This is a genomic window from Nostoc sp. UHCC 0252, from assembly GCF_034931145.1.
Classification (GTDB): domain Bacteria; phylum Cyanobacteriota; class Cyanobacteriia; order Cyanobacteriales; family Nostocaceae; genus Nostoc.
The window spans coordinates 103,035-160,705 of record NZ_JAYGHE010000001.1; the positions used below are offsets into that span (position 1 = coordinate 103,035).

At 41.0% G+C, this 57,671-nt stretch carries 40 protein-coding genes and 1 pseudogene; 23 read left to right on the top strand and 18 right to left on the bottom strand.

The window, feature by feature from the left end; translation table 11 throughout:
* Positions 1–1,193: 1,193 nt before the first annotated feature.
* Entirely contained in the window at positions 1,194–2,648 is a 1,455-nt protein-coding gene (locus VB732_RS00400; protein ID WP_323228838.1) for an MFS transporter, read from the bottom strand.
* 99 nt (positions 2,649–2,747) lie between these two features.
* Between VB732_RS00400 and VB732_RS00405 the strand changes: the two genes are divergently transcribed.
* The 5 genes from VB732_RS00405 to VB732_RS00425 all read left to right on the top strand — a co-directional run bounded on the left by VB732_RS00405 (position 2,748) and on the right by VB732_RS00425 (position 9,129).
* Entirely contained in the window at positions 2,748–3,257 is a 510-nt protein-coding gene (locus tag VB732_RS00405) for a phosphoribosyltransferase (RefSeq protein ID WP_323228839.1), read from the top strand.
* Positions 3,258–4,069: 812 nt separating this feature from the next.
* Positions 4,070–5,827, top strand: coding sequence for an ATP-binding protein (locus tag VB732_RS00410; RefSeq protein WP_323228840.1), 1,758 nt, complete (start codon positions 4,070–4,072; stop codon positions 5,825–5,827).
* Positions 5,828–5,860: 33 nt separating this feature from the next.
* Complete coding sequence (locus tag VB732_RS00415; RefSeq protein WP_323228841.1) at positions 5,861–7,939, top strand: ATP-binding protein; 2,079 nt, start codon at positions 5,861–5,863, stop codon at positions 7,937–7,939.
* A 383-nt stretch (positions 7,940–8,322) separates the two neighbouring features.
* Positions 8,323–8,715 carry a response regulator gene (locus VB732_RS00420; RefSeq protein WP_323228842.1) on the top strand — a complete coding sequence of 131 codons (393 nt, stop codon included), beginning with the start codon at positions 8,323–8,325 and terminating at the stop codon, positions 8,713–8,715.
* Between the two features lie 6 nt (positions 8,716–8,721).
* The gene (locus VB732_RS00425) at positions 8,722–9,129 is read left to right on the top strand and encodes a response regulator (protein WP_323228843.1); all 408 of its coding nucleotides are present in this window, start codon (positions 8,722–8,724) and stop codon (positions 9,127–9,129) included.
* Between the two features lie 85 nt (positions 9,130–9,214).
* Here the strand turns inward: VB732_RS00425 and VB732_RS00430 are convergent, their stop codons facing one another.
* Positions 9,215–9,574 (bottom strand): hypothetical protein, encoded by a 360-nt coding sequence (locus tag VB732_RS00430; protein ID WP_323228844.1) that lies wholly within the window; start codon positions 9,572–9,574, stop codon positions 9,215–9,217.
* A gap of 248 nt (positions 9,575–9,822) precedes the next feature.
* Positions 9,823–10,657, bottom strand: a pseudogene (locus tag VB732_RS00435) (transposase).
* A gap of 326 nt (positions 10,658–10,983) precedes the next feature.
* On the opposite strand from VB732_RS00435, the gene VB732_RS00440 reads away from it, so the two are divergent.
* On the top strand, positions 10,984–13,947 hold the full coding sequence (locus tag VB732_RS00440) for a tetratricopeptide repeat protein (protein ID WP_323228845.1): 2,964 nt from the start codon (positions 10,984–10,986) through the stop codon (positions 13,945–13,947).
* Positions 13,948–13,952: 5 nt separating this feature from the next.
* Positions 13,953–15,038 carry an RNA-binding domain-containing protein gene (locus tag VB732_RS00445; protein ID WP_323228846.1) on the top strand — a complete coding sequence of 362 codons (1,086 nt, stop codon included), beginning with the start codon at positions 13,953–13,955 and terminating at the stop codon, positions 15,036–15,038.
* Positions 15,039–15,092: 54 nt separating this feature from the next.
* Here the strand turns inward: VB732_RS00445 and topA are convergent, their stop codons facing one another.
* Entirely contained in the window at positions 15,093–17,258 is a 2,166-nt protein-coding gene (topA, locus tag VB732_RS00450; protein ID WP_323228847.1) for a type I DNA topoisomerase, read from the bottom strand.
* A gap of 362 nt (positions 17,259–17,620) precedes the next feature.
* Here topA and VB732_RS00455 point away from each other — a divergent pair, with 362 nt between their 5' ends.
* The 4 genes from VB732_RS00455 (at position 17,621) to VB732_RS00470 (ending at position 22,565) form a co-directional block, all read left to right on the top strand.
* On the top strand, positions 17,621–18,907 hold the full coding sequence (locus tag VB732_RS00455) for an ATP-binding protein (RefSeq protein WP_323228848.1): 1,287 nt from the start codon (positions 17,621–17,623) through the stop codon (positions 18,905–18,907).
* Positions 18,900–19,505: an RloB family protein gene (locus tag VB732_RS00460; RefSeq protein ID WP_323228849.1), complete on the top strand. Its 606-nt coding sequence runs from the start codon at positions 18,900–18,902 to the stop codon at positions 19,503–19,505. The genes VB732_RS00455 and VB732_RS00460 overlap by 8 nt, the downstream gene beginning before the upstream one ends.
* A 705-nt stretch (positions 19,506–20,210) precedes the next feature.
* Entirely contained in the window at positions 20,211–20,822 is a 612-nt protein-coding gene (locus tag VB732_RS00465) for a hypothetical protein (protein ID WP_323228850.1), read from the top strand.
* A 405-nt stretch (positions 20,823–21,227) separates the two neighbouring features.
* Positions 21,228–22,565 carry a hypothetical protein gene (locus VB732_RS00470; RefSeq protein ID WP_323228851.1) on the top strand — a complete coding sequence of 446 codons (1,338 nt, stop codon included), beginning with the start codon at positions 21,228–21,230 and terminating at the stop codon, positions 22,563–22,565.
* Between the two features lie 421 nt (positions 22,566–22,986).
* Here the strand turns inward: VB732_RS00470 and VB732_RS00475 are convergent, their stop codons facing one another.
* The gene (locus VB732_RS00475) at positions 22,987–23,904 is read right to left on the bottom strand and encodes a DUF928 domain-containing protein (RefSeq protein ID WP_323228852.1); all 918 of its coding nucleotides are present in this window, start codon (positions 23,902–23,904) and stop codon (positions 22,987–22,989) included.
* Between the two features lie 382 nt (positions 23,905–24,286).
* On the bottom strand, positions 24,287–26,215 hold the full coding sequence (ftsH, locus tag VB732_RS00480) for an ATP-dependent zinc metalloprotease FtsH (RefSeq protein WP_323228853.1): 1,929 nt from the start codon (positions 26,213–26,215) through the stop codon (positions 24,287–24,289).
* 330 nt (positions 26,216–26,545) lie between these two features.
* Here ftsH and VB732_RS00485 point away from each other — a divergent pair, with 330 nt between their 5' ends.
* On the top strand, positions 26,546–27,091 hold the full coding sequence (locus VB732_RS00485) for an NADPH-dependent FMN reductase (protein WP_323228854.1): 546 nt from the start codon (positions 26,546–26,548) through the stop codon (positions 27,089–27,091).
* 44 nt (positions 27,092–27,135) lie between these two features.
* Here the strand turns inward: VB732_RS00485 and VB732_RS00490 are convergent, their stop codons facing one another.
* Positions 27,136–28,257 carry a ferrochelatase gene (locus tag VB732_RS00490; protein WP_323228855.1) on the bottom strand — a complete coding sequence of 374 codons (1,122 nt, stop codon included), beginning with the start codon at positions 28,255–28,257 and terminating at the stop codon, positions 27,136–27,138.
* Positions 28,258–28,917: 660 nt separating this feature from the next.
* Between VB732_RS00490 and VB732_RS00495 the strand changes: the two genes are divergently transcribed.
* From VB732_RS00495 to ilvB, 3 genes are all read left to right on the top strand, one after another.
* The gene (locus VB732_RS00495) at positions 28,918–29,511 is read left to right on the top strand and encodes a hypothetical protein (RefSeq protein WP_323228856.1); all 594 of its coding nucleotides are present in this window, start codon (positions 28,918–28,920) and stop codon (positions 29,509–29,511) included.
* Between the two features lie 182 nt (positions 29,512–29,693).
* Positions 29,694–30,956: an MFS transporter gene (locus tag VB732_RS00500; protein WP_323228857.1), complete on the top strand. Its 1,263-nt coding sequence runs from the start codon at positions 29,694–29,696 to the stop codon at positions 30,954–30,956.
* A gap of 141 nt (positions 30,957–31,097) precedes the next feature.
* Positions 31,098–33,011 carry a biosynthetic-type acetolactate synthase large subunit gene (ilvB, locus tag VB732_RS00505; protein ID WP_323228858.1) on the top strand — a complete coding sequence of 638 codons (1,914 nt, stop codon included), beginning with the start codon at positions 31,098–31,100 and terminating at the stop codon, positions 33,009–33,011.
* A gap of 10 nt (positions 33,012–33,021) precedes the next feature.
* On the opposite strand, the gene VB732_RS00510 is transcribed toward ilvB, so the two are convergent.
* From VB732_RS00510 to VB732_RS00530, 5 genes are all read right to left on the bottom strand, one after another.
* Positions 33,022–33,849 (bottom strand): DUF928 domain-containing protein, encoded by an 828-nt coding sequence (locus tag VB732_RS00510; RefSeq protein ID WP_323228859.1) that lies wholly within the window; start codon positions 33,847–33,849, stop codon positions 33,022–33,024.
* Positions 33,850–34,130: 281 nt separating this feature from the next.
* Complete coding sequence (locus VB732_RS00515; RefSeq protein ID WP_323228860.1) at positions 34,131–36,206, bottom strand: CHASE2 domain-containing protein; 2,076 nt, start codon at positions 36,204–36,206, stop codon at positions 34,131–34,133.
* On the bottom strand, positions 36,155–38,920 hold the full coding sequence (locus VB732_RS00520; RefSeq protein WP_416235717.1) for a CHAT domain-containing protein: 2,766 nt from the start codon (positions 38,918–38,920) through the stop codon (positions 36,155–36,157). The genes VB732_RS00515 and VB732_RS00520 overlap by 52 nt, the downstream gene beginning before the upstream one ends.
* Positions 38,921–39,124: 204 nt before the next feature.
* Positions 39,125–41,143, bottom strand: coding sequence for an ATP-binding protein (locus VB732_RS00525; RefSeq protein WP_323228862.1), 2,019 nt, complete (start codon positions 41,141–41,143; stop codon positions 39,125–39,127).
* A 644-nt stretch (positions 41,144–41,787) separates the two neighbouring features.
* Positions 41,788–42,855 (bottom strand): ATP-binding protein, encoded by a 1,068-nt coding sequence (locus VB732_RS00530; RefSeq protein ID WP_323228863.1) that lies wholly within the window; start codon positions 42,853–42,855, stop codon positions 41,788–41,790.
* Positions 42,856–43,046: 191 nt separating this feature from the next.
* On the opposite strand from VB732_RS00530, the gene VB732_RS00535 reads away from it, so the two are divergent.
* Positions 43,047–43,589 carry a hypothetical protein gene (locus VB732_RS00535; protein WP_323228864.1) on the top strand — a complete coding sequence of 181 codons (543 nt, stop codon included), beginning with the start codon at positions 43,047–43,049 and terminating at the stop codon, positions 43,587–43,589.
* A gap of 41 nt (positions 43,590–43,630) precedes the next feature.
* Positions 43,631–44,236: a hypothetical protein gene (locus VB732_RS00540; RefSeq protein WP_323228865.1), complete on the top strand. Its 606-nt coding sequence runs from the start codon at positions 43,631–43,633 to the stop codon at positions 44,234–44,236.
* Positions 44,237–44,252: 16 nt separating this feature from the next.
* On the opposite strand, the gene VB732_RS00545 is transcribed toward VB732_RS00540, so the two are convergent.
* The 3 genes from VB732_RS00545 to VB732_RS00555 form a co-directional block, all read right to left on the bottom strand.
* Positions 44,253–45,278, bottom strand: coding sequence for an ABC transporter permease (locus tag VB732_RS00545; protein ID WP_323228866.1), 1,026 nt, complete (start codon positions 45,276–45,278; stop codon positions 44,253–44,255).
* Between the two features lie 71 nt (positions 45,279–45,349).
* Complete coding sequence (locus VB732_RS00550; protein ID WP_323228867.1) at positions 45,350–47,002, bottom strand: ABC transporter substrate-binding protein; 1,653 nt, start codon at positions 47,000–47,002, stop codon at positions 45,350–45,352.
* 170 nt (positions 47,003–47,172) lie between these two features.
* Positions 47,173–47,415 carry a hypothetical protein gene (locus VB732_RS00555; RefSeq protein WP_323228868.1) on the bottom strand — a complete coding sequence of 81 codons (243 nt, stop codon included), beginning with the start codon at positions 47,413–47,415 and terminating at the stop codon, positions 47,173–47,175.
* Positions 47,416–47,760: 345 nt separating this feature from the next.
* On the opposite strand from VB732_RS00555, the gene VB732_RS00560 reads away from it, so the two are divergent.
* The 5 genes from VB732_RS00560 (at position 47,761) to VB732_RS00580 (ending at position 52,634) form a co-directional block, all read left to right on the top strand.
* The gene (locus VB732_RS00560) at positions 47,761–48,087 is read left to right on the top strand and encodes a hypothetical protein (protein WP_323228869.1); all 327 of its coding nucleotides are present in this window, start codon (positions 47,761–47,763) and stop codon (positions 48,085–48,087) included.
* 432 nt (positions 48,088–48,519) lie between these two features.
* Positions 48,520–50,049, top strand: coding sequence for a photosystem II chlorophyll-binding protein CP47 (gene psbB / locus VB732_RS00565; RefSeq protein ID WP_323228870.1), 1,530 nt, complete (start codon positions 48,520–48,522; stop codon positions 50,047–50,049).
* 117 nt (positions 50,050–50,166) lie between these two features.
* Positions 50,167–50,274, top strand: a complete 108-nt coding sequence (locus VB732_RS00570) for a photosystem II reaction center protein T (protein ID WP_012409025.1) — start codon at positions 50,167–50,169, stop codon at positions 50,272–50,274.
* Between the two features lie 308 nt (positions 50,275–50,582).
* On the top strand, positions 50,583–51,740 hold the full coding sequence (locus tag VB732_RS00575) for a 30S ribosomal protein S1 (RefSeq protein ID WP_323228871.1): 1,158 nt from the start codon (positions 50,583–50,585) through the stop codon (positions 51,738–51,740).
* A 159-nt stretch (positions 51,741–51,899) separates the two neighbouring features.
* Positions 51,900–52,634 (top strand): HAD family hydrolase, encoded by a 735-nt coding sequence (locus tag VB732_RS00580; protein WP_323228872.1) that lies wholly within the window; start codon positions 51,900–51,902, stop codon positions 52,632–52,634.
* A 193-nt stretch (positions 52,635–52,827) separates the two neighbouring features.
* On the opposite strand, the gene VB732_RS00585 is transcribed toward VB732_RS00580, so the two are convergent.
* Together VB732_RS00585 and VB732_RS00590 are read right to left on the bottom strand one after the other, a co-directional pair.
* On the bottom strand, positions 52,828–53,544 hold the full coding sequence (locus VB732_RS00585) for a chromosome partitioning protein ParB (RefSeq protein ID WP_323228873.1): 717 nt from the start codon (positions 53,542–53,544) through the stop codon (positions 52,828–52,830).
* Entirely contained in the window at positions 53,541–54,923 is a 1,383-nt protein-coding gene (locus tag VB732_RS00590) for an AAA family ATPase (RefSeq protein ID WP_323228874.1), read from the bottom strand. The genes VB732_RS00585 and VB732_RS00590 overlap by 4 nt, the downstream gene beginning before the upstream one ends.
* A gap of 249 nt (positions 54,924–55,172) precedes the next feature.
* Here VB732_RS00590 and VB732_RS00595 point away from each other — a divergent pair, with 249 nt between their 5' ends.
* On the top strand, positions 55,173–55,544 hold the full coding sequence (locus VB732_RS00595; RefSeq protein ID WP_323228875.1) for a zinc ribbon domain-containing protein: 372 nt from the start codon (positions 55,173–55,175) through the stop codon (positions 55,542–55,544).
* 79 nt (positions 55,545–55,623) lie between these two features.
* Here the strand turns inward: VB732_RS00595 and nblS are convergent, their stop codons facing one another.
* Positions 55,624–57,570: a two-component system sensor histidine kinase NblS gene (nblS, locus tag VB732_RS00600; RefSeq protein ID WP_323228876.1), complete on the bottom strand. Its 1,947-nt coding sequence runs from the start codon at positions 57,568–57,570 to the stop codon at positions 55,624–55,626.
* Positions 57,571–57,671 lie beyond the last annotated feature (101 nt).

Sequence of the window (57,671 nt, forward strand, 5' to 3'; positions counted from 1 at the left end):
ATTGCTGTGCCCCTACCTGTGTACTTCATTTACTCGAAAAATGCTATGTGTGGGCTGATACTAAGCAAAATATCCAATCCATCACGGCAGATAAAAAACCCTACATCCGCGCGTGAGAGCGATTGTAGGGCTAGTGTGTAATGAGGTGTTGCATTCTGAAATCTTTTAAATTGTATAAAAGGATTTGAAACGGATTAAACAACTGCGGGGGGATATCAAGGTAATACTGGGGTTATAGTTTGTTGAATTTGCTGAGTGTTAGCTATTTTACTAAAACAATCCCTAATCGAATAAGCTGTTAAGCATCTAATTTGCACATTGAGATCGCAGGGGGGCAGGGAGCAGGGGGCAGGGGAGAGGATTTGCAGCTTTTACTACCATAAAAATGATGCAATTTAAATGACGATTAGCTTACTGATAGCTTTTTATAGCGTTCCCGCAGGGTACGAAGTGAAGCAATCCCAAAAGCCTTGCGATTGCAACTCTAAAAGACGCTGGGCGAACGTTCCACTTCGTTTCACTCACAATGACATATCACAAGTAATTTGCCGGACATAATATCATTTGTTATTTCGGCGTACTCATTTGCTATTTCGGCGTACTCATTTGCTATTTTGGAGTACTCATTTGTTATTTCGGAGTACTCATTTGTTATTTCGGAGTACCCATTTGCTATTTCGGAGTACTCATTTGCTATTTCGGAGTACCCATTTGCTATTTCGGAGTACCCATTTGCTATTTCGGAGTACTCATTTGTTATTTCGGAGTACTCATTTGCTATTTCGGAGTACCCATTTGTTATTTCGGAGTACCCATTTGTTATTTCGGCGTGTTAACGCACCCTACGAAACTACTAGAATCGTAGGTTGGGTTGAGCGGTAGCGAAACCCAACAAAGGCTTAATAATGTTGGGTTTCGTTCCTCAACCCAACCTACACCAGTTTTACTTTTTAGCCGACGAATGGAATAGAGCCTCCGGCACGCTGACGCGTTAAGCGAAGCTATGCCGTTGGCGAAGCCTCTTGTAGAGAAGGCTTCACGCGGCTACACAAACAAAGTCCGCCTGCGCGGACTAAGAGAAAATTAATATCTTTAACCCGCGCAGGCGAGTTTCGTCTGTGTAGACGCGGTTTCTAACCGCCCTTTTAACGTTAAGTTGACTAACAATTCAATTACGAATTACGAATTACGAATTATGAATTTGTCCTCTTCTGTTGCCGTTCTTTGAGTTTCAACATAATCTCTGCGTGCATCTCGCGGGTAATTGGGTAAAAATACGTTAAAACTAAGCCACAAAGTAAACAAACGGTAGGTATGGGGCCAACGGCAATGCGAATTGCCAACAATGCTGATTCCGGTTGGATGGGTAGTGGGCTTCCGGCTACAGATTCTTTGAAACCAGCTACTTGTAAAGAATTTCCTACTAAAAACAGCCCGAAAGCTAAACCAAATTTTTGTAGTAAAACCATGAAGCCATAAAATATCCCTTCTCTGCGTTGGCCGGTTTGGAGTTCGTCTAATTCAATCACATCGGGAATCATCGACCAGGGAATTAGATAAGCTGTGGAGACACCAATACCAGCCATCACAGCCATGACATACATCAAAACTATTTGACCAGGTTGTAAGAAAAATAATCCGGCGGCGGCTATTATCCATAAACTCATTCCGAGAAAATAAACAGGTTTTTTCCCGATTTTCTTACTCAAATCACCCCAGACAAATAGCATTACTAATGCTGTTCCTTGAACTGCAATCATCACTGTGGGCACATCTGATTCTTTAAGACCCATACAATTGACTACAAAATAAGGAATAATACTAGCTGTCACCTGCACACCTAGCCAAGAAAAAAGATATATACCAATAACAAATAAAAAAGGTCGGTTGCTAAAAACAATTTTTAGTTGTTCAAAGAAGGGGAGAGATGCGGGTTCTTCGGTTTGGATGCGTTTGGCCTCAAAAGCCAAGATGCGATCGCGGACTCCAAAAACGCACCAATATAATCCTAAAATTGAAATTACCGTACAAACCCCTGCTAAAACGAGATATTGTTGTTGGCGATCGCTAATTTGCGAAAAAATAATTTGCGTTAAAATTAACGACAGAATACTGCCACCGATAGAAAATGTAAAACGGTAGCTGTTAAGGCTGGTGCGTTCGTCATAATCTTGAGTTAATTCTGGAGTCATTGCCGTATAAGGCAAATTCACAACGGTGTAGAACGCCTGGGATAATACCCCAATTGCGACGTAATACCAGAACAACGGCCAAATGTTATCACTCCTATTTGCACTAAATTGCGGTACAATCCACTGCAAGAAAAATAAAATTCCAAAGGGGATTGCTCCATAAAACATCCAAGGAAGACGACGGCCCCAACGCCGAGATTTCGTTTTATCAGTCAGGAACCCCACAAGCGGATCGTTTATACCATCCCAGATTTTGCCAATCATCAAAATACTGCCAGCTAAACCCGCAGGGATACCGGCAACATTGGTAAAGAAAACTAGCAGAAAAAAGACGGAGATATTTGCAGTAATTGCCGGGCCCAAATCTCCTGCACCGTAAGCCAGCTTTGTTTTTAAATCGAGTTTTTTACTGAGAATATCTGGTTGGGCATCGTCATTAGCCGTAGAATCATTCATAAAACTTTGTACTCATACTAGAATAAAAAATCTGCGTCGGCGTAGCCTGTCGTAGACATCGCCTCCAATCACTAGCTATCTACCACTCCCATTAGACTTATGCCAGACCTTTACGTTTCTTGGTCAGATTATCACCAAAAAATTGAACAACTGGCTATTCAGATTTATCAATCCGGTTGGCAATTTAACCAGATTATCTGTCTTGCCAGAGGAGGACTAAGAATTGGAGATATTCTTTCTCGTATATATCAGCAACCGTTAGCAATTTTAGCAACCTCATCTTACAGTGGCACTGAAAGAAATAATTTAATTTTCTCCCGTCACTTAACAATGACTGCCGAAAAGTTAGGTTCGCGCATTCTCCTAGTAGATGATTTGGTAGACTCTGGCATCACACTCAAAGAGACTATACCTTGGCTTAAGCAACATATTGAGTTTCCCATTGAGGAAATTCGTAGCGCTGTACTTTGGTATAAAGCCTGTTCAGTTATAGCACCTGATTATTATGTTGATTATCTTCCTGATAATCCCTGGATTCATCAACCTTTTGAACACTACGAACAGATGAACCCCGCAGAACTTGCAGCTAGGGTAAATCAACTATGTTAATTAATATATTTCACTTCCCTTATACCCGGATTTCTCACCATACCTCAAATGGAGGAGTAATGAGTAGTGAGTAAGGAGTAATGAGTAAAATTCTTAACTTATTACTTATTACTCATTACTTATTACTTCTACGCAAAGCAGCTTGTGAGAAATGCGGGTTATAAAAGAGATAAATAAGGAAGCAGCTTCCCCCTTTTTTATAACCTTTTCTCTCAGCAAAGAGTCTCAATTTCTCTTCTGCGTGGAGCAAAACGGAACATGGGTATGAAGCCCCGTCCTTCTAAGACCCTTGGACTGAGGCAGAGTATAAACTCCGTCTCTCCCCCTGCTCCCTGCTCCCTGCCCCCTGCCTCTTTTGACTAGCCCATTGCTAACATTTTAGATTTTAGCGATCGCTATTAGTGCTTTCAATCACAAGTCAATTTAACATTGGCTTCAAACTAAAAAGTGGTACTAGTATTAGAAAAAACTTTCAAATTCTTTCTTCAGGAAGTATCGTAGGTACATTATTTACCGTAATCTTTATTCTATGGAAATAAACCTACAAAACTGGCCTAAACCATAATGCCTTATCCAAAGGGCATGGTCAAAATTTAGGATTGATAATAAATAAAAGGGTTTTATACTACCATCTGATTTTAAATTGGCCTGATTAGGCGGGTGTATTAAACCCTTTTATTCAAAAATCAGAATTCATTCTGAATTCTGATTTTTAATTTTTTCCTTGATAAAAATTGAAGAAATGTTACGAAAATTGTGTCAGCCTGGACAGGAGTTACTGAGGCAATATTTCTTAGGAGCAAAGTAGTGTAATGACGAATGAGGGAGCGGAGCCAATATGTTTAGACGATATTCTCATCACTCAAGAGTTGTCCCATAGAATACCCAGAGCCACCGACCTCAAGGAAGAAAACGATGCACTTCACGCCATAATTGGGCAATTAGTTGAGCGGCCTCAAATTCTGCTCAAAAGCCTTGTAAAAATAATTACTCAACTGTGTCGGGCAGAATCAGCAGGTGTCAGCTTACTTGAAGTAACTCCGAACGGAGAGAATATTTGCCGATGGTTTGCATTAGCCGGGATGTTAGAAGCTTATGAACAAACTCCCACTCCTTACAGCTTTAGTTGCTGCGGCCTTTGCTTAGAACGTCAAGCTCCCTTGCTCTATTCCCATCCAGAACGGTATTTTACCTTCTTACAAAACTTTGAGCCAACAATCGCCGAGATCCTGGTGGTTCCTTTATTGATTGCCAATCAACCACTTGGCACGATTTGGATTGTATCTCACAATCAGCATCGGCAGTTTGATCGAGAAGACTTGCGGCTAATGACCAGCTTCGCAAATTTTACAGCTACCGCTCTTTACACTTACAACGCTCGTCAAGCAGCCGAAGAATCTGCACGGCGTGAGCAAGTCGCCCGTGCTGCTAGCGAAGCGGCACAAAATGCAGCCGAACAAGCCAACCGTCTTAAAGATGAGTTCCTCGCTGTTTTGTCTCACGAACTGCGTTCTCCCCTGAACCCGATTTTGGGCTGGTCAAAACTTCTGTTAACCCGCAAATTTGATGAAGCAAAGACGATTTATGCCCTAGAAACCATTGAGCGCAATGCCAAATTGCAGTCTCAGTTAATGGAAGATTTGCTAGATGTTTCCCGCATTCTTCAAAGAAAACTCAGCCTGAATATTAGTACTGTTAACCTGTCTACCGTTATTGAAGTAGCCCTTGATACTGTGCGCCTAGCGGCTCAAGCCAAGTCAATTGAACTCAAAACGAAATTGGAACCGAATCTAGGGCAAGTTTTGGGCGATCCTAGCCGATTGCAGCAAGTCGTTTGGAATTTGCTCTCTAACGCCGTCAAGTTCACAGAGCCTGGAGGCCAGGTGGAAATACGACTTGAGCGTGTCGGTACACAAGCGCAAATCCAAGTAAGTGACACGGGTAAGGGCATCAACCCAGAATTTCTGCCTCACGTGTTTGATTACTTCCGGCAAGCTGACAATACCACAACCAGAACCTTTGGTGGCTTGGGACTTGGTTTAGCGATCGCTCGGCAAATCGTTGAACTGCACGGTGGAACAATCCAAGCTGAAAGTGAGGGAGATGATAAAGGTGCTACCTTTACTGTGTTGTTACCGATCAAGAGTGTGGAGTCTCAAAGCAGTGAAGACGAGGGTTTAACTGACATCCCTAATCTTCAGGGGGTAAATGTGCTAGTCGTTGACGATGAAGTTGACAGCCGCGATCTAATAGTTTTCATCCTTCAACAGTATGGTGCTACTGTGCGTGCCTTCGCCTCAGCACCCCTTGCACTTGATGCTTTTACACTTGAGAAACCACACATTCTTGTAAGTGATATTGGGATGCCAGAAATGGATGGCTATATGCTGATTCGGCAAATTCGCTCCCTACCGCCTGAGCAAGGGGGAGAAGTACGAGCGATCGCCCTTACAGCTTATGCTGGAGAGATCAACCAGTCAAAAATTCTTCAAGCAGGATTTCAAAAACATTTAACTAAGCCAATAGAACCGACAAAATTAGCTACGGTAATTGCTAGCCTAGTTAAATAATAAATATTTATCCTGAGAGGTTGGGAGTAAGAGTTGGCTACAAATTCCGGTTTTAGAAACCTAAAAGATGAGTTCCTGAGTGAACGCAAAGAGGCTCTACTGGCTCGGATGGCCAACCGCATCCGGCAATCGCTGAACCTCCAAGAGATTTTGGATGCAACTGTGGTCGAGTTGCGGGCATTTTTGCAAACCGACCGAACTAAGGTCTACCGCTTCGATCGCGACGGGCATGGACACGTTGTTGCCGAAGCTAGTGCCCCTAACCGTCTGCCTTCTTTGCTGGGATTACACTATCCATCTGATGACATTCCCCCCCAAGCGCGGGCTTTATTTGTTAAAGCACGTACCCGTTCAATTGTCAGTGTCAGCGAACAACGAATTATCCTTAACTCGCTGCCGACTCCCAAAATCACGGCAATCAGCGACTTGACCGTTGAAGAAGTGCAAGAGCAACCCCTCGAAGATATCTTAAGCCGTCCCGTAGACCCTTGCCATGTAGACTATCTCACCCAGATGGGTGTGGAATCTTCTCTGGTAGTGCCAATAATTTATCAACAGGAACTCTGGGGGCTGTTGATCTCTCATCATGCCGAACCTAGAGAAATTACATCTGAAGATTTGCTAGTCGTCCAATTGCTTGCTGACCAGGTTTCACTGGCAATTACCCAGGCGAATCTGCTGAGTCAGGTGCAGGAACAGCAGCAGCGTGATGCGATCGTCAATCAAATTGCCGCTATGCTACACGCGCCTCTGACCCCTGAGCAGATTTTGCATAACGTTCTCGAAGAAGCAGTAAAAGCTTCTGGCAGTTCTGGAGGGAGATTGTACCTGACTTCCCCCGATGAGGCTTTACCAGCCTATCTTTATACTTACGGAAATCAGCCAACCCCATCCGAGCAAGAGCTTCCAAACTTACTAGAAAATCATCCCCTCTGGCAAGAGGTAGGCGAAACTCCTGCTCCCACCCACACTGACTTAACCCAAGAAGGTAAACCTGCTCTGCGAGTGGTAATTAATCTTCAGCAAGAACCGCGTCTGCACCAACTGATTGAATCCTTTCAGACCACACCGATTCGGGGTTTGATCGTTCAACCGTTGTATTATGGTAAAGAATTTTTGGGGTATCTGACCTTCTTCCGTGACCAAATTAGTATAAATAGTCTTTGGGCTGGCTTTGAGGAAGCCGATGAGCGCCAACAGCGTCCTCGTCAATCAATGGCGCAATGGCAGGCGCTCAAACAAGATAAAGCTCATGCCTGGAGCATCGAAGAGATGGAACTCATCCAGTCTTTGAACATTCATCTATCGCTAGCTGTGCTGCAAAACCGCCTCTATCAGCGCGAACGGCAGCAACGCTTAGTAGTTGAGATGCACAACGAAGCTCTCTCTCATGCCCGAGCCGCCGCCGAAGAGGTGAGTCGCCTCAAAAGCAACTTCTTGGCTTCTACCAGCCACGAACTGCGAACTCCTCTAGCCTCGACCTTAAACTATTTAAAGTTGCTCAAAGAGCGCCTTTATGAAGACGAAGATGAATTACGCCAATATATAGACGGCGCTTACCAATCGACGCAAAATCTCGTTACTATCATTAACGATGTTCTTGACATTGCCAAAATTGAAGACGGGCGCATAGCCTTAGACTTAGAGACAGTTTATCTGCAAAAGCTTTTACAAGAGCAATGTTTTCTCTCAGGTGCCGAAAGCCGCTACAAATCGATTCCTCTCACACTCCACTGTGAAGTCGAAACTGTTTTCGCCGACAAGATCAAAGTCCGTCAGGTGATGACGAACCTGCTGGATAACGCCTTCAAATTCACAGATGAGGGTCAAATCCATGTCCGAGCCGTCGTCGATAGTACTGGAACAATGGCTCAAATCTCGGTACACGACACAGGCATCGGCATTGACATGGAAGATTCAGAGCAACTATTTTACCCATTTGTGCAAGCTGATGGTTCTGCCCAGCGTGCCTACGGGGGCACCGGCTTAGGGCTGACTATCTGCAAGCGATTAGTGGAACTGATGGGTGGTATGATCTGGCTTGAAAGCCCAGGGCTAGGACAGGGAAACACTGTTATTTTTACCCTGCCGCTAAACGAACCGCCCCAATGAATTTTGGATTTGGGATTTTAGATTTTAGATTAACTCCATACTTCATATTGAAGCTTGGGAAAGGAATTTAGGATTTGAATTTCCATATTTGAAATAGCTAGGGCTACTGAAACCCGGTTAAAATTTGGAATCCTTCAATCTATAGCGGTTCTCAATTGCATGAAATACAGACCTAACCCCCAGCCCCTTCCCTATAAGGGAAGGGGGGTAAGATTCAAAGCCTCTCTCCTTTTAGGAGAGAGGTTTGGAGAGAGGTCAAAGTGTATTGCACCCAAACGAAAAGCGCTATAAAATCGTTCGACTGAGCAAAGTCGTTCGCGTAGCGTTCCGCAGGAAAGTTCAAAATTTAAAATCTAAAATTGGTCAGTAAAGAGGTAACAGTCTTGAACATCCTACTGGTTGAAGATAACCAACTCCTAGCAAAAGGAACCGCCAAACTAATCGAACGCTTGGGGGGTCATCAGGTATTTATTACTGCCGAACCAAAAGAGATATTCCACAGATGCGAAGCGGGGGCAGTAGAACTGGTGATTATGGATATCAATTTGCCGGGTGCTAAATGGGAAGGACAAAAAGTTGATGGTTCCATCCTGTCACGCCATCTGAAAACACAGTGGAAGCAGATACCAATTATCTTGGTGACAGCTTATACTATGCCCGCCGACCAACATCTTTTGCTGTCCCAATCTGGGGCTGACAGTTGCTATACCAAACCCATCACTGACTATGATGCATTTTTGGATATGATTACTCTTCTCGGTCAAAAAAGGAATTGAATCTCCATGTATAAGCTGGCGATTTTGGATGATGATGAACACTGGTGTCGGATCGTCCAACGCTTTATGAAGCAACAATATGCTGTGGTAACTTACAAGTCAGTGTCTAGTTTTTTGTGGGAGTTAGAAGAACTCAATCAATACGATATATTTCTAGTCGATTTCGTGCTGCCTACGGCTCGGTATGAGTTAAGTATAGATGGCATGGAAATCATTACCGCTCTGAAGCGGCGCTTGCCCAATTCTCCTGTGATTATCCTTGTCACGGCTTTCATGAGCAAGAATGAGTTAGAAGTGCATGGCAAACAAATGTGTCCAGAAGCAGACGGATTTTTTGCCAAGGATGCTGGGCTAGAATTATTGGCTGACCAAATTAAGCGGCTGCTCACAGCAGCTTCAAGTGAGGATATTTAGGGGAAAAATACTTAAAATTTACTGACTTTCGCTAAAAGGATTTACGCATAAAGATTCCCTGAGAAAACAAATGCAAAACTCATTATTAACGCTGCCAATCATAGATTAATCGCCCATGACGATCGCGCACAAGTTCCCATTCTCCATGACGATATGGTTGTCCGTGATATCGTACAGAGCGATAGCGCCGTCTATAATGTCGTCGATTTCGCTGACGTTGATAATAATATCGTCCAGTCCGTTGCCGTTTGTGATAACGTCGTCGAGTTCGCCGATGAGCTAACAAAAGTTCTTCACCTTGTCCAACTACTTTTGTCTGTTCGTCAATACTCTGCTCATTGAATACATGATTAAGAGTAGTATCCTTAGCCTCAACCAAAGCAGGCGGATAAGTGAAGGCTAATAACAGGAAGGCAATTGAGGAGAGCTTTTTGAAACGGTTCACGTTTTTGCTTTTCCTAAACTATTGGTAATCATTTTATTTAATACTTAAGTTGATTAACTATATAGTTCAGAATTCACAAACTTGAGTAACGCAAAAGTAATGAAAGTACTTATAAGTGCGTAAGTGGGAAAATTTATAACAACGATTTAATTCTAATGATTGAATTACTTAGGGCTTGCTGAAAAAGTCAGAAATCGGCAGGAGAAGGATTGATTAGTTACTCAACAAGGGTTAATCATAAGTGTGTTCTATCTGCTTGTCATCAAATCATAAGTATCAATAATATTAGACCGTATACTAGGTCTAATATTGAAAAATAGACACAAAAAAGTACACAAAAGCTGTGACATTTGAGTAGAAAGATTCATGACTAAAAAAGTAATAGCAATTGCAGTCACAGAAGTATGATTTAGTTTCGCCATCACTCTATCCAAGCCAAATCTTCTTTTAGCTTGTCCAAACTTACCCTCAATAGAATTACGAATTCCTTCGTCCTCTTTAGCTTGCTTCTTTTTTTCTTGACTCACAGTTTTTGGAGGTCTACCTAACGGAACTCCACTAATTCTAATACCTCGTTCTTTACACCAAGCTCGATTCTCTCGCTTTGCGATAAATTTTATCAACATGAACGGATTCTGGATAATACCCAGTATAGCCTTTAAAAGATTCTATGGTTTTATCTAACATCTTCCTCACCATCTCTTGATTCACTTTGTTAACTAACTCCCCACTTATTCTTTCTCTAAAATGTACTAACATTTCTGGGTTAAATGGCATGTCATTACTATATAATGACATCCCCAGAAAATACTGTAGATATGGATTCTCCCTTATTTGTTCTACTGTTTCTCTATCGCTTATCCCTAGCTTTTCTTTGATTATTAATGCCCCCAATGCCATCCGAAAAGATTTTGCTGGCGCTCCCATCTCTGGAGAGAATCCCGAAGAATATTCCGACTCAAATTCTTTCCAGGGTATTAAATCAGCCATAATTACCCAACGGTTATCTGATGATAACTTTCCCTCAAATGGAAGTTCAAAATTTTCTGGTGGAATTGGCGTTGATTCTTCTTTTCGGTACATTGTGATTAATGATACTCCATGTCAATTTTGACCACTGTGATGTAAGGATTTTGCACTATTTTACCCTCAACTCTTGCACCTGAATATATTTTTAGGCTCTAATAATCTAGAGACTGCCACCTTTTCTTTCTTTTTCAGCAAGCCCTACTTAGGATTTTCTGACTTTCGCTTGTTCTAAATTGAGCTAAAGAGTGGTTTGATGCGATCGCATTGCATCACAATGGAATCCAAAATCAAATAGATAACTTAGTAGACTCTGGGATCGGACTCCAACAGGCGATTGCCTGCTATCCTCCAGTTATCATCGCTGCTGAGTTGCATTATCATTGAATTATACCTACTGCTACCTGAGACAAGAAATGATGAGTAGCGATCGTCTCGAAACCTTAATGAACCAAGCAGAAGAACTTGTACAGGCAGGCGAGTATAAGCTAGCAATTGGTGTTTTTCAGCAAGTCTTACAAATTGACCCAAAGAATGTTGAAATACTCAGACAATACGGTAAAGCTTTAATACAAGATAAAAAGTTTAGACAGGCTTTTAAATTTTTTGAGCGAGCTATAAAAATAGATCCAAATAATGTAGATATATTAAGAAGCTACGGTACTGCCTTGGTAAAAGCAGGTAGAGACAACAAGGCTTTAGAGGTTTTTGAAAAGGCTGAAAAAATTGCTCCAGGAAATGTTAAACTTTTGTCTTCTTTTACCACAGTTTTAAAGAAATTAAAAAAAAATAACAAGTTAATTTACGTATATAACAAATTAATCAAGATTGAGCCTCAAAATTCTATAACATTAGCTAGTTATGCCATCTTTTTGATTTCAATTGGTCAACATGATAAAGCTTTTCAGCTCTTTGAGCAATCTCTAAAATTTGAACCTAATAATTTAAAAATACTCAATAATTATGCCAGTTCTTTGAGTGAAAATAGTCAGGAAAAAATAGGGTTTGAGATTTTTGAAAGGGCACTGAAAATTGAACCTAATAATTCTATCACACTCAGCAGGTATGCAATTGCTTTGACTGCAAATGGTCAGTATAAGAGAGCTTTTGAATTGTTTGAACAATCGCTACAGATTGAACCTAATAACTCAAAAGCATTAGCTAGTTATGCAAATGCTTTGGCTTCAAGTGGTGATTATAAAAAATCTTTGCCGTTGTTTGAGAAATCACTACAAATTGAACATCAAAATTATATGACACTAAGTGGTTATGCCAATGCTTTAAATTCAGATGGTCAGTATGATAAAGCTTTTCAGTTATTTGAGCAATCGTTAGAGATTGAACCTAATAATCCAAAAACACTCAATAGTTATGCCAACGCTTTGACTACAAATGGTCAGTATGAGAAAGCTTTTCAGATTTTTGAAAGATTACTGGAAATTGAACCTAATAATCCAATAACATTCAGTAGTTATGCCAATGCTTTGAATTCATTTGGTCATTATGAGCAGGCTTTTGATTTGTTTGAACGATCATTACAAATTGAATCTCACAATCCGAAAACATTAGCCACTTATGCAAATTCTTTGGCTTCAGTTGGTTATTATGATAAGGCTTTGCAGTTGTTTGAGCAATCACTAAAAATTGAACCTCAGAATCGTATAACATTAGCTAGTTATGTAAACGCTTTAACTAGGTATGCAAACGCTTTAGTTGCCACTGATCAGCATGAACAGGCTTTTCAGGTTTTTGAGAAATTACTGCAAATTAAACCTGAGAATCCGATGACATTGAGCAGGTATGCAAACGCTTTAGTTTTCACTGATCAGCATGAACAGGCTTTTCAGGTTTTTGAGAAATTACTACAAATTGAACCTGACAATCCGATAACATTGAGCAAGTATGCAATTGCTTTGAATGCAACTGGTCAGTATGATCAGGCTGTTCAATTGTTTGAGCAATGGTTACAGATTAAGTCCCAAAATTATGATGCGCTCAACAATTATATTTATCTTCAATATGCTCTTGCCTTAGAAAGATTAGGTAAGTACGAAGAGGCAATAGAACAATTATTAGCTATCAAAATAGAGATTCTAACTCCATATCAAGCTAATGTAATTAAACTCAACTTAGGTAGACTATACTATCGCATTAAACAACCAGATAAAGGTAACGAATATTTCGAGATAGCAATAGCTAATTCTGATGACAAAGATAGAACTTACCTCTACAGTGCCAGAAGCATACTTGCTAATAATCCCCATAGCCAAAAAGCAGTTGAGATGTTACAACAAATTGCAGAAGACTCTCCACGTTATGCTCAAGCATTTGAGATGTTAACTCTCAATTCGAGTGAAGAAGATTACTTTGATATGGTTAAAACTGATACCCAAAGTGGCTTAATTGACACGACAGAAATGCTAAACCGGGCAATGTATCACAAGATTGCCAATGAGATTGGTATACTTAAGGGAATTGCATATCGAATTTTGCGTCACTCTGAACAAGAAGATGTTTTGCTAGCAGGCATTATTCAAGATATTGAGGATGTGTTTGAAGAGGTAAACAGACGACGCGCAGCACAAAAATCACAAATTGAAACTATCCCTCATGATGATTATGGAAATATTCTGGCGGTGATTTCTAAAACAGCTCATGACATCTCAGATTTTGTCAATAATCAGCTTGCTGTCATTGAGTCCAAAACTCGGCGGGCAATACGGAAATTGCAACCCAGTGATGCTCACTATGCCCAGTTTGAGAAATTGCTAACGCAACTAGAACTAACCCAGACAGCTCTCAGTGATTTAAAAGCGATTAACGAAGGCATCACCATCAAGAATAATCGCTTTAAGGTGAAAAAGCTATTTGAAAAGTGGGAAACTACAAAGTGGGGAACTACCCCTCGAATTGACCAAGCTCAAATTATTTTAGATATTCAAAACGGCAATTCTGAATTCAATGGCGATGAAGAAAAAATTAAGAGTGCGCTGAATGAACTGGTGGAAAATTCCCTCAAACACAATTCTGATCGGCAGAATTTAACAATTCGCATATTTTCCCAAGATGTTATCAATCCACTGGGAATTCGTGGAAGAACAATTCCTGGTGAGCAGAAATATTTGTTCATCGAATTTGCCGATAATGGTAAAGGAATTTCTGAAGATAAAAAGGATTGGATTTTTCAACCTCTAAAAACTACCTCTCAAGAAGGAAAAGGTAGTGGTTTAGGGTTATTTATTATCCGTAAAACACTAACCAAAATGAATGGGTATATCCGAGAAACTGGATACAACGGAGCTAGATTTGAAATTTATATTCCCTATACAAAAGAAGAGGTACGGTAGGCAAAATGCAAACGGAAAACGTTCATTTGTTGCTGGTGGAGGACAATCCTCGTTATTTGAGTGAATTGCTGGAGTGGCTGCGAGATTATGGTTATCAGCAGATTGAAACCGCAACAAGTGCTACCCAGGCAAAGGAAAAATTGAAAGTTCCCTTCGATGTGATTATTTCAGATATGCGGATGGAACAAGATGACAGTGGATTTGCTATTGTGAATGAGGTGAAAGCACGAAACCTTTCTTCTGTAGTAATCATTCTGACAGCAAACGACACAGTTAGCGATTGCCGTACTGCATTTAAATCAGGAGCATGGGACTACATTTCTAAAAATATGCGAGGGAATGTTTATGATGTCCTGCATGAATCGATTCAAAATGCGATCGCTTACTTCAATCGTTGGGGTAATGTTCAGAATGAGCAGTGGATTACCGAGAATCTGGACACACTGGAACAAACCTATTTTGGTCAATATATTGCTGTGATCAACAAAACGGTCATTGATGCAGCAGATACAGAAGAAGCTTTAAAGCAACAGATTGAAGAACGACAACTACGCCGCTTTTTAACAACGATCCGAAAAATTGGTGATCTGCGTCCAATTTCTGAGTTGATACAAATGTCCGAAAGCGATCGCTTGGAATATAAAAGTACCTTTCAGTGGGATGTTAAGCTCAATCGTGAGAATAAAGACTTAAGATTTAGCACTCTTAAGACAATTGTTGCATTTCTCAACTCTGAAGGGGGAACTTTAATTATTGGAGTTGAGGATAATGGTAATATTTTCGGATTAGAAAAGGATTTATCTTTATTAAAAAATGGAAATCTTGACAAGCTAGAGCGAACAGTTATTGATTCAGTTTGTAATCATATTGGTAAGAATTTTACTCAGCAGATCAAAATTCGGTTTGAAAAAATTTATCGTGAAGATGATACAAATCGTGTTGATGCTAAAGATGTCTGTGCGATTGATGTGAAAAAATCTGTAAGAAAAGCTTGGCTACAGAGAACTGGAGAAAAGAAACTAGAATTTTACGTTCGGATGTCTAACAAGTCTGAACCCCTCGAAATTCCAGATATTTACAATCACCTTTAATACACAAATGCTCGGTCATACCTTGCTATTGAGTAAAAATATCAGCAGTGTAGTCTAACAATTCAACTCCCCAAACTTAGGACTCCACCACCCTTTTTGTGTGCTGAAATAAGCCACATCTTTATGTTTGGCATCCTTACGGGATTGTGAATTAGAACATCGCAACATTTTCTTACTCTGCCCCTCTTTGATGTAACTGTACTCTTCTAAAGGTTTCTTACATACCGGGCAGGGATATGCCGTCATCTGCACGGGAGGCTTTTGTTGGTTTTCAGCTTGGACTGTTTTAGCTTGTGGTGACTGCCAAGTTTTGTTAAAGTCGCTCCAAAATAGCACGACATTCTCACAGCCTTTTGTGCATTTGAGGAAATATTTCTTTTTAACTTTACTACTCGGAATTTTAGAGAGAAAATTTTTGCATTCAGGGCATCGCGTTCTGGAAGTTTCATATTTGCGCTCAGTTATCACATTAACTTTCCCTGTTGGAGAACTCGCAACTACAGTTTTAGCTTTGGAAAGTGCTGGCACAAAGTAATTTTGATTCCAACTAGTTAAATAATGCTGCCAAGAGTTTTTTCCTTCAGAAATTGCATCAAGAGCATCTTCCATTTTTGCCGTGAATTCCGCCTCTAGTAAATCAGGCAGTGCTTTGAGCAAAAACGCATCAACTTCTAACCCTAACGCTGTTGGTTGCAGATGGTCTTTTTTCAACTCAACATAATTTCGTTTTTTTAAAGTAGCAACAGTAGGAGCATAAGTACTTGGGCGACCAATTCCTTTACGTTCCATCAATTGCACTAATTTTGGTTCACTATAACGCGGTGGTGGCTGAGTCTGCTTCTTCTCATGTCCAGCATTCTCCAGTTTCAATGCTTGTCCCTGTTGTAATGAAGGTAAAACACTATCCTTGCTGAGATTGTTCCAGTACCGGGCATAACCGTAAAATTCAATTACTTGCCCTCTGGCTGACCACAGTAGAGAACCAGATTGAGTAATCACCAAAGTTTTACGCAATTGGGCAGCCTTACATTGAGAAGCAATTGACCGTTTCCAAATCATCACATACAGATTAAACTCATCATCAGGAAGTTCTAAACGCAACTGAACTGAGGGACGAAATACATCCGTTGGACGAATCGCTTCATGTGCTTCTTGAGCCGATTTGCTACTGCGATGCTTGGCGACTTGCGACGGTACATTTTGCGGGTCATTTTGCTCTAACCATTTACGGGCGCTGGCACAAAATTCTGGACTCAGCATTACTGAGTCTGTTCGCATATATGTGATAAGCCCTGCCTCATAAAGCTTTTGAGCCACAATCATAGTTTTGTCGGGAGCAAACCTCAGCTTTGAACCGGCTGCTTGCTGAAGGCTGGAAGTTGTAAATGGCGGTGGTGGCTGGCGGTTAACGATTTTTCCTTCAAAATGGATAACCTGATGAGGATGTCGCTTTGCTTCTTCAACTAAACGTGTTGCCTCTGCTTCGGAAAGAACGCGCTTAGACTCCGGTGTTTCTGGACTATTACCTACCTTTGCATCATCGTGACTTTCAGTTTCTTGCTCTGCTGCATCTTTGGCAGAATCTACCGTCCCTTTGTAAAAAGCCCGGAATCCTTCAGCATAATCTACCCAGACACTCCAGTAATCTTGGGGGACAAAAGCCAGAATTTCGTTTTCTCGCTGACAAATCAAGTGCAGTGTCGCGCTTTGGACTCTGCCAACACTCTTAGCGCCGTTATTTAATGCCCAAACTAAAGGACTACCTTTATAACCTACCAGCTTATCTAGGCAATCTCGGCACAGCCCAGCACCGATTAAGTTTTGGTCTAGCTTTCTAGGATTAGCGATCGCACTCTGTACCGCCGATGCTGTAATCTCAGTATAAATTACTCGTTTCGGTTCCCTTAAACCCAGCGTTTCTTTGAGATGCCAAGCGATCGTCTCGCCTTCTCGGTCTGGGTCAGTTGCTAAGACAACTTCATCAACTTGCCTCACCGCAGACTTGAGTTTTTGAATTGTTTCTTTCGCTCGTTGGTCACGTGGTACATAGTTGCATCGAACATTACTACCGTCCATGACGAAGCCCAAGGAATCGTCCCCTTCATTGCTGAGTTCTCGGATGTGGCCACAACTGGCTAGAACTTTCCAATCCGAACCCAGAATTTGACTGAGTTTTTTGACTTTACCGGGAGACTCTACCACAAGCAGGCGTTTGATCATAACAACTGCGTTCTTGATTCTGAGTAATAAACTGGCGATCGCTCATTGCGATCGCCTATCTTCGCCATCTGGATTTTCTAGAATACTGTACCAAAAAGCTTTGGCAATTGCTTAACTCTGAAGTAATTTCCTTATACTTAAACCTTTGCTTCACTTTTAAGTGTCTAGCGTCAGCTTTTGCAACAAAACCGCTATCGTCCGGTGCAAGCGTTTATTATGCTGCATATTATATTAATAACAGTACATCTGTACACGTTAAAAATAATTCTCTAATTTAGCATCTTTAACCAATTATTGCTACTCTTAAAGCAGTAAATTACTATTTATTCACAATTTTCTGTCTGAAGCCTAAACTTCATCTTATGCTTATTGAATTTAGTGTCGGTAACTACAGATCCTTTAAAGAGCAAGTCACCTTTAGTATGGTGGCAGCAAACCTTGTCGCAAAAGACAAAAAGCTCGACGAAAATAACGTTTTTGAAATAGATGATGATTTGAAACTACTTAAAAGCGCCGCAATATACGGTGCAAATGCTAGTGGTAAAAGTAACCTGGCTACAGCTTTAGGTTTCGTGAGATGGTTTATGATTAATTCTTCTAAAGAGACTCAAAGCACGGAAAAAATAGGTATTGAGCAATTTAAACTCAGCACTGAAACCGAAGAAAAACCATCTTTTTTTGAAATCGTATTTTTAATAAATGGCAAAAGATATAGATATGGTTTTGAGGCAACTATTGAGAGGGTTGTCTCTGAATGGTTATTTTATGTTCCTAAATTAAAAGAAACTAAACTTTTTGAGCGTAAACTGAACAAGATTAGTGTTTCTAAAAGACTTAAAGCTGATGGTATTCAACAGAAAACAAGACATAATGCCCTCTTCTTGTCTGTATCTGCTCAATTTAATGTCGAAATTGCAGAAATGATATTGGATTGGCTGACAAATAGAGTCAAAATCACCTCTGGTTTAGATGATAGTGGCTATCAAAGATATACAGTTAGTTGTTTAACGAATAATAAAAATAAGGATGAAATTTTTCAGCTGCTTAAAAAATTAGATTTGGGATTTTCCGATGTCAAGGTAAAGGAAAATGAAATAACTGCTGATTTGTGGCCTAAAGAATTCCCCGATGAAATAAAGAATTACATTATAAAAAATGGGATGGCAAAAGTAACATCAGTTCAAACTACACACCAAAAATTTAATGAGAAAGGAAATCCTGTATCTACAGAGATATTTGATTTAGACACTCAAGAATCTGAAGGAACTCAAAAAGTATTTGCTTTGGCAGGGCCTCTTGTTGATACACTAAAAAACGGTAAAGTCTTAATTATTGATGAATTCGATGCTAGAATTCATGCTTTAATTAGCCGTGCAATTGTGGAATTATTTAATTCTAATGAAACAAATCCAAATAATGCTCAGTTAATATTTATGACTCACGATACCAATTTGCTTAACAATAAGCTTTTTCGTAGGGATCAGATTTGGTTTACTGAAAAAAATAGATATGGTGCAACAGATTTATACTCTTTAGCAGAATATAAGATACCTGACGATGCGCCATTTGAAAGTGATTATATTCAAGGTAGATATGGCGCAATTCCATATATTGGGAATTTGAATCATCTAATCGACTCTCATGCCTAGAACAAAAGCAAACTCTAGTGGATATTCACCGAGAAAAGTTAATACTAGGGAAGTCAAGCAGAGATTCTTAATCGTATGTGAAGGAGCAAAAACTGAACCTAACTACTTTAGAAGCTTTCGTGTTCCTAAGAATGTCGCTGAAATAGACGTGAAGGGTTTAGGAGAGAATCCCAGCAAACTAGTTCAGAGTGCAAAGGAATTAAAAAAACAAGGAGAGTACGATCAGGTTTGGTGTGTTTTTGATCGTGATTCTTGGACTAGAGAAGATTTTAACAACGCTATTAAAAATGCTGAAGCTCAAGGGTTTAAAGTGGCTTATTCTAATGAAGCATTTGAATTATGGTATGTTTTACATTTTGAATTTCTCAATACTGGTATTCCTCGAAGTGATTATCTGAGTAAGTTAACTTCTTTATTTGGTAAAACATATCAGAAGAATAGCGAAACTATTTATGATGAGCTATTTGAGAAGCAAGCTATTGCTATTAAAAATGCTGAAAATCTTCTTAAACAATATGTTCCTCATATTCCAGCTAAAGATAATCCATCAACAACGGTGCATTTATTAGTACAGGAACTCAATAAGTTTATTCGCTAAAGAGATGCTGAGTAACTAGATAACCTTACGCCCACTGAGAACCGGAAGGGCAGATGCTATGGTTACGCTGTCATCTCTACCAGGTTGACCTACAGTAGTAATTAGCGAGAATTAATCCTGTCCGCGCCAAGCGATTCTCATTCTCATAGAGACGGTTTGCGATCGCATCATATACAGCAGATTGCAACTTGGTGAGGTACAGAAGTTGAAGAAGAATTCAGAAGTCAGAATCAATCAGTCGAGGATTCAGACCTGCGACTGATTGAATACTCAACTGAATTCTGACTACTGACGCATGTATTCTGTTCGATAAACGCAGATTAATTAAATATCTAAAAACTTGGCAATTTTATCAAAAGATTGTTCATTGCAATATAATGTGCAACCCCAATCAAACTTTACTATACAAATATTTCAATTTTTTTAACTTATTGTCTAAAAATATCTACAACTTTCATCAATATATCAAAACATTTGTCATTGTACCTAAAAGCGAAATCATATAAATTATGATTGGCGAGTAGCAATTGATTAAAAATTAATTATCTAAATTTTAATAAAGATAACTAAATAATCTAATGGCTACTAACTAGCTTTGCTAACAAGAAGACAACAGATAAGTCACCAAATAGACTTAAAATTTTGTTCATTTTATGTTGCGATGCTAGCAAGAATTTCATACAAACAATAGGAGGATTAATCCTAATGGCAGAAGATTTGAGTAATAGTGGTAGCGGTAATTCTACTAGTGGCAACAATTCCCTTAGAGATTCACCTTTTGGTCGGTTGCAAGAAGTTCTCAGTGAGGAAGAATTGACCAACCTATTCAGTGGTGTTGGTAATGGAGAAGGTGGCGGTAGCTCATTCGGTGGCGGTGGCGGTGGCGGTGGCAGTCAGCCTGATTTAGCCTACGGTGGTAATCCTTTCGCTGGTGACAACTTCTGGAATATCTTTGCAGGCGGTGTAAATCCATCCGCAGGCGGTGGTAGTCCATCCACAGGCGGGGGTAGCGACCCTTTGACTGGTGCTGGTAGCTCATCCACAGGCGGTATTAGCACAACTGAAATACCGGACGGATTCAGTTTGAGGGCTACCATTGACAAGCTCATTGACTCAAGGCTTGACAAGGAACTAGGTAATGGACAAATCCCATCATTTGATGGCGGACAAATCCCATCATTTGGTGGTAATGGTCAAATCCCATCATTTGGTGGTAATGGTCAAATCCCATCATTTGGTGATAGCGGTCAAAGCCCATCATTTGGTGATAGCGGACAAACTCCCCCATTTGGTGGCGGACAAAGCCCCTTTGCTTAATACAATACTTGCGAAAATCAGCAGTTAAATAGAAGGGGACAATGATGAGTTCTTCAGTACATAGCCTGCTAGTACAGCTTGGCGCAATTGAAGAAGAATTCAGAATTCAGAATTAAATTCTGAATTCTGACTCCTGAATTCTATTTTGATAAACATACCATTCGATAAACCTCAAAAGCGTGTATTATCGATGATGTGCTTTTTGCCTTATTGTACTAGTTTGCTATTTTATGCCCTAAAACTATTTAAGGTTAAAGATTTAGGCAATACTTTCTGTTAATTTGATGGCAAGATTATTAAGGTCTTTATTATTAAATAGATTTTGGGTTAAGCAAATTTATAATTGGTATAACAGGTACTGAAAACCCCATAATTTTTTAGCTAAAAATAGGAGCATTAGTGCCAATGGAAACGTCTGCTGTCAATCCCATGAATGGTGAAATCAATCCTTTAAGTGCAAGTGGTACTAATACCAATAGCAGTGTGTCTGCTGAAGGCAATCTGTTAACGGGTGGTAGCAATCTGTTATTAGGTAACGGTAACAATACCATTCCAGGTGGCGGTATTAACCCGTTTGCAGGCGATGGTGGCAGTGGACTTCAGAAATTAATTTTTGATCGATTGAAGTTAGTTTTGGGCGATAACTTTTTCACGGATATTGACAACACATTGGCAGGAGGTAGCAACCCGTTTGCAGGCAGTGGTTATCCCATTTCAGGTGGGGCTACTAACCCATTTGCAGGTAACAGTAATGCGATCGCAGGTGGGGCTACCAACCCCTTTGCAGGTAACAGTGGTGCGATCGCAGGTACTGGAAGTCTGCTTCAACAATCGCCTTTCGATCCGTTGAAAGAAGTCCTTGGTAACAATATACCCTTTGGTAATACTGGGAATACATCTAATACTGGTAGCCAAACCTTTAATCAGGGCAACGCACCGATTGGGAATGGTAACAAGGACTTTGGTAGTAATAACGCAACTATTGGTAATTTTAACTCGGATTATGGCAGTAACAGTGCAACCATTGGGAATGGTAACTGGAACTTTAATAATGACAACGCAACCATTGGTAACGGCAACTGGCTATTTGGAGAGGGTAACACAACCCTTGGTAATGGCAACTGGTATTGGGATAACGGAAGTGACAACGCAACATTAGGTAATGGTAATTGGCACTTCGACAGTAACAACACAACATTAGGTAACGGTAATTGGCATTTCGGTAGTGATAACGCAACGATTGGAAATGGTAACTGGGACTTCGGCAGTAATAACACAATTATTGGTAATGGTAACTGGGTTTTTACCAATGGAAATGAAATTATTGGTAATGGCAATTGGTTAGTGGATAGTGAAAAAACAATAATCGAAAAAGTCAACAATACCAGCAATTTAGATTTATCTCTACGAGAAGTTAAGACTGATGTTAACAATCTTATAGACTCTCTGATAGGTAAAATGGGTCAAAATTTTCTTGGCTTTACAGAAGATTTTGATGTATCAAGTAGCGAAACCTTTAACCGCCTCATATCTTCTAAAAGTGCTGGTATTAATGACACAGATATATCTAACGATATTAATCAATTTTTGGCATCACTCAGTTCAATTCAAGGGAATATAATCAATTATCAGCCTGTGCAAAACCCTCAACCTGTCCCAGAACCTGCTTCTTCAGTGTCCTTGGCAGTAGTGGGACTAGTGTGTTTACTGTTGTCACTGTTCAAAAAACAACAACGCTGTTAAAGTAAATTCAATCCTTCCAAACTTATTGCGATCGCACTTCCTGTCTTTTTATAGTGAAAAGTTAGATCCCCGACTTCTTAAAGAAGTCGGGGATCTGGGCACCGAGAATTTTCACAAATCAGATAGGATTGCTATACCAAGTTGACTTTCATGTATAGGAATCATATTTGATTTTTAAACAAAATTAGGAGTTCGTAACGCACCATTATAGAGGGTTTGGCGCGTTACGCTGCCGCTAACACACCCTACGTATGTTTTCATAAATCAAACCGGATTCCTATAATACGCAACGTTAATACTTCTTAGATAAGACCAAAATACTTGTAGAGACGGCGATTTATCGCCTCTCAAAACATAATTTCTATGAATGTTAAAAAACCCGGCTTCTCTATCAAAACCGGGTTTTTAAGTAATTTTTAATTTATTTCTGAACAGTACAACAGGGCAATAAAGGCTTGTTTACAACTTCTTTAATCTCTACTGAATTCAACAAATCTTCCCAATATTTCTGAACTTCAGGATCATTAGGACGCTGGCGGCGTAAATTAGCTAAAGTTCTGAGAGAATCTTCCCAAAATCCAGCAGTTGCAAATAGAACTGCACGATCTAAGTCTGTGTTTGGTTGATTTAGCTGAACAGAGAGGTTTTCATCTTGCGATCGCACTATTGTACCTTCTGCATACGAATCTTTATCGCGGTTGTTGGTGTCACAAATCATTGAAAAAGTCCAACTATATTCTTTACCGATTTGTAGAGACGGCTGATTAGCAGGTAAATTTACACTAACAATACCATTCTGCCCAACAGGTTTGAAAGTTCCCTTATACAATAACGGTTCGGAGCTATCATCATCCCGCAAAACAAATTCTAATGCTTGCACTGTTGTAGAGGTTTGAGGAATATAGAAAAAGAATGTGGGACGTTCTGCTGTGGTTCGTTGAGCTTCCTTATCTGTTGGTGTCAGGGGAATAATATTTTGTCCAACTTGAAAGCAATTTCCCCGTGTTCCTGCTGATCTTACCCTACCAGGTCTACCTGGTACGAAAGCAATACGATTTCTACCGCGTTGGATGTAACTTGTAACATTTCTAATTGCAGAAGTAGCATACCTATCTCCAGGACGTAGCCGTTCTGCTTGCTGAAAATATCCTAAAGCTTTTCGATAGTTTCTCCGTTTGGTTTCGTTATAGCCAAGTTGCATATACTGCGTGTAAGCAGATTTGGCTTGTGCCAGTTGATAGGCCGGCTCTGTTGCCAAAACCTTAGTAGTAATCACAGGTTCTAAAGGGAGAAATGCTAAAGCCGCAAGCAAATAGCTTGCCCAGAATCTATATTTCATAATGTCCATTTCCACTTGTAGTACATTGATTGCATATATATAATACAATAGCTTAAGCTTGACAGTAGCAAGGCTTTATGTACCAGTTTGTAAAAATGCTGAGGTAGCCTTCTAATACGGTTGGTTAAAGCGCAATAGAATTCATATAAAACCAAAACACTTGTAGAGACGGCGATTTATCGCGTCTCAAAACCCACGATTTTGTACTCACGCAAAACTATACCGTGTAAGGGCAATTCATGAATTGCCCCTACCCACGTGGATCTATTTCCTATCAAAAAATGATTAATAAAAACTTGAAACGACGTATTTACGTTATGCGTTATCAATAACCCTTGTAGAGACGCAGCATTACTACGTCTCTACATTTTTTATCAAATGTCTAATGAGGTACAGCTAATTGTGCATCAGCTACTTGGGCGTTATCGACAACGATTTGGCGGAATGAATCGCCTTCAATTGTTTCTTCTTCTATTAACAAATCTACTAAACGTTCCAAAACTATGCGGTTTTCTTCCAACAGTTCTTTTGCCCTGATGTAAGAATTGTTGACAATTTCGCGCACCTGTGAATCAATTTTGGCGGCAATTTCTTCAGAATAGTCTGATTTATTCATCCAGTCGCGTCCTAAGAATACCTCTCCACTCTGATTTTCCAAGGACAATGGGCCTAATTCTGACATCCCGAAGCGTGTCACCATCTGCCGCGCCATCCCTGTCACTTGTTGCAAGTCATTGCTTGCACCTGTGGTAACTTCTGGCTTGCCAAAAACGATTTCCTCGGCGGCGCGACCACCCAAAGTTGCCGTAATCCGCGATTTGAGTTGGGAACGGGAAACTAACCCCTGTTCTTCGTTTGGAGTAAACCAAGTTAATCCAAGCGCTTGTCCTCGTGGAATTAATGTAACTTTCTGCACAGGGTCATGGTCTTTAAGCAATGTGCCTACTAAAGCGTGTCCAACTTCATGATAGGCAATCAAGCGTTTGCTCTTGCTGTCTACTAATGCAGTACCTTCCATACCTGCAACGACTCTATCCACAGCAGCATCAATTTCTAAAATGGTGACAGCTTCTTTGCGTCTCCTAGCGGTGAGAATTGCCGCTTCGTTGAGTAAGTTGGCTAAGTCTGCGCCAGTAAATCCAGGAGTGCGGCGAGCGATCGCTTCTAATGATACGCTAGGATCAATTTTCTTATTCCGGGCGTGGACTTTCAAAATTTCCAGTCGTCCTTTGAGATCCGGTGCATCCACCATCACTTGTCTGTCAAAGCGTCCTGGTCTGAGCAACGCTGCATCTAGAACATCTGGGCGGTTAGTGGCAGCAATAATAATAATACCTGTGTTGCCTTCAAAACCATCCATTTCAGTGAGCAGTTGGTTCAAGGTTTGTTCGCGCTCATCGTTACCGCCACCGATACCAGTGCCCCGTTGTCTACCTACTGCGTCAATTTCATCGATAAATATTAGACATGGAGCATTTTCTTTAGCTTTTTTGAAGAGGTCACGGACGCGAGATGCACCCACACCAACGAACATTTCCACGAATTCCGAGCCAGAAATACTGAAGAATGGTACACCTGCTTCACCTGCGATCGCTTTTGCTAGTAAAGTTTTACCAGTACCAGGAGGGCCAATTAACAGCACTCCTTTAGGAATACGTGCGCCTACAGCCGTAAATCTTTCTGGCTGTTTCAAGAAAGTCACAACTTCTTCTAGGTCTTCTTTAGCTTCTTCAACCCCAGCGACATCTTCAAATTTCACTCCGGTTTTGGCTTCCATTTGGAAACGGGCTTTAGATTTGCCGAAATTCATCGCTTGGCTAGAAGCATTAGTAGAGCGTCGGAGAAACAATAGCATTAAAGCTACCAGTGGCAAAATCCACATAAGATTAATCAACAGCCCAACAGCAGCTCGACTGTTAGCAGATGAAATTTCGCCAAACTCAACATTCTTATCTTTGAGTATGTTAATTAACTCTGTGTTCTGCGCTAAAAGTCTCACCTGTTGCGGTGGCGTATTTTCCTTTTGCCCTTTGAGATAAACTCTGGCTACCTGTTCGCTTTCATCAAGCTCTACTCTTTGGACTTCTCCCGCCTTCGCTTTCTTAAGCAAATCACCATAGTTTAGAGAGGTACTAGAGCTACTAGAAGTACTCTCTGGTTTTTGTGCCAAGACGGGGGTACTCCCGAAAATTCCTGGTAACATAATCAAGCTAGCTGCGATACCTACGGCGGGCTTGGCCAACGCACTAACCCAAGCAACGCGCTTTGATGACTGCCTTTTTACCAATGCTTTTTTTCCCAAATTTGTCATAATAATTACCCTTTGTCTGCTGGCACAAGTTGAGCTATGGTTTTATGCCTATTCTTCTACTAAAAATTGTAATAACTGGAAATTACACTTTTCTTATCTAGTCTAACTTCCACACAAAAGCATTCCCAAGTTTCTCCGGTTATTACATAAATTTAAGCAACCTGGATAATTATTCTGGCTCCTAACTCCTAACTTTTTCATCCTCAAATTTTCCAGCAGATATTAATTTGACACATTCCGACACAAATCGCTAAGATAAACATAGTCATAACGATTCCGCTTTTTAAGAAATCTGGTAATAGTAGCTAGTTAATAGTTTGTAGGTTAATTATGGTGAGAATTGTTGGTATTGGTGGTAGTTTAAGATCAAACTCCTATACGCAGCTTGCTTTACAAGTAGCAGCGCAAAGGGTAGAAGCCCTTGGTGCAGAGGTAGAAATTCTTGATTTAAGGCAGTTGCAGTTACCGTTTTGTACTGGCGCAAAGGAGTATTTAGAGTACCCAGACGTTAAGCGGTTGCAGGATACTGTCAGTCAGTCAGACGGATTAATTCTAGCGACACCTGAGTATCACGGTGGGGTTAGTGGTGTCCTGAAAAATGCTCTAGATTTGATGAGCTTCGAGCAACTGTCCGATAAAGTGACAGGACTAATCAGCGTCTTAGGTGGTCAGTCTAATAGTAACGCTTTAAATGACCTCCGGTTAATAGTCAGATGGGTTCATGGTTGGGTAATTCCAGAACAAATTGCGATCGGGCAAGCTTGGGGTGCATTCAATCCTGAAGGCAAGCTAGTAGATGAAAAGCTTTCTCAAAGATTCGATCAATTTGCTCAGAGTTTAGTTGATAATACTCGCAAGCTGCGAGGCGTGAATTAATTGTAGGGTGGGCAAAGCTAGACCCACCCTCATAAACTCAAAATTTAATGATGATGGTGATGATGGTGATGATGATCTCCAGCAATTTGGGAATTAACTGCCAAAGGTTGCTCTGACAACAACTCTGCAATATGGTCATCAGCCCATTGGGCCACCATTGCCAAAAATTCTGGATGGTCATTAACACAAGCCATTTGCACGTAGTTCGTGCCAGGATTCTGTTTCTCTAAAGCATGGATGATATGGTGTACATCCAATAGAGTTTCGTGGTTTTCTGTGGCAAAGCCAATTGGCATAAAAATTACCACTTTTGCACCCAACTGAATCAGGTTGTTTGCAGCTTGTTCGGCGTTTGGCTGTGTCCAATCAATTAATGGCGTATCATGATTGAGCCAACCCACCGAGATTAACGGATAGCGGTTAATTAACTTATCCCGAACTAAATCGTACATTGCTTCACTTTCAGCAATCCCAGAAGTAAAGCCTTTAGCTTTATGGGGACAGCCGTGGTTCATTAAGACAATACCGATTTGAGAAGGGAGATAAGCTCCTGCTAATTCAGCAATTTTCTCTTCAACCAGATGAGCCATCAAATCGATGTAAGCTGGTTCGTTGAAGAAAGAAGGAATGTAGCGCTGTGCTTTAACCCAGTGTTCCTCACCATCAGCTAACTCAACGAGAGCATTGTTAACTTGCTCGATCGCAATACCGCTAGTAAAGATAGAATCAACAACTAGCAGTGGGTAGATTAGCAGCTTCTCGAAGCCTTGGTTTTTGATTTCTGCCAAGACTTGATTGGGTAGAAAAGGAGCACAGAAGTTAAAAGCCTTAAAAACTTGAACCTTATCACCCCATTTTTCTTGTAAATTCTTCTCAATCCCAACCCGTTGCTGTTCAAAAATGGCGTTGTGTGGGGAGATAAAATCGTGGTGTGTATGTCCCCACTCGTGGCGGTCAAATAGCGCCAGAAGCTTTGCCAGAGGCGGATAAATCCAGGTTGGTACAGGTGCGAATTTTGCTGTCAGTAGATTTAATGCCTGTTCGTTATAGTTGGCGAAATCTTCGTAGCTTTCGACTTCGCCGTAGCCCATAAGCAGTACGGCTACACGGTCTTTACCTGATAGATGCTCGTGGGTGTGTTGTACTTTTTCCGGCGTGGCAACCACAATTAGTTCCTCAATATAACCAGAGTGCAGAGAATAAAATCAGGGAATAGCTTACACATTTCCCTTCCCTTACTTGTAACTTATTATCCCATCCAGGAGGATAGGATAGGTGGGTAAATCAAGATAATACATCAAAAGACATACAAAACTTACGTGGGGCATTAGGTATCCTTTCCCTGCGGGATGCTCAGGGCAAGTGGGCATGGAAAATTGAACTAAGCCAAGAGACGCGTTGACATCCTCACCGCAGGGAACGCACTCTTAAGAAGGAGTAATGAGTAACAAGTAATGAGTAATGAGTAAATACCCATTTTTCATCCACTCATTACTTTAGAGCCGTGCTGGAAACACGGGGTTTTAAACCCATTTTTCTGATAAATCGCCGTCAAGACGAAGGATTGACTATTGTAGAGACGGCGATTTATCGCGTCTTTGTAATTTAGAATTTTCATCCAAAAACCTTAACCGAACCGTATTGGAATCTGCTATGTTGCGGAAATAGCGAAAGCGGTTAAGATGCCAAAAAGTCGCGCTTTCAGTAAAATTAAGTTGGTACAGCTTTTAGCTAAATGCGTCTATCCAGATTTAAGTCTTCAACAATTCCCAACATCAAGTTGAGGCACAAAGAATTATCTTCCAATGCACAATCAGAATAGAGAGATGAGTATAATTATTTGCCCTGGAATTCATGAGCCAGAGTTAACTGAAAGCTTTAGAGTAGGATTGTTAGATTTAGTTTCTAATGGCGCGATCGCTCCTCATTCCGCAAATATACTAGTTTATCCAGGTAAAGATATTTCGGTTTTATCAGCATTTCATATTTTGCAGTTTTTGCGCGTTAGCGTAGCTCACCGCAGGTATCCCTTGACCGACTCTTTAAAATCACCAATTATATTTATTAGCTTTAGTGCTGGCGTAGTCGGGGCAATAGGGGCAGCGCATTTGTGGCAACTCTTGGGTGGTAGTGTCAAAGCGTTTATTGCTATAGATGGATGGGGAGTACCTTTACAGGGTAATTTTCCTATTCATCGGATGAGCCATGATTATTTCACTCATTGGAGTTCATGTTTGCTAGGTAGTGGGCAAAATAACTTTTATGCACAGCCAGCAGTTGATCATTTGTCAATTTGGAAATCGCCCCAAACTGTACAAGGCTTGTGGGTAGATTCATTCATTGGAATTTCTCCACCCAAAGGTCATCTGACAGCTGCTGAGTTTTTGCTTATGCTGTTAAAGCGCTATGAAGCAAATTAGTCCGGACAATAGAATTATGAGTTAGGAGTTAGAGAGTTAGGAGTTAGGAGTTAGGAGAGACGCGATTAATCGCATCTGTACAGGAGTTAGGAGTAGTATTTATTCTCCTCTCTGCCCAATACCCCATGCCCCATACCCCATGCCCAATGTCCCATCTACCCTAGTCACTATTAAAGTATCTAATGTTTCCAACTGAACCGGCTGCTGTTAATAACGGGTTTGGCGCACTGCTAAAAAACCGTGGTTTTATGCTTCTGTGGATTGGACAACTGGTGTCCCAGTTAGCAGATAAAGTCTTCTTCGTTTTGGTGATTGCTCTCTTGGAGAACTACTCACCACTTCCTGGATTGGCACAAAACTCGATGTATTCAACCTTGATGCTGTCCTTTACAATACCAGCAATTTTGTTCGGCTCTGCTGGTGGTATCTTTGTTGACCGTTTGCCAAAAAAGCTGATTATGGTCGGCTCAGATGTCGTGCGTGGGCTGTTAACCCTGTGCCTTCCCTTTTTGCCAAAGGAGTTCCTAGTTCTGTTAATTCTGACTTTTGCTATTTCCTCAGTGACGCAGTTTTTTGCACCAGCTGAACAAGCAGCCATTCCCTTGTTGGTGAAGCGAGAGAATTTGTTAGCAGCCAATGCGCTGTTTAGCAGCACGATGATGGGAGCTTTAATTGTTGGCTTTGCTATAGGAGAGCCGATTTTGAGTTTGGCGAAAAGCTTGATGGGAGGAGAATACGGTCAAGAGGTTGTAGTTGGTGGATTATACATATTATCGGCTGGGATCATGCAGCCAATTAAATTTAAAGAACACAACCCTCAAGAGGAAGATAGGGCATCAAATCACCCTTGGGCAGAATTCACTGCGAGTCTGCGCTATCTCAAGAAAAACCGTTTGATATTGAATGCCATGCTGCAACTTACAACTTTATATTGTGTGTTTGCAGCCTTAACGGTGCTGACAATTCAATTAGCCGAGGAGTTTGGCTTAAAAGAAAAACAGTTTGGCTTTTTCTTGGCAGCAGCAGGGGTGGGTATGGTATTCGGTGCGGCGATTTTAGGTCACTGGGGTGATAAATTGCATCACAAACCCCTACCTTTAATTGGATTTTTGATAATTGCACTAGTTTTAGGAGTGTTCACTTTTACGCACAACTTATTACTGGCGCTAGGACTCTGTGCATTTTTGGGTGTAGGTGCTTCCCTAATTGGCGTACCCATGCAAACTTTAATTCAACAACAAACACCGTCTACCATGCACGGTAAAGTATTTGGCTTTCAAAATCATGCCGTCAACATTGCCCTGGCGTTACCCCTGGCGATTACTGGGCCCTTAACTGATGCTCTGGGTTTACGAACTGTGCTTGTAGCAATGAGTGTTGTTGTCGTAGTTGTCGGTATTTGGGCTTGGCAAAATACCCGCAAAGTCTTGCAAGACGTACTTTAATTATGTAGGCTAATAATCTAGATTTATATTTAATATAAAAATTAATAAGAATTAATAAGATTTTGATTGAAGTTTTCCACTAAAATGAAAGCTTAAATACAGAATCCAGCATTAACTTTAGCTATAGTCTGAGGTTTGACCGTGCGTTCACGAAGTGTCTCCGCAGGAGAATCGCTCTCCCCAATTAGTCTCCCACAAACCGAGAATCACAAACAGTCTCGTCCTTCCAGCCCCCCAGCCCTGCCCAAACGTGCATCTGGCGGTTTCGCTCTGCTTGACAGCCTTCATCGCCACGGCGTTGATTATATCTTTGGTTATCCTGGTGGAGCAATTCTACCAATTTACGACGACCTGTATAAAGTGGAAGCGACTGGTGCTATTAAGCACATTCTCGTGAGACACGAACAAGGCGCAGCCCACGCCGCAGACGGTTACGCCCGTGCAACTGGGAAAGTAGGAGTATGCTTTGGCACTTCTGGGCCAGGAGCAACTAACTTGGTGACAGGAATCGCCACCGCCTACATGGATTCAATCCCGATGATTGTAGTCACGGGGCAGGTAGCACGGCCGTCTATCGGTACAGATGCGTTTCAGGAAACCGATATTTACGGAATTACCCTACCCATAGTCAAACACTCTTATGTAGTGCGTGACCCCAAAGATATGGCGCGAATTGTCGCCGAAGCCTTCCACATCGCCAGCAGTGGCCGACCGGGGCCAGTTTTGATTGATGTCCCCAAGGATGTAGCTTTAGAAGAATTTGACTATGTACCTGTAAAACCAGGTTCAGCAAAATTACGCGGTTATCGTCCCACCGTAAAGGGAAATCCCCGACAAATTAATGCCGCGATTCAGTTGATTACTGAAAGCCGTCGTCCTCTACTGTACGTTGGTGGAGGTGCGATCGCATCTGGCGCTCATGAAGAAATCAAACAACTAGCTGAATTATTTGATATCCCTGTCACCACCACCTTAATGGGGATCGGTGCATTTGACGAACACCATCCCCTAGCTTTGGGAATGTTGGGGATGCACGGCACTGCTTACGCTAACTTTGCCGTTAGTGATTGCGATTTGCTGATTTGCGTCGGCGCGAGATTTGACGATCGCGTAACGGGTAAATTAGACGAATTCGCCTCCCGCGCTAAAGTAATTCACATCGACATCGATCCCGCAGAAGTCGGCAAAAACCGCATTCCCGAAGTACCCATCGTTGGCGATGTGCGAAACGTGTTAGTGGACTTGTTGCGTCGCTGCAAAGAAACAGGCGTTAAAGCTACCCCTAATCAAAACCAAGAGTGGTTAAATTTAGTTAACCGTTGGCGCGAAGAGTATCCCCTCATAGTGCCGCACCATCCCGACAGCATTTCACCCCAAGAAGTAATCGTAGAAGTCAATAGCCAAGCACCCCACGCTTTCTACACCACAGATGTCGGACAACATCAAATGTGGGCAGCACAATTCCTCAAAAACGGCCCAAGACGCTGGATTTCTAGTGCTGGTTTAGGAACAATGGGTTTTGGCTTACCTGCCGCAATGGGCGCGAAAGTTGCATTTCCTGATGAAGAAGTCATCTGCATTAGCGGTGATGCCAGTTTCCAAATGTGTTTACAGGAATTGGGAACCCTTGCACAGTATGGGATAAATGTCAAGACAATAATTATCAATAACGGTTGGCAAGGGATGGTGCGCCAGTGGCAGCAAGCCTTTTATGGGGAGCGTTACTCAAGCTCCAATATGGAAGTAGGAATGCCAGACGTGGAGCTATTGGCGAAAGCTTATGGCATTAAGGGTATGGTAATTAGCGATCGCAGTCAATTAAAAGATGCGATCGCCGAAATGCTAGCACACAAAGGGCCAGTAATCTTAAATGTCCACGTCACCAGAGACGAAAACTGCTACCCAATGGTAGCTCCTGGTAAGAGCAACGCTCAAATGGTCGGTTTGCAGAAGCAACCGCCGAAAGCGGCAGCAGAGCCAGTGTATTGTAGTAACTGCAATGCCAAAAATGCTCCTAACCACAACTTCTGCGCTGAGTGTGGGACAAAGTTGTAAGCGTAACAGCTTAAGGTTCTTCCAAGAAAATCGGTTCTGCTGCAATATCACTTGAGTTAATACTGCCTAACAAATTTCGCCATTCTGTTTGCAGTGCTGGATTTTTCTGGCGCAGTTGAGCCAGTATTGCAAGTGCTTCGTACCATATCCCATTTTGGGCATAAATAGCATAGCGCTTTAAAGGTTCTGTTGTTTGTAGCTCTTTGACTACGGCGGGATTGAGTTGGACTCTTTGGATTACTCCTTCGACGAAAGTCGGGGGAGAATTCTTTTTCTGGTCGCAGCTAATAGTGAAAAACCAGCGATATTGTTTATTTAGTGCCAAGCCGGGAGCAGTTTTAGGCAAAGACACACGGATCACTCCTGGTTTATCTGGTAGAGCGATCGCTTTTTGGTAAACCTCGTTAGAGTCTTGATCTTGCAAGACAAATTCAACTCCATAGGGCAAACTTTTGGTGTATGGCACATAAAAAAACCAACTTGGGTGTTCTTCCGTTGTCTGTCCCCAAACATTAATTACTGAGTTTTCTTGAACAAAGGGCACTAAAGCAATCAGGTCATGTTTAGTCTGTGGACATGCACCGAACTCGCCACGCTTTGCTCCACCACGAACGCGACCCCCAGGAGGAGGGCCAGGTGGAATTGGAGGTTGATTAAAGGTTTTGGCTTGAGCAAGGGGCATTTTAGCATCAGAGCGTAGGCGTAGCCCGCCGTAGGCATCGCTAATTGAAAAACCAAGAGTTGGTTTTGCCACTGCTGGAGTCAGGCTAACTAGTAAACTGGTACAGCTAAAAGCTACTACTAAAAACAGTTGTACCGATTGTGAATTTGACTTCATAAAAACCCTTCCTTAAGTATGTAAGCTTTTAAATTTATCTGTTAGAGGCTATTTATCAAGTAAAAATAAAATTCTTGTAGCCTGTATTAGGTATATATTTCGATGATATGATTTATCACAAAAAATATGAATAATATTGAGCGCTTAAGCACCGTTACATAACGCAGTGCATTAAGCTCAAGCCATAACCATGTTAGCCCCTAACTTTTGATTTACTTTATAAATGTTCTCTTAATTTATCCAAAAATTTAATCAAAAAATCTTTCCCAATTCCCCATTCCCTATTTCCCACTTTCCACCTGTACTTTTGTTGCTGGATTATAAACTGACATCAGGTTAACGGTAACTACTAGCGACAAAAGCGAGGGTACAAATGGAACCCAAGCACCCGAAATTAACAAACCCAAGCAGACTATATACAGAACACTAGAGGTAATGCTTACTGCCAATGCCAACCAGGGCAAGGAAAGCTTTCGCCAAGCTAAAACTCCCCCAACCAAAGACCAGCCCCAAATCCAGGCCACCTCAGCCCATAGCGACCAAGCCCGCAGCAACGGCCGCCCATCCTCTACAGCACTGAGGATCTGGCTAATCATCTGGGCTTGTATTAACACTCCCGGCATTTGCTCATCTAAAGGTACGCCATAGGGTGTAGGCCAAGTGTCTGGAGAATCCCCCTTTGCCACCACACCAATCAAAACAATCTTGTCTTTGATAGCACTGGGGTTAATTGGACTAGTTAAAAATTGAGTCAGCTTCACCTGTTGGGCTATCTGTTTTGGAGAACGGTAGTTAAGTAAAATTTGACCGCCATTAGCATCAATATCTTGATAGCCGCCAGTGCGAGACTTCAGATTTGGAAAAATAGTTTTACCAAGTTGCAAATTCCCTTCAGGGGTGAACTTTAGTTGAATTCCCGAAGATTGCAGATAGAGAGAGGCCAGTTTTAGACTGAATGCAAGGCGAGCAGGGCACAACGATGTCGGCTCCTGGTTCATGAATAGGAGATGCCGACGGATAACTCCATCAGGATCGTGAATAAAGTCACTGAATCCAAGATTTGTGGTAGGGATTTCTGGTGGCGGCTTAATACCTGTAATATTTTCTGTGCTATCACTTCCTTTACATACGCCAATCAAGTTTTGAGTTTGTTGAAGACGATTAATTAAGTCTGGGTCTTTGGCCTTAAAATCACGATAGATATCTAAGCCGATCGCACGGGGTTGGTATTGATTCAGTTTTGCCAGGAGTTTATTGAGAGATTTTTCGGAAATAGAAGCTCCAATCAAGGACTCATTATTTTGTCTTTGAATTGCCAAATCCTCATCGTCAATTGTAATTACCAGCAGACGCGAATCTATTCCCTCCGCAGGACGCGATCGCATCATCCGGTCAAAGACTGGAATTTCTAAACTTTCCAGCAATCCTACCCATCTCACTACGGAAATGAAGCCTGTAATCGCCAAACTGGATAACAATATTGTCGTCAATCTGCGTTTGGTAGACAAAGCTAAATTCGGTTTATCTTCAATTTTTTTTGTGAACCTTAATTCATCCCAAGTGGGTGGTATCTGCGCTGGATTTTGGCAAATCATTGGTAGCCAAGTTGCACAGGGAAATCGATCCTCAAGCCCTTGCAATCGTTCCCGTGCTTGGCGTACCGATTGATATAAAGACTCGCCACCAGCAAAACCTTCGAGAAAATACTTTAAGAATTCCTTCGCAACCTGATCTGGGACGGGTTCACGCATAATGATCATCTGAGGAATTTGCAAATCAGCCAATTCTCGCGCTAATCCCAATCCATCACAGGAGTTGAATATAGCTAGTTGCAAGCCGTTTTCAATGGCCTTCCTCAGAGCAAACTTTAATTCGCCAATGGTGAGACTATCAGTTTTATTCAGGTAAATTCGTCCACATTCGCCATTTTTGTTACTAGAACTGTGCCCAGCAAAGAAGAGAATATCCCAATTTTTTCCCCAAAGATGCTCAGTTAATTCTTTCCGTTGTGGTTCTACCAGAAAGGTGACTTCTGCGTTACTACATTGTTGGAGTAAAGCTTGATCGGACTGGGTGTCAATTCCTTGACTATTGCCCACAATTGCCAAAATATTGACTAATGGATTTTTTGTCCGTGGCTTGTGAATGCGATCGTAAGATGGTGAAGAAAGGGCGATTTCAGCCTTGGGGTAACGTTCTAACAACTCCCACAAATGCCAAGGTAATAGCTGCAATTGGCTATTTTCTGTTTGCAAAATTACTCGCACTTCTTCTGTGGACGACAATCTTTCTAACCATTTTTCCCTCAAAGGGCGGAACTCTTCCGCTCGCAACCAGGTATTAAAGCGGGCACGCAAGATACGGGAAGTGTTCTCGCAGACCAAAAGCTTGGTGCTTTGTAGTTAGGATGTTTCAAAAGTTGTAGCTGGGCACGGTGGACAGCTTCGGCTTTGGTAATTTTGCCACTCTTGAGTTCTCGATAGAAGGCAGTAACAAACATTGCCGTTGATTCATCATCAATTTGCCAGAGGGAGGCTATGGTACTGCGTGCGCCAGCACGTACAGCTGCTCCTGCTAGACCGAGCGCTGCTCGACTATCTCCCGTTGCTGTCTGGCAAGCACTCAAAACTAATAACTCTACGATGGTTTTACTCTGACTCCGAAAGAGAGTATCAAAATCCTTAACGTTAATTTGACCATCGAAATCCAAAATAAAAGTGTCTTCAAGGCGAGAACTAAACTGACCGTGAGTTGCTAAATGCACTATGTTGAATGAAGCAGCAGCAATTTGACTCTCTAAATTCTTTTTCTTAAAATCTCCATCTAGTAAACTAGTTGTCGAGACTCCTGCTTTGTTAATGCCGTCAAATTCAGATTTGATTGCAAGCAAGGGTGCGAACTTGGAAAAACCTGGTGGCGGCTGAGTCAGTCCTGCGGTTAGCGCTCTTAGCTGCTGTTGAACGAGGGGTTTAGGGTTGAGGAGTTGCAAACCTACGCTCAAAGCAATTGCATATTTCTCTACCAAGTATTGCTTACCATCATAAAGGGCTGCCATCGGTAAATTGCGTAAGGGGCCATCTAGGACGAATACTAGGGTATCTACTCCACTTTTTTGCAATTTTGACTCAATGGGTTGTAGTAGCCAGTTGTAAACTTGATGCGCTTGGCTTTGGACGGTTTTGATAGCGGTGGGATTGACAAGATTTTTTCGCAGGTCTACTAAGAGTTCTTCTACTGCTGTGTGGGAAATAGGGGTAGTGTAGCTTTCTAGGGGTTGTTTGGGAATTTTGACTATTACCTGAAGTTCGTTTTGAAGAATAATCGGATAAAGGATGGCAGCTGTAAGATTATCTTTCTCTACTACTTCATCGAGGGCTACTTTCTGCCCTTGTAGGCAAGCTTCCCGAAAAAAGTCGTCCAATTCTGCTAGTTGGAGTGCTTCAATCCTCTGGCGTGCTTTTTCTAAGATTTTTTGGTCTGATTTTCCGGCTTGGGATTTTAGCAGTAACTCTACTGACTCGCGGTAGATGGGTTCTACGCTATCCCGAAAGTTGAATTGCAGATCCTGGTTGACTACATCTTTATTGACTACTAAATCTCTGCGGAGAGCCTGGAGAGTATCCACAGCAGCATCATACGCTGCGATCGCACCATTAATATCTTTTTGTACCCGCAGCAATCTACCTAACTGCCACTCCAAGGCGTAGGTAATTTCTGGTGCATTGCTGCTCTGTGCCAAAGCTAACCCTTTCCGGGTAAGCTCTTGCGCCTCTGACCATTGTCCAGTTTTTTCATACAAGCCGCCTAAACTCTTGAGTGCATAAGCTTCTGCCCGCTTGTCACCTAAATTACGAGATTTCTGGATGGCGCTGGCGAGTAACCTTGCTGACTCATGAGTGCTAAGTCCTAAGTAGTAATTATTTCTCGAAGCTTGTAGGACTCCACTCTTGACTTTCGCCATACTTTGTGAAAAGTTGACTAGGGCGTAAATACTAGCACGGCTAGAGGGGAGTTGCTTGAGTTGTGATTCAATCAACGGCAAGAGACTTTGAACTTCTGACCATCGTTTATCTTCAATGAGTAGGCTGAGTTGATTGAGTTGCGCTTGAACTTTTATTAAGGGTGGGGGAGATGCTGCAATAGTTTGTTGATAAAAAGCGATCGCGTTTGCTTTATTTTGTTGTTGACGGGCATGATTCCCCAGGCTGAACAAACTGGCGGTAATATCAGCACTTGATTGCAGATTTCGGGCAATTTCTAGACTTTCTTCTAGGGCCTGACCAGATTTTTCCAAATCGCCCACTACCAAAAGGGCATCACCAAGCGATCGCAAACTTACTGTCTTTTCTCTAGAGTCTGGTTCGGATTTTAATGTTTGACTTACTTGATCGAGTGTTTTAATCGCACGAGGGTAAAATCCTTGGGTTCGCCACGCCTGTGCTTGATTAATTAGCGATCGCACCACACCGCTTTGATTATTCACTTGAGTGTAAATTTTTTCTGTCTGCTGCCAAGTTGCTAAAGCATCCTCAGCATGTCCCGTTCTCAGTTGCAGACGACCTTGAATATCTAGTGCTTGAGCAAATATTTGCAGATTTTGGTTTTCATCTAGTGCTTTGAGCAAATTCAAGCTCTCTATAATTGTCTGCTGTGCCTGATCCCATGCACCAAGTTGCTGATAAGCTAGGGAAAGATTACTCAGTGTTGCTGCTAGTGAAAGGCTTTCTCCAGCTTGCCTATATGCTTGTACAGCCTGTTCTAAGACTTCTACCGCCTTGGCAAAGTTTCCCGTATCGTATAAAATTTTGCCTTGTTGTAGTAGTGAGGCAGAATCAGCAACCACAGGCTGCGATGTCTGGCTGTTAATTGGTAATTTAAATGAGGGATTAATTGAGTTAGGAACCTTTGCCAGCACAGGCGAACCAAGGATGCATAGCAAAGCCATCAGGAAGTACAAAGGCAAACGTAAAAAGTGAGCCAGCGTGTTTTTATCCCAGCGTCCAGGCTGCTTTTGCCTTTTAACTTTTACAGAATTCGCACCAAAAATCCTAGTTGTTTTAGTCATAAGCATGACAAGAGGTAAATGATAACCAGGAACGTACAGGATTTACTGTAAATATTTGGGCTACCAGGGTAATGTTACCATTGGCATCCATGACTCATGCATGAGCTTTCACAATCTTTGGAATATAGCTTTTGTGATCGTTGAAGTAGAAAATGCGTTGGCGTAGCCCGCCGCAGGCATCGCTAAAATAGCTTTTGCTGTCATTCGACTTTACTGCTGCAAAACCCAACGGCGAAACAGTTCTACGATAATCCGCCAATTTCCTTGAGTTTCTTCAACAACATCATGACGCTTTAGAGTGTGCAGCGCTTCTTGTAAATCAGCGTCATTGATACCTGTAGACTGAGCTAAAGCATCCAGACTTAGCCCCTCTGCGTGAGGTGCAAGTAGTTGCATTATTGCTTGTTGACCCTCAGCACCCCGCGCCGCCTGACCCCAAACCCCTGTGAAGTAGTAGCTTCCCCGTTTGAAAAATTCAGGATCATTGATAACTGCTTCCACATCTTCAACTGTGAAAACTGGGTCACGCGATTGCCCTTGCTCAAAAACAAAGTCATTGTAGCGGCGCACTAGCTGAAAACCCAGCAGTTGCACTAAATATGGTTGACCGTGTGTCAAAGCATAAATTTCATCTAAAGCTTCCGGGATGTAGTCGAGGGGGAAGTCTTCATTACCTGGGTTAGCTAGAATTTGGCGCGTAGCTGCACGTTCTTGAAAGCCGACATGGATGGGGATGACGCTGGCAAAGAATGGTTGGAAGTAGTCTGTTGTCATCTCCTCCAAAGTGTGCAAACCAGCAAAGGCAAAGGCGATTTTAGAACTCATTTGCACCAAACCCCGCAAAAAACCCATAAAGTCGATAGGGATTTTTTTCGCTTCAATCAAATCTTCAATTTTCTCGAACTCGTCTAGGGCGATGATTAACCCACCCTCTAATTTTGCTTCAACCTGTTTTAAATAACGCTCAAAAGTCCGGTAGGGGAGATTTAGTAAATCAGCGTCAGTTGGTGGTGGAAGTTTGACAGCTTGAGAAATTTCATCACTAATTGCTATTAGCACTTCACCTACACCTTGAGGGCTATCTCCCAAACGTAGAAGGTTAACATAAGCTAGCTGTATTGGTGACTCTAAACGGTTAGCAACGTTAACTAAAATAGAGGTTTTGCCCATGCGCCTGTGACCGTAGAGAACTACAGATTGGAGTTGATGATCTATAATCCATAATTCCTCTAGCTGTCTCATCACGTCTTCTCGCCCAACAAACCGCTTGCCCTCAACTGGATTACCTACAATGTAGGGATTGCGTACATGCTCAGTAATTGAATTCTCCTTTAACTTTTCAGCTACTCGTAGCAAAGATTTCTCCCAAGAACTGGCAATTAACCGTACTATTCTGATATCAGCATCTTGAAGTAAATTATTAGTCTTTTCTGAAAGAGTTTTTAATTTCTGCAAAGCTTGATTAAGAGCAAAAAAACGGGATGCAGGAGATGCACTTCGTTGGATGGTACGAGCATCCTGAATGATTGAAACAAGATAATCAAGAGCTTCCCAAGTACTATAGCGGAGTAGAGGTGCTGGAGGAATTGCTGGTGATTGAAGCATAGCAATAGTTACTAATTCATCAGCATCTAAAAAAGTAGCAAGGGTTTGAGCTAAAGTCAACATTTCCTCACCGTAAGGACAAGAGCGAACTTGATAAAAAGCTTTAATCGCCTCTTGAAGACATCCCTTTTCTCTATATTCTTCACCCCAATAGTCATTAATTTTATACAGTTCCCAAAAACCATATAAAGCAGCATGATATGGACTATCAAAACGGATGTTTGAATATGAATCTAGATTTCCTTCCCAAGTATAGCGGAGTTGTTCTAAATGTTCAGATGATAACTGCGATAAGCGTAATAAAAGTTGTTCTGGAGGTGTTTTTGCAAGGGCGCGATTAATAGCCTCAGTAACGGCGAACAATTGAAGACTGTAAGCTAAAACTTGATTGATGTTGTAAAGTCCACTTTCCCAATCATGCAGCAGCCAGTTTGTTAATTGAGATGATAAGGAAGGAAGCCTGAGTGAAGTTATATGAGCAAATATCCTATTTTTTCTGCTAGGAATAAGTTGAGATAGAAGAATATTAATCAGCCAATCATCCAGCCTATATCTTGCTAAGTCCTTTGCTATAAAAAATGCTATAAAGAAATATATTATTAAACCTATGGTGATAATATCCAATGGATATAATCTAAGGAACAATATTATTACAATAATAAAAATTACACGTTTAGCCCAAAGATTTACTAATATTTCGCTAGAATAAAATCCATTATCATTTTTTTTATAGAATAGACTTCTAATAACACCATTTAGAAGACCCAATAGTATACCCAAGGATACACTGTTTTTGGACATGGAAAATAAATAAGTTTTAATTATATTTTCATCAATTGGAACGATTATGTTTTCAGTAAGTACATTTAAAATATAGCCCAGTATTATATTAAAACCTATAAAACTTCCAAGCCAGTGTACTTTGCCTATTTCATAATCTAAGCCAAAAAAAAAGTTATTTAAGTAACCTATACTAAAAAATACACTTATTATGACACTCTGCCAATTAAATGGAAACTTTGTATTTTTAAGAAGAATATTGAGAAAATAGTTACTAAATATTACTAATAGCCAACTTTGTATAGCTAACTGAAGTTGAATATGATTATAACGTTGTTGACTTCTGAAGGTATCCACGTACCACTGCAAAGCTTGCGGAAAGAAAAACACCCAATACAGTAGCCGCAAATAGTCCAACGGATTCCATAAAGACAAAGGTTGTCTAAGATTAGGAGCTAAGTTTAAGCGAGGAACAGAGTGGTTTTGACTCATTGTAGATATTCTACATATTGGGCATAAGTTTGATGGCAGAGTTGCATCAATCGCTGGGGATGACCGTCGCTTTTTTGTACAAGTTGGTTTATTTCTTCCCTAGTAAAACTTACAGAAGTCATACTCAGACGAGATGCAATAAAAGCACGGGCAGTATTTTCGTCCCAAGGTTCAATATTTTCCTCTTGACAAATACCTTCTAATGGTGATGTCTTACCTTGATTGTGATTATCGTTAAACAATTCATTCAATGGTACACGAGCAGCAAGAATCAACCGGAAAAAAGGATCACTCCCCTCAGCTAAACCGCGCAGTTGTTCAAACACATGACGAGAAAAGCCTTTTGAGGTGATATTGCCTACATTATCTGTAGCTAGAATAACTCTACAATTTCGTAAATTGCGGACTAGCATATAGCCTTTACTGTTAGGAATACCAATTTCGTTACACAAAGCACTGTAGAAGTCATCTTCATCATTAACCAAATTCAAGTCTAAAAATACTGCTTGACAAGGCGATTCAACAAAAGTTTTCACTTGTTGGCAAATTCTCCATAGCAGAGAGGATTTACCGAGACCCTTCTTGCCTATAAGAGCAATACTACTACCACTGTTAAATGCTTCAAATATGCGTCGCATTTCTCGTTCTCGTGCAAAGAATTGCTGCGGATTTACTCTGCCTTGTAGGGGAATAAAAGGATTATAATTTTGCTGTGGCAGGGAAGTAGGCTCTGATTTATCTTGTTGAGCTAGATTAGTTGGTTCTACAATTGATTTTTGTAAAGATAAAACTTGTGCATAAAGCTGTTGATATTGATGTTCTATTGGATTGTTAAAATTTCTCTTACTAACTTTTATTCCTATCTCTTCTGTAATCTTTTTGCATAAGTTTGCACCTGCCTCTCTCAAATGTTGTTCGCTGTAATCAACCTGACTAGCAATATCTTTGTAACTTTTATGCTGCCACATTCCTAAAAATAGGCTGGTTTCCAAGTCATTTAAGACTTGCTTATTCTTTTGTACAAACATATTATTAATGAATTCCAATGCTTCTTTTGAGTTCATTCGGCTGACTTGAACTGGCAGAGTAAATTTTCAAATTAGCTATTAGCGTAATACTTTACCCTACAAAGCTACATTTGCCTACTTTCCCTTACAACAATTTAATCACTCAAACTCCCTACTAGCGCCTACCTATAGAGCCTGTGTCTCAAGTGATGATGGTGTTACAGCACAAAAGTTGAGGAGTTTGAGAAATGACAACTTTTAGACAACAGCTTGCACTTGCTCTTATCGCTGCCACCGCCGCCATATTAGCTGCCGGAGTGCCTGACATAATGAGGCTTGGGAAGAAATCTCCTCTAGAGTCATCCTCTGTCACCGCCACTTCTACAACGTGTGATAAAGTTACTGTGGCTAAAGTATGCGTTGATAATCTTACAGTGCAGTTTAATAGCAACGAACCTCAGCAAGTAAAAAATAGCGATCGCATACCTTTAAAAGCCGGAGATACTCTAAGATTATCAAATCTAACCTATTGCATACCATCTAAGGCTTCGGTCAATCGAGTAGAAGTAAAAGTTTATCTGTTTCCAAATGGAGTTGAGAGTTATAAAAATGGACTTTCCACTCCTAGTAACTTCCCGATTAATGCTGCTTGTCATAGTATTGGTAATTTTCAACAAACTTGGATGCTTGAACCAGGACAGCACCGAGTTAGCATACCCATTATCAAATATGTTGGCGGCAACAGAATTGTCGAAAATAGTTTCTACTTTAACTTAGACGTTGGACGGTAATTTCAGTCTTCTATTTAAAAGCAAAAGAAAGTAATAGTTTTATGGCTTACAGCGAGTTTAGTTTAGCTAAAGCAAAACAAGACTTTAGTTTAAGCACATTAGAAAAACGTAATATTTTCGCTGGTGTTTCTGAATTAACGGCAAGTGATTTACTTGTAGAAACACTCAATTATAACCTGGATATTACTTTAGGCAGTAATAGTGAAAAAGCTCGCTCTGAGCTAATTATTGCTCCCATCTTAGTTGATTTACGCCGACAATTACACGAACAAGTTAGTTTATTTTCTGGAGTAGATTTTACTGTCGATAATAGCAAAGGATTAAACGGCACTTGCGATTTTATTATTACTAAATCTCCAGAAATTCTCATTTTGACAGCACCAGTAATTACAGTTGTAGAAGCTAAAAAAGAGAATATTAATGGAGGTTTGGGTCAGTGTGCAGCAGAAATGGTTGCAGCCCAAATCTTTAATGAGCAAGCTGCAACTAAGATTAAAACAATTTATGGCGCAGTTACAACGGGCAGTATTTGGCAATTCCTGAAACTAGAAGAACAAACATTGACCATTGATTTAAGCGAATATTATCTCAAAGATGTGAATAAAATTCTGGGGATTTTAGCCAGTGGTATTTCTCAAGAAGGTTAACAAAATGTCAAACAGCTTAATATCGAATTCGCGGATCTACATAAGCATTTAAAATATCAATTAAAATGCTGGCACTCACAACGATCGCACCAAAAAAGACTAGCACTCCCTGGACTGTGGGATAATCACGATCTGCGATCGCTTGATACAGTCGATTCGCCAACCCAGGCCAAGAAAATGTTACCTCTGTCAAAATCGCCCCACCCAACAAAGAGGCAAAAGTTAACCCCAACACTGTAATTACTGGGATTAGAGCATTCTTTAAGGCATGGGAGGCTAAAATCTTATTTTCACCAATACCTCTGGCTCTAGCGGCTTCTACATAATCGGCTTGCAAGGTTTGTTTTAAATTCACTCGCACAATTCGTTCAAAAATTCCACTCAGCAGAATTCCTAGTGTGAGACTTGGTAGGGCAAGATGGTGCAAAGATGTAAAAAACTGGGTGAAATTTCCACCGAGTAAGCTATCAATTGTATACAATCCAGTCACGGTAGTGGGAGCCGGAAGATTAGGCGGAAAGCGGTTGGAATTGGGAAACCAACCCAGTTGGACTGAGAAAATCAACTGCAAAAGCATTCCCGCCCAAAACATGGGGAGCGCGTAGGTGATAATCCCAAACAAGCGTCCACCAACATCGAAATATGTCCCAGGACGAGAAGCAGAAAGAGTACCAACTGCAATTCCGACGATGAGTGCAACCGCCATACTACATACTGCTAACTCCACCGTTGCGGGGAAGTATTGCCCAATTATGTCCCAAACATTCTGTCCGCGACTCATTAAAGACGTTCCCAAGTCGAAACGCAGTATACTTCCCAAATAATTAAGGTACTGTAGCCACAAAGGAAAGTTTAAACCTAATTGTTTCCGCAATTCTTCTTTAGCTGCTTCTGGCGCACGTCCACCAAGAATTGCATCTGCTGGATCTCCTGGGGTTGCCCTTAGTAAAAGAAAGACAATGGTGATAATTGTTAATAGCTGAAGTGGTGCGAGCAGCAACCGAGAAACTATGTAATATTGTAAAGCTTTAGAACGAGACATATTTTAGTTATTTGTTATTTGTCATTTGTCATTTATATTTTTACAAATGACAAATGACAGAGGACTAATGACTACTTCTTAATTTTCTGGTAAACCAGAATTTGGGTTGGGTTAAGTTGGACGCTACTCACACCTTTTTGGGCAAACACATAGTCTTTGCTTTGCCATAAAGGAACGTAAGGTACATCAGCAATTACTAGCTTTTGAATTTCTGCAAAAATTTTCTGACGCGCTTCGGGATTTAGTTCTTTGCGTTGTTGATCAATTAGTTTATTCATGGCTTCGCTATAGTAGAACGAACCCTGAGTTTGACTGGCTCCATCTTCGCACCCTTTAGCAACTGAACCTTTATCACAAGTCAAAAATGGCTGGACGTAATTATCTGGGTCTAAAAAGTCTGGATACCAATCAAGTAAAGCTCCTGGATATAATCCCTTGGAAATGTCTTTAAAGAAGGCTGGCCCTTCCGCTTGGGTAACTTCAAATTGCAGTATTCCATCCATTTTGACATCTACAAGAGATTTGAGTGTCTGTGCTGCCAAACTACGAGTAGGCGAACTAGAAGGATACCAAATTTGGACTTTTGCCGGATTTTCTTTAGAAAAACCAGCAGTAGTTAACAATTTTTTAGCTTGCTCAAAGTTAGCATCGCCATAAGCATCTTTAAATAATGGCTGGGAAACATTAAACGTCGTCGGAATCATGCTATAAAGCGGATCTGCTTGACCAAGTAACGCCCGCTCATTTAAAAGTGGACGGTCAATTATTGACGCGATCGCTTGTCTAACCTCTAATTTATCTAAAGGCTTTTGATTCCGGTTCAATACCAGATAACTTACTACACTACCTTCAGCTGCGATCGCTTGCCAATTCCCTTTTTTACCACCTTCTTCCAAGCTGCGATTTTGATCTGGCTGTAGCGACAGATAAGCTACATCAATCGCGCCTGTACGGAAAGCATTAAACAAATTAACCGGACTAGTTTGAATTTGGAGGTTAACACCCTTGTTAGCTGGTTTTTCTCCCCAATATTTATCAAAGGCATCAAATCGGATTGAATCAGTACCATACTGCGCTAACTTATAAGGGCCAGTCCCCACAAAGGTATTCGGCTTGAATTTACCTGCACCAAGTTCGTAAGCTTTTGGTGAAAGCGCACATACCCCAGGAAACGCTAGCAGTGAGGGAAAAGCTGCAAAGGGCTTTTTCAGCTTAATGGTTAACTCATACTCGCCTGTAGTTTTCACGGAATCTACTACATCACCGAGTAAGAACGAAGGTTTTCCTTTATTTTGAATAAAGCGGTTGATAGTAAACGCCATTGCTTGGGCGTTGAAAGGAGTCCCATCGTGAAAAACCACTCCCTGACGTAAGGGGATGGTATAAGTTAAGGCATCTTGACTGACTTTCGGTAATGCTGTTGCTAGCTGGGGCTTAATTTCTGTGCTTCCTGGTTCGTAGGTGTAGAGGCGATCGCTCATATTAAACACCAAGCCCAAAGATGCTAACTCATAAGTATCAGCCGGATCAAGGGTTCTCGGCTTTGCTGTTGTGCCTATAGTAATACGACCATCACCTGTAGGGCTATTTACAGAACCCGATGGTGGCGTAGGAGGCTGCGGACGGGGAGCGCAACTAATAACTAAAAATAAACATAGAGAGAACAAAGATAGGAATTGTGTAATCCGACCCCACCGTTTTACGGACAAGGAAAACCAAGTCATACAGTTAAATTTTATGTAATCAGAAGTCAGTGATTGTACTATATTTTTGCTAGTTTTATAGGAATTTTTACAATTACTCACTAATTTACATACTTTTTTATAGCAGATTTTGCTCAAATAGATAAATTATGTGTCATTACTTACGACAACAATAGCCATAACCATGATTCTTATGTAGACGCACAGTAGTTTAATATAAAAATTTCTTTTCCCTTATATCGTTCGCCTTTAAAGTTATCTTGCTTACTTTTTCCATTTTTTTGATCGCCGGTTCTATTAAAGGTATTTATTAATAATTCATCAATATAATTAAGCCAATTATTATTTGCTTTATCTTTTACAAAAAAGATAGACCCACCCCCTGCAAAAGGTTCAGCATAATAGGAGTGAGAAAGAATATGATTAAAAACCAAATTACGAGAATAAAAGTTGTCACCAGGATATCTAAATGGTGAGTTGATACGTTTGTTCCTAATTTCCTAAAGGATTCATATTATTTTCGTTATTTTTTAACTAAAGTATATACAAATATTTTTATTACTAATTTTAAAATTAGAAAAAGAGTAAATTAGAAACTATCTTGTTATTCCTATGCTAAGTTGCATTTATTTATAAATAACAAATTTTTTCATTAAAAATCGGATAAGAAATCTAAACAATCTCCTTTTTAAATATCATTACATTAGTTATACATAATTAACAAACAATATACGATATCGTAAACAGCAGATTGAAAGTTTAATAGTGAGACTAAGAGCGTGAAGTATTTCTTTCTATCTGAGGGATGGGCAGTTACAAGAGTATGGGCATCAGATGGACTCTGGCAAGTAACTGCATGGCGACGGCAACCAGATATTCAGCGAATGAATATCTGTTTAGTGGAAGAGAACGAATTGCTATGGCTTTATCGAGTTGAAGAAGCCATTTTAACTGTAGAAGTGAAACCTACAATACCAGACACAGCCAGTACTACCATCGGTCAAGTAGTACTCAAGCGTCTGATGAGTGCCGAACAAGTAATTGAACGCTTAAACACAGCTGAGGCTAAGTGTCAACTGCAAAATATCCAGTTGGTGGTTCAGTAGATAGTGGGGAGTAGGGAATAGGCCAAGTAACATAACAACATAATTATTCTTGTTCCCCCACTCTCCACTCCCCACTTAAGGAAAAGATAAGCAAATTTAATCACCGACAGCGATTGGTAGCGAAAAAACTCTGAGATGCTACGCGATCGCATCAATTTACACGCTTGCAAACAATTCCATCAATAGTTACACTTTTTAAAACATTCTCATTTTTTGCTTGGCGGTGGCTACCCTACAAGGTAAACCTCCCGAAGCGAGTAAGCATTGCCTCATCTCCCACACTGTCTGATTTATAAGACTAACTGTGGTAGTACTATGGCTCTGGCAATAACAAAAAACAAGAGGGAGTTTTCTGAGTGGCGAATTTCGTTTCTTAGAATCTCAGTAAGAAAATTGCTTTGTAAACTAACTCATCGAGGAGGAGCGTAGTCGATGGGACTACCCTGGTACCGAGTACATACAGTCGTTCTGAATGATCCAGGACGGCTGATTTCTGTACACCTGATGCACACAGCCTTAGTAGCAGGCTGGGCTGGTTCGATGGCACTCTACGAACTAGCTGTTTTTGACCCTAGCGATCCGATTCTCAATCCCATGTGGCGGCAAGGGATGTTCGTCCTACCCTTCATGTCGCGTTTGGGCGTTACCCAATCTTGGGGTGGTTGGAACGTTACTGGTGGCCCAGCAACTGATCCTGGGTTTTGGTCATTTGAAGGCGTTGCTGCGGCTCACATCGTTCTTTCCGGTCTTTTATTCCTAGCTGCTGTATGGCACTGGGTTTACTGGGATTTGGAACTCTTTAGAGATCCCCGCACTGGTGAACCTGCTCTAGACTTGCCAAAAATGTTTGGCATTCACCTGTTCTTATCTGGTTTACTTTGTTTTGGCTTTGGTGCTTTTCACGTCACCGGGCTATTTGGGCCGGGAATATGGGTTTCTGATGCTTATGGAATAACTGGCGCTGCACAAGCAGTAGCACCAGAATGGGGCCCTGATGGTTTTAACCCATATAACCCTGGTGGCATTGCGGCTCACCACATTGCTGCTGGTGTTGTTGGTATTATTGCAGGCTTATTCCACCTGACAGTCAGACCCCCTGAACGGCTCTATAAAGCCCTACGGATGGGGAACATTGAAACAGTACTTTCTAGCAGTATTGCAGCAGTTTTCTTCGCTGCTTTCGTTGTTGCTGGTACTATGTGGTACGGTAACGCCGCCACACCCATCGAATTGTTTGGCCCTACCCGCTATCAATGGGATCAAAGCTACTTCCGTCAAGAAATTCAGCGCCGCGTCCAAACTGACGTTGCTCAAGGTGCAACCCTTGACCAAGCTTGGTCGCAGATTCCCGAAAAGCTGGCTTTCTATGATTACGTCGGTAATAGTCCCGCTAAAGGCGGTCTATTCCGTACAGGGCCGATGGTGAAGGGTGATGGCATTGCTCAATCTTGGCAAGGTCACGCCGTATTCAAAGATTCCGAAGGACGGGAATTGACCGTGCGTCGTCTCCCCAACTTCTTTGAAACCTTCCCAGTGATTTTGACCGATGCTGATGGAGTTATCCGCGCTGACATTCCATTCCGTCGGGCAGAATCTAAGTATAGCTTCGAGCAAACTGGTGTCACTGTCAGCTTCTATGGTGGCAATCTGAATGGTAAAACCTTTACAGAACCAGCTGATGTGAAGAAGTATGCCCGTAAAGCTCAAGGCGGCGAAATCTTTGAATTTGACCGGGAGACCTTGAACTCTGATGGTGTATTCCGCACAAGTCCTAGAGGTTGGTTTACCTTTGGACATGCCGTATTTGCTCTGCTGTTCTTCTTTGGTCATCTCTGGCACGGCTCTCGGACAATCTACCGAGACGTATTTGCCGGTGTTGACGCCGATCTAGAAGAACAAGTTGAGTGGGGTCTGTTCCAGAAAGTGGGTGACAAATCAACCCGCCGGAAAGAAGCTCTCTAAGAGACTGGGGACTGGGAACTGGGGACTGGGGACAAGGAAAAAGTTTTCCCAATCCCTAATACCCAGTACCCAGTCCCTAATCCCTCATTACTAGCTGGATAGGCAGGAACTAATAATATGGAAAGCGTTGCGTACATCTTGATTTTTACTCTGTGTATAGGTACTATCTTTTTTGCGATCGCATTTCGAGAACCCCCTCGCTTTGAGAAACCAAAAGATAAGTAGATCCTATTTACCAGACCTTTAACTTGATTTAAAGAAGTTAATATCCGTTGCTACCATACTTAGTAGCAACGGATATTATTATGTTTGTCCTTTGTCCTTTACCAATGACAAATGACCAATGACCAATGACTAATCATTTTAATATTGTGATATAATTTCCAATCTTGGGAGTAGATATGTGTTAATACTAGCTTTTCTGCGCTAGGATGAAAAAGGATGTTTTGTGTAAGCTGCCATAGAACTGCTTGCATACTGCACTACGCCTGTCACACAACCTTTACGGAGACTAGAACCAGGAACAAATCAGCATGGTCAATCAGAATTTAACCGCTACAGAAATTGGATTCACTCACGAAGATTTCGCTGCTCTACTTGACAAATACGATTATCATTTTAGCCCTGGGGATGTTGTCCCAGGAACAGTTTTCAGTATAGAGCCGCGCGGCGCTCTGATTGACATTGGTGCTAAAACCGCAGCATATATACCTATACAAGAAATGTCTATTAACCGGGTTGATAGCCCGGAAGAAGTCTTACAGTCAAACGAAACGCGAGAATTTTTCATCCTTACCGATGAAAACGAAGATGGGCAATTAACCCTTTCCATTCGCCGTATTGAATATATGCGGGCTTGGGAGCGTGTGCGACAACTGCAAGCAGAAGATGCTACCGTCCGTTCTGGCGTGTTTGCAACTAATCGCGGTGGTGCATTGGTACGGATTGAAGGATTACGTGGCTTTATCCCCGGTTCTCATATCAGTACTCGCAAACCTAAAGAAGAATTGGTAGGCGAAGAACTACCATTGAAATTCCTAGAGGTTGATGAAGAACGTAACCGCTTAGTTCTATCTCATCGTCGGGCGCTGGTTGAGCGGAAGATGAACCGCCTAGAAGTCGGCGAAGTAGTAATTGGTACAGTTCGTGGGATCAAACCCTACGGTGCTTTCATCGATATCGGCGGCGTGAGTGGTCTACTACACATTTCTGAAATTTCTCACGAACATATTGATACACCTCATAGTGTGTTCAATGTCAATGATGAAGTGAAAGTTATGATCATTGACTTGGATGCGGAAAGGGGTCGGATTTCCCTATCTACCAAGCAGCTAGAACCCGAACCCGGCGACATGATTAAAAACCGGGATTTGGTTTACGATAAGGCAGAAGAAATGGCTGCTAAGTATCGTGAACAACTGCTAGCCAAGCAACAAGGTGCTACTGCTGCGGCTGCTGCACCTGCGGATGTTTTAGCAGAAGAAGATATTCCACCAGCAACAGAACTTGATGACGAGATTCCAGCAGCAGCAGAAATTGAGGAAGAAACTCCAGTAGTTGCGGAAATGCAAGAAGAGATTCCAGCAGCAACGGAAACTGAAGAACAAATTCCAGCAGCAACGGAAATTCAAGAAGAGATTCCAGCAGCAACGGAAACTGAAGAACAAATTCCAGCAGCTATTGAAGAATAATACATTTTATAGTTTTACTTGTTTTTAAGTAAGAGTATTAAATCATTGTATAAAGAGGGTTTTTCCCTCTTTTTTTATGTGGAAAATTGGGAAGAGACGCGATTCATCGCCTCTGTACAAGGAGTTAGGAATATTAATTAAATAAGTGAGGCAAATGTTGTGGCGACTATTAAATGTAGAAATATCATTTTTGATAATATCCAGGCAATTTTGTTTGACAAAAACGGTACTTTAGAAGATTCTGAAACTTATTTGCGATCGCTAGCACAAAAGGCAACAAGATTAATAGATGCCCAAATCCCTGGAACTGGGGAACCTCTATTAATGGCATTTGGCATCAATGGCAATTTTCTAGATCCGGCGGGTTTGATATCGGTAGCGAGTCGCCGCGAAACAGAAGTTGCAGCTGCGGCATATATTGCCGAAACGGGAAAAGGATGGTTTGAATCCCTAAAAATAGCCCGTCAAGCTTTGGATGAAGCGGAGAAATACATTGAAAAAACTCCTTCACCGCTATTTGTGGGTAGCTTAGAATTGTTGAAATATTTACGGGAAGGGGGGTTGAAACTCGGTATCCTCTCAGCTGCAACAACCGATGAAGTGAATAAATTTGTCGCGCATCACCAATTAAGTGATTATATCGAGTTGGAAATGGGAGTTGATGAGGGGCCGAGTAAACCAGATCCAGTGCTATTTTTGCAAGCTTGCCAAGCTTTGGAAGTTGAACCAGGCGCTACCTTAATGGTGGGTGATGCAGTTGGTGATATGCAAATGGCGCGTAATGCCAAAGCCGCAGGTTGTATTGGTATCACTTGGGTAGGTCAGTCAGATAATGTGCGAGGTGCGGATGTGGTGATTAATCAACTTGATGAAATCCAGATTATAGAAGATTAGCGCATTGGTGACTCATATCAAGTTCGGGTGATTACTTGTAATAAAACTTCTCAATGTAGTAGCGCGGCAAGCTTAATTTGTTGGGTTGAGTAATCATAGAATAGTTTTGTTTAGGACTTTTTAGGTTTTTTGAACCAAATATTTTAAGCTTGCCGCGCTGCTAGTAGTTGCGAAGAACTTATTTTACTAATTACTAACTTCTCGACCACTCATCAATAATAGTCAAAATTCTTTTTTCAGCCAAGTTTTTAACAGATTTTACTACATCACGATAATCTTCAAATTTTTGCTTTGGCTTTTTATGTCGAGCATCTTCTATAGCTTTAGCGAGTTTTTCTGCGTTAGGAATTCTAGCGCGTTGTAATTTTATAGATAATTCGTCTTTATCTAAAGAGTTTAACAAACTAAGTGGATTACTCTGTTCACCCTTTTGGGGAATAAGGTTTTCAAGTTGCTTGAACTGATTTTCTATTCTCTGTCTTTCTTGTATAAATTCTGACTTAAATTCATTTAATTGCTTCTCAAGACGTAATTCTAAATTTGCTAAACGCGGTTCTAATTTTGTTGTTTCAGGTTGTGGTCTTACTTGTCCAGCAGAAGAATCAATTCTTTGGAGAGATGCAACTTGCTTTAGTACTAAATCCTCTAATTTTGGAGCGATAACAAAGGCATTAACCATTTCAGCTTGCCGAGGATTTTTTTCTCGCGCCCTGACAGCAGCATAATATTCAAAATGTCCATCAACTACCGTATAACTCTCTACTCCCGTCACTTTTACAACCAATGGTCTGATAATTCCTCCAGTTTCTATAATTATGTCTGCAAGATTTTCTAAGTCAGCCTCTGAAAAATTTGATCGAGGTTCGTTAGAAGTAATACTTTTTACATCTACTAAAGAGAAATTCATCATTTATTTAATCCTATTCCTATTAAAACTTCATCTGCTAGAATTTCAAATTCCATAGCAGATTTTTGAGCATCTGATTTTACTTCTTCTGCATATTTAACAACAGATTTGGGATCAGGATATTCTAAATCTCCAACTGTTATAGTCTGATTCATGCATTCAGATAGCACGGTTCTATCATAAATCACTGCTTCCATCAAAGGCAGATCGTAACGTTCTGAAATTACGCTCCTTTGTTTAGGAAAAGTATATTGTAAAAATTTAGAATTAGTAGATATTTTTGAAGCTAGGATACCCATCAATATAATGTGTGATTTTCCTATCATTTCTCTAAATTCATTAACTTCTACAATAAAGTTTTTGACACTTAATAATCCTTGATTTGCAAATGGTTTTAAATCTGAAGGAATTATCAGGTAATCAGCAGCGACAAGTGCAACTTTTGCATATAAATCTCTGGATGGAGGTGTATCAATAATAACAATGTCATATTCTTGCTCTACTTTTTTTAATTTCGTAACTAACCTAGTCTTACTAGCATCAATTTGATTAAGTTTATACTGTCCTTCTATTAAATTAATATGTGCAGGAATAACATCTAATTCAGGATTGTTAAAGTAATGTGATTTTCGAGTGACATCGGGTATTAAATAAAAATCACCTGACTCTAATAAATGATAGATATTAGAGTCTCGTAAATCATCATCTTCATCAAATTGAAATTTGATTAATCCTGTCGCAAAAGTAGTATTTGCTTGGGAATCTATATCAATTAACAGTACCCTTTTACCTTTTTTACTCAATGCTGCTGCAAGATTGACTGCAACAGTAGTTTTACCAACGCCGCCTTTATTGTGGTAGATTGCAATTGTTTTCATTGAATGTTGCCTCTTTGTTTCGAAACTTAAATTATTTTTTATTTGAACTTCTGGTTTATCTACTAACTCTCCTTCTTTCAGACTTTCTCTACCAATTAAATCTTTAATATTTTCTAATTTCGTTTCAACTTCTTTCCCAGAACATTGAAATATTAACTGAATATCAGTATGTAATTTTTGATAAATTCTAATCTCTTTGCCATTAGTCAGTAATCCGTATCTGACATTCAAACTGGTTAAATAATGCCTGAGTCGGAGGACATGATTATTTAAGTTTTGTTTGGGATGCTTTGCCTCCATGACAACACTCAATGGCGAATTGGCATCTAAGACAAAAGGAATCACCTGTGCGGCAAATGCTAAAAAATCTAAGCGGATGCTACCAACGGCAACCTCTTGATGCCAGGTGTCAGGAGTATAACCTAGCTGTGGTAGCAAATATTGCACTATGAGTTTGCTTTCAACTTCGCTTTCGTTACGGCATAGCTCAGGATTAAAAGGCAATATTTTTCTACCTCTAAATAATTATTGGACTTGGGACAAAACCTTATATTTGCTAGATTATGCCATAGCCTTAATTGTTTTGAGTGATATAAATCACTTAAAAAATTTAAACAAAAGTTAGTACTTTTGCTGATAAAATAAGCGATTACGAGAGCTAGCTATACTCAAAATTAATAAGGTACTATGTATTTACCCATTATCCTTGTAAATGGGTAGAATCAAAGTGTTTACCTATTCGCGCTAAAGGTTTTGGCTACTGTATCTTGTCCCCACTGCCATCAACTCGTTGATAGTCAAGCTATTAGTTGTCCCTATTGCCGGACTACACTCAAAGCTTACGGTCATCCCGGTATTCCATTGCACCGCGCCACTGGGGGCGGGTATCTGTGCGACACTTGCACCTATCACGCTGATGATACTTGCAATTTTCCTCAGCGTCCTTACGCCAAAGATTGTACCCTCTACCAAAATATTGAAGAGACAAAGTTAGAGTTAAAACAGCAGGGTTACACTAACAGTTTTGCTGTAACTGTGAAAACTTGGGTAAAACGCAATCAGGCTTTGCTGTTGCTATTAGGTTTATTATTAGTCTGTTTTTTGTTCGTGATATTAAGACCTTGATTTGTTTTTTGTAGGGAGTGGGGAGATGAGGGAGAAATAATAACTAATGCCCCATGCCCCATCCCTAATGCCCAATCCTTCAAGCTGTAGTGATTTTGGATGCTTCTGCAATAGCTTCAACTTGTATCGGTGGCGCTTTTTCCTCAAAGGCGGCTAAATCAAACCAAAAAGTTGTGCCAATGCCGACTTCGCTCACTAGATGGACTTTACTACGATGTCTGTCGATAATATTTCTGACAATCGATAATCCTAAACCCGTGCCTTCTAGGGTGTGAACTCGGTTTTCTACGCGAAAGAAGCGTTCAAAAATTGAGTGTTGATCTTCTGTGGCGATGCCTATTCCAGTATCGGAAATTTCAATCCGCACTGGAGAAGATTGGGTGTGATTGGGCTTAAAATCTAGCTGGTAGGCGCGGATTGCCACTTTACCACCGGCTTGGGTAAATTTAAGGGCATTACCAATTAGGTTGCCAAACACTTGTACTAATAGATCATAATTACCCATTACCAGGGGCAAATTAGCAGCAACTTCCTGAACAAGTTCAACACCTTTATCTTTTGCATTGAGTTGGTAAGTACGCAAGGTTTGTTCGATCGCTTGGGCTAAATCCACTCCATCGAAGTTATACTGACGACCAGATTCGAGTTTTGATAAATCTAAAACATCGTTAACTAACCGGGTTAGGCGATCGGTTTCATGGTTCACTGTTTGCAGAAACTCTTGCCGTTCTTCTAATCCTAAGTCTTCGCCGTAGTCGTGCAGGGTTTCAATATAGGTTTTGATGTTAAATAAAGGTGTTCGCAGTTCGTGAGAAACGTTGCTGATAAATTGACTTTTTGCATCGTTTAATTCCACCTCACGAGTTATATCTTGGACGGTAATCGCAATACCTTTGATGCTTTCTCTTTGCAGGTTGAGTACTGTGGTCAAAAGAATGCGGATTGTCCGTTGGGTGGGTTGGTTAAGAAAAATGCGGAATTCGGCGCTTTCACATTCGCCTGCTGCCATTTCGTACAGTGTCCCAGTGATTTCCATCTGTACTGCTGGCGGTAAGTTATGCAACAAATTGCAGCCGACGACATCAGCAGTTTCCCAACCAAAAATTCGCCGCGCTGTGGGGTTAACTAATATCACCTGCATGTTGTTATCAATCAACACAGCACCATCTGCGATCGTAGAAACTAGGGTTTCTAGCTTGGCTTTTTCTGCGGTCAGTTCCTCAATATTCTGTTCTTCATAGCGCTCTAATCGCTCTGCCATCTCATTAAAGCTTAAAATTAATTCCCCTAGTTCGCCTCCTAAAGGTAAATTAATGCGCTGCTTGAAATTCCCGGTAGTAATTTGCTTTACCCCCACTAGTAGTTCTTTGATTGGCTTAGTGATGGTCAAGGCGTTAATCACTCCTGCCAAAATCACCATTACCCAAATGGTGATAAAAACAGCAATGGTGACATCGCGGGTAAAATTGGTGGAAATAATTGCGGTCTGATTGGGGTTGATGCCGATCGCTAATACACCTAAGTACTTTTTATTAACGATTAGAGGAATGAATACATCGGTAACTATCCCATCTGGGGTTGTATGTTGCCGCACCATTGGCTTTTCGCCATCACCAGGGTAATCTTCTGGTAGTTGGATTCGCCGTTTAATGGTGAGGGAGTTTTCTACCTCTGCTTCCCAAAAAGGTATGCCAAAAAAGATTTCTCCATTTTCATCAGCGTAAAGCATATAACGCACGCTAGAGGTGCTGCTGTAGAAGCGTTGAGAAAATTGGGCAACCTCTGTCAGATTATTGTCAGCAATTAGGGGAGCAACATTGGCAGCAAGCAGCAGCCCCAAGTCACGCCCGAAGCGGGTGTCATTCATCCGCGCATCTTGCTGAATCGTATTCACAGCCCAGAAAGTTAGACCACTCATCACCAATGAAACCACTAATGTGGCTACAGCCAGCAGTTTGGTCTGGAGTGTGAACTCAGACCACCAACTTGCGATCGCATCTCGAATTGTTTTTAACAGAGTTAGCATCTTAAATAAAGTTGTTAGTAGTCTTTGTTATAAAGCCCAACAACTAAAAAATTAACAGTTAATTCGACAAATATGTTAGGGAAGGGGGAATGGGGAATGGG

Coding starts and splice junctions, on each gene's coding strand:
- VB732_RS00400 (WP_323228838.1), bottom strand. CDS start 2,648: ATGAATGATTCTACGGCTAATGACGATGCCCAACCAGATATTCTCAGT.
- VB732_RS00405 (WP_323228839.1), top strand. CDS start 2,748: ATGCCAGACCTTTACGTTTCTTGGTCAGATTATCACCAAAAAATTGAA.
- VB732_RS00410 (WP_323228840.1), top strand. CDS start 4,070: ATGACGAATGAGGGAGCGGAGCCAATATGTTTAGACGATATTCTCATC.
- VB732_RS00425 (WP_323228843.1), top strand. CDS start 8,722: ATGTATAAGCTGGCGATTTTGGATGATGATGAACACTGGTGTCGGATC.
- VB732_RS00445 (WP_323228846.1), top strand. CDS start 13,953: ATGCAAACGGAAAACGTTCATTTGTTGCTGGTGGAGGACAATCCTCGT.
- topA (WP_323228847.1), bottom strand. CDS start 17,258: ATGATCAAACGCCTGCTTGTGGTAGAGTCTCCCGGTAAAGTCAAAAAA.
- VB732_RS00455 (WP_323228848.1), top strand. CDS start 17,621: ATGCTTATTGAATTTAGTGTCGGTAACTACAGATCCTTTAAAGAGCAA.
- VB732_RS00460 (WP_323228849.1), top strand. CDS start 18,900: ATGCCTAGAACAAAAGCAAACTCTAGTGGATATTCACCGAGAAAAGTT.
- VB732_RS00465 (WP_323228850.1), top strand. CDS start 20,211: ATGGCAGAAGATTTGAGTAATAGTGGTAGCGGTAATTCTACTAGTGGC.
- VB732_RS00470 (WP_323228851.1), top strand. CDS start 21,228: ATGGAAACGTCTGCTGTCAATCCCATGAATGGTGAAATCAATCCTTTA.
- VB732_RS00475 (WP_323228852.1), bottom strand. CDS start 23,904: ATGAAATATAGATTCTGGGCAAGCTATTTGCTTGCGGCTTTAGCATTT.
- ftsH (WP_323228853.1), bottom strand. CDS start 26,215: ATGACAAATTTGGGAAAAAAAGCATTGGTAAAAAGGCAGTCATCAAAG.
- VB732_RS00485 (WP_323228854.1), top strand. CDS start 26,546: ATGGTGAGAATTGTTGGTATTGGTGGTAGTTTAAGATCAAACTCCTAT.
- VB732_RS00495 (WP_323228856.1), top strand. CDS start 28,918: ATGAGTATAATTATTTGCCCTGGAATTCATGAGCCAGAGTTAACTGAA.
- VB732_RS00500 (WP_323228857.1), top strand. CDS start 29,694: ATGTTTCCAACTGAACCGGCTGCTGTTAATAACGGGTTTGGCGCACTG.
- VB732_RS00510 (WP_323228859.1), bottom strand. CDS start 33,849: ATGAAGTCAAATTCACAATCGGTACAACTGTTTTTAGTAGTAGCTTTT.
- VB732_RS00520 (WP_416235717.1), bottom strand. CDS start 38,920: ATGCTTATGACTAAAACAACTAGGATTTTTGGTGCGAATTCTGTAAAA.
- VB732_RS00530 (WP_323228863.1), bottom strand. CDS start 42,855: ATGAACTCAAAAGAAGCATTGGAATTCATTAATAATATGTTTGTACAA.
- VB732_RS00535 (WP_323228864.1), top strand. CDS start 43,047: ATGACAACTTTTAGACAACAGCTTGCACTTGCTCTTATCGCTGCCACC.
- VB732_RS00540 (WP_323228865.1), top strand. CDS start 43,631: ATGGCTTACAGCGAGTTTAGTTTAGCTAAAGCAAAACAAGACTTTAGT.
- VB732_RS00545 (WP_323228866.1), bottom strand. CDS start 45,278: ATGTCTCGTTCTAAAGCTTTACAATATTACATAGTTTCTCGGTTGCTG.
- VB732_RS00550 (WP_323228867.1), bottom strand. CDS start 47,002: ATGACTTGGTTTTCCTTGTCCGTAAAACGGTGGGGTCGGATTACACAA.
- psbB (WP_323228870.1), top strand. CDS start 48,520: ATGGGACTACCCTGGTACCGAGTACATACAGTCGTTCTGAATGATCCA.
- VB732_RS00570 (WP_012409025.1), top strand. CDS start 50,167: ATGGAAAGCGTTGCGTACATCTTGATTTTTACTCTGTGTATAGGTACT.
- VB732_RS00575 (WP_323228871.1), top strand. CDS start 50,583: ATGGTCAATCAGAATTTAACCGCTACAGAAATTGGATTCACTCACGAA.
- VB732_RS00585 (WP_323228873.1), bottom strand. CDS start 53,544: ATGATGAATTTCTCTTTAGTAGATGTAAAAAGTATTACTTCTAACGAA.
- nblS (WP_323228876.1), bottom strand. CDS start 57,570: ATGCTAACTCTGTTAAAAACAATTCGAGATGCGATCGCAAGTTGGTGG.